This is a genomic window from Pseudoduganella violaceinigra DSM 15887 (assembly GCF_000425385.1).
GTDB classification, from domain to species: domain Bacteria; phylum Pseudomonadota; class Gammaproteobacteria; order Burkholderiales; family Burkholderiaceae_D; genus Rugamonas; species Rugamonas violaceinigra.
The window spans coordinates 79,319-134,796 of record NZ_KE384357.1 but is presented as its reverse complement, the minus strand read 5'-3'; the positions used below and the strand labels follow the sequence as shown (position 1 = coordinate 134,796).

The 55,478-nt window shown below is 61.2% G+C and carries 55 protein-coding genes, 1 tRNA gene and 2 pseudogenes (2 of these 58 running past the window's edge); 37 read left to right on the top strand and 21 right to left on the bottom strand.

The window, feature by feature from the left end:
• The 3 genes in view from H597_RS0120155 to H597_RS0120145 are tightly spaced (each overlapping or abutting the next) and all read right to left on the bottom strand, a layout consistent with a single transcriptional unit that may run on beyond the window.
• On the bottom strand, positions 1-918 hold the 5' portion of the coding sequence (locus tag H597_RS0120155) for a hypothetical protein (protein WP_028103715.1). Its footprint begins 48 nt before the window's first position; the window shows 918 of its 966 coding nt (coding positions 1-918); it begins with the start codon at positions 916-918; its stop codon lies off the left edge, out of view.
• Positions 915-1,772: an ABC transporter ATP-binding protein gene (locus H597_RS0120150; protein ID WP_028103714.1), complete on the bottom strand. Its 858-nt coding sequence runs from the start codon at positions 1,770-1,772 to the stop codon at positions 915-917. The genes H597_RS0120155 and H597_RS0120150 overlap by 4 nt, the downstream gene beginning before the upstream one ends.
• A complete protein-coding gene (locus H597_RS0120145; RefSeq protein ID WP_028103713.1) occupies positions 1,769-2,137 on the bottom strand; it encodes a GntR family transcriptional regulator in 369 nt (122 codons plus the stop codon). Before H597_RS0120145 ends, H597_RS0120150 begins: the two co-directional genes overlap by 4 nt.
• Positions 2,138-2,275: 138 nt before the next feature.
• On the opposite strand from H597_RS0120145, the gene H597_RS0120140 reads away from it, so the two are divergent.
• Positions 2,276-2,743 (top strand): cupin domain-containing protein, encoded by a 468-nt coding sequence (locus tag H597_RS0120140; protein ID WP_028103712.1) that lies wholly within the window; start codon positions 2,276-2,278, stop codon positions 2,741-2,743.
• Here the strand turns inward: H597_RS0120140 and H597_RS31765 are convergent.
• On the bottom strand, positions 2,697-3,461 hold the full coding sequence (locus H597_RS31765) for a DUF72 domain-containing protein (protein WP_051293954.1): 765 nt from the start codon (positions 3,459-3,461) through the stop codon (positions 2,697-2,699). The genes H597_RS0120140 and H597_RS31765 overlap by 47 nt on opposite strands.
• 47 nt (positions 3,462-3,508) lie before the next feature.
• On the opposite strand from H597_RS31765, the gene H597_RS0120130 reads away from it, so the two are divergent.
• The 3 genes and pseudogenes from H597_RS0120130 to H597_RS34265 all read left to right on the top strand — a co-directional run.
• A complete protein-coding gene (locus tag H597_RS0120130; RefSeq protein WP_028103711.1) occupies positions 3,509-4,099 on the top strand; it encodes a DUF1439 domain-containing protein in 591 nt (196 codons plus the stop codon).
• Between the two features lie 30 nt (positions 4,100-4,129).
• On the top strand, positions 4,130-4,885 hold the full coding sequence (locus tag H597_RS0120125) for a hypothetical protein (RefSeq protein WP_028103710.1): 756 nt from the start codon (positions 4,130-4,132) through the stop codon (positions 4,883-4,885).
• 227 nt (positions 4,886-5,112) lie between these two features.
• Positions 5,113-5,536 (top strand): annotated as a pseudogene (locus H597_RS34265) (ribonucleotide reductase barrel domain-containing protein); the annotation flags it as partial.
• A gap of 133 nt (positions 5,537-5,669) precedes the next feature.
• On the opposite strand, the gene blaOXA (H597_RS0120120) reads toward H597_RS34265, so the two are convergent.
• The 4 genes and pseudogenes from blaOXA (H597_RS0120120) to H597_RS0120110 form a co-directional block, all read right to left on the bottom strand.
• Positions 5,670-6,416: a class D beta-lactamase gene (gene blaOXA, locus H597_RS0120120; protein WP_035374807.1), complete on the bottom strand. Its 747-nt coding sequence runs from the start codon at positions 6,414-6,416 to the stop codon at positions 5,670-5,672.
• A gap of 14 nt (positions 6,417-6,430) precedes the next feature.
• Positions 6,431-7,219 (bottom strand): class D beta-lactamase, encoded by a 789-nt coding sequence (gene blaOXA / locus H597_RS36275; RefSeq protein WP_051294024.1) that lies wholly within the window; start codon positions 7,217-7,219, stop codon positions 6,431-6,433.
• A gap of 99 nt (positions 7,220-7,318) precedes the next feature.
• Positions 7,319-8,197: pseudogene (locus tag H597_RS36270) on the bottom strand (M56 family metallopeptidase); the annotation flags it as partial.
• On the bottom strand, positions 8,194-8,574 hold the full coding sequence (locus H597_RS0120110; RefSeq protein ID WP_028103707.1) for a BlaI/MecI/CopY family transcriptional regulator: 381 nt from the start codon (positions 8,572-8,574) through the stop codon (positions 8,194-8,196). The gene H597_RS0120110 and the pseudogene H597_RS36270, both read right to left, overlap by 4 nt.
• Positions 8,575-8,696: 122 nt before the next feature.
• Here H597_RS0120110 and H597_RS0120105 point away from each other — a divergent pair, with 122 nt between their 5' ends.
• Positions 8,697-9,197 (top strand): hypothetical protein, encoded by a 501-nt coding sequence (locus H597_RS0120105; RefSeq protein WP_028103706.1) that lies wholly within the window; start codon positions 8,697-8,699, stop codon positions 9,195-9,197.
• Positions 9,198-9,298: 101 nt separating this feature from the next.
• On the opposite strand, the gene H597_RS0120100 is transcribed toward H597_RS0120105, so the two are convergent.
• The 4 genes from H597_RS0120100 to H597_RS31750 form a co-directional block, all read right to left on the bottom strand.
• Complete coding sequence (locus H597_RS0120100; RefSeq protein ID WP_028103705.1) at positions 9,299-9,895, bottom strand: DJ-1/PfpI family protein; 597 nt, start codon at positions 9,893-9,895, stop codon at positions 9,299-9,301.
• 296 nt (positions 9,896-10,191) lie between these two features.
• Positions 10,192-10,929 carry a UDP-2,3-diacylglucosamine diphosphatase gene (locus tag H597_RS0120095; protein WP_028103704.1) on the bottom strand — a complete coding sequence of 246 codons (738 nt, stop codon included), beginning with the start codon at positions 10,927-10,929 and terminating at the stop codon, positions 10,192-10,194.
• 1 nt (position 10,930) lies between these two features.
• Entirely contained in the window at positions 10,931-11,422 is a 492-nt protein-coding gene (locus H597_RS0120090; protein WP_028103703.1) for a peptidylprolyl isomerase, read from the bottom strand.
• 31 nt (positions 11,423-11,453) lie between these two features.
• Positions 11,454-12,134: a peptidylprolyl isomerase gene (locus H597_RS31750; RefSeq protein ID WP_083941201.1), complete on the bottom strand. Its 681-nt coding sequence runs from the start codon at positions 12,132-12,134 to the stop codon at positions 11,454-11,456.
• A gap of 183 nt (positions 12,135-12,317) precedes the next feature.
• Between H597_RS31750 and cysS the strand changes: the two genes are divergently transcribed.
• The 8 genes from cysS (at position 12,318) to H597_RS0120045 (ending at position 19,370) form a co-directional block, all read left to right on the top strand.
• Positions 12,318-13,715, top strand: coding sequence for a cysteine--tRNA ligase (gene cysS / locus H597_RS0120080; RefSeq protein ID WP_028103702.1), 1,398 nt, complete (start codon positions 12,318-12,320; stop codon positions 13,713-13,715).
• Position 13,716: 1 nt separating this feature from the next.
• The gene (locus H597_RS0120075; protein ID WP_028103701.1) at positions 13,717-14,364 is read left to right on the top strand and encodes a DNA-3-methyladenine glycosylase family protein; all 648 of its coding nucleotides are present in this window, start codon (positions 13,717-13,719) and stop codon (positions 14,362-14,364) included.
• Positions 14,365-14,432: 68 nt separating this feature from the next.
• Complete coding sequence (locus tag H597_RS0120070; RefSeq protein ID WP_028103700.1) at positions 14,433-15,407, top strand: acetyl-CoA carboxylase carboxyltransferase subunit alpha; 975 nt, start codon at positions 14,433-14,435, stop codon at positions 15,405-15,407.
• A gap of 120 nt (positions 15,408-15,527) precedes the next feature.
• Entirely contained in the window at positions 15,528-16,847 is a 1,320-nt protein-coding gene (gene tilS / locus H597_RS31745; protein ID WP_051293952.1) for a tRNA lysidine(34) synthetase TilS, read from the top strand.
• Positions 16,848-16,983: 136 nt separating this feature from the next.
• A complete protein-coding gene (locus H597_RS0120060) occupies positions 16,984-18,231 on the top strand; it encodes an aspartate kinase (RefSeq protein ID WP_028103699.1) in 1,248 nt (415 codons plus the stop codon).
• Positions 18,232-18,320: 89 nt separating this feature from the next.
• Positions 18,321-18,413, top strand: a tRNA-Ser gene (locus tag H597_RS0120055).
• A 71-nt stretch (positions 18,414-18,484) separates the two neighbouring features.
• Positions 18,485-18,844 (top strand): hypothetical protein, encoded by a 360-nt coding sequence (locus H597_RS0120050; RefSeq protein ID WP_028103698.1) that lies wholly within the window; start codon positions 18,485-18,487, stop codon positions 18,842-18,844.
• A 22-nt stretch (positions 18,845-18,866) separates the two neighbouring features.
• Entirely contained in the window at positions 18,867-19,370 is a 504-nt protein-coding gene (locus tag H597_RS0120045; protein WP_035374803.1) for a DUF2059 domain-containing protein, read from the top strand.
• A gap of 62 nt (positions 19,371-19,432) precedes the next feature.
• On the opposite strand, the gene H597_RS0120040 is transcribed toward H597_RS0120045, so the two are convergent.
• Positions 19,433-20,311 carry a LysR substrate-binding domain-containing protein gene (locus tag H597_RS0120040; protein ID WP_211232071.1) on the bottom strand — a complete coding sequence of 293 codons (879 nt, stop codon included), beginning with the start codon at positions 20,309-20,311 and terminating at the stop codon, positions 19,433-19,435.
• Positions 20,308-21,318: a LysR family transcriptional regulator gene (locus tag H597_RS31740; RefSeq protein WP_229632219.1), complete on the bottom strand. Its 1,011-nt coding sequence runs from the start codon at positions 21,316-21,318 to the stop codon at positions 20,308-20,310. Before H597_RS31740 ends, H597_RS0120040 begins: the two co-directional genes overlap by 4 nt.
• A 19-nt stretch (positions 21,319-21,337) precedes the next feature.
• Between H597_RS31740 and H597_RS0120030 the strand changes: the two genes are divergently transcribed.
• From H597_RS0120030 to H597_RS0120015, 4 genes are all read left to right on the top strand, one after another.
• Positions 21,338-22,309, top strand: a complete 972-nt coding sequence (locus tag H597_RS0120030; protein WP_028103695.1) for a zinc-binding dehydrogenase — start codon at positions 21,338-21,340, stop codon at positions 22,307-22,309.
• A 122-nt stretch (positions 22,310-22,431) separates the two neighbouring features.
• The gene (locus tag H597_RS0120025) at positions 22,432-23,439 is read left to right on the top strand and encodes a YeiH family protein (protein WP_028103694.1); all 1,008 of its coding nucleotides are present in this window, start codon (positions 22,432-22,434) and stop codon (positions 23,437-23,439) included.
• A gap of 96 nt (positions 23,440-23,535) precedes the next feature.
• Positions 23,536-24,030 carry a hypothetical protein gene (locus H597_RS0120020; RefSeq protein ID WP_028103693.1) on the top strand — a complete coding sequence of 165 codons (495 nt, stop codon included), beginning with the start codon at positions 23,536-23,538 and terminating at the stop codon, positions 24,028-24,030.
• A gap of 9 nt (positions 24,031-24,039) precedes the next feature.
• Positions 24,040-24,555 (top strand): hypothetical protein, encoded by a 516-nt coding sequence (locus tag H597_RS0120015; RefSeq protein ID WP_028103692.1) that lies wholly within the window; start codon positions 24,040-24,042, stop codon positions 24,553-24,555.
• A gap of 24 nt (positions 24,556-24,579) precedes the next feature.
• Here the strand turns inward: H597_RS0120015 and H597_RS0120010 are convergent, their stop codons facing one another.
• A complete protein-coding gene (locus tag H597_RS0120010; RefSeq protein WP_154668185.1) occupies positions 24,580-25,566 on the bottom strand; it encodes a hypothetical protein in 987 nt (328 codons plus the stop codon).
• 700 nt (positions 25,567-26,266) lie between these two features.
• Here H597_RS0120010 and H597_RS0120005 point away from each other — a divergent pair.
• The 6 genes from H597_RS0120005 to H597_RS0119980 all read left to right on the top strand — a co-directional run bounded on the left by H597_RS0120005 (position 26,267) and on the right by H597_RS0119980 (position 30,754).
• Positions 26,267-26,590, top strand: a complete 324-nt coding sequence (locus H597_RS0120005; RefSeq protein ID WP_028103690.1) for an ArsR/SmtB family transcription factor — start codon at positions 26,267-26,269, stop codon at positions 26,588-26,590.
• Positions 26,587-27,063 (top strand): arsenate reductase ArsC, encoded by a 477-nt coding sequence (locus tag H597_RS31735; protein ID WP_035374802.1) that lies wholly within the window; start codon positions 26,587-26,589, stop codon positions 27,061-27,063. The genes H597_RS0120005 and H597_RS31735 overlap by 4 nt, the downstream gene beginning before the upstream one ends.
• Positions 27,063-27,785, top strand: coding sequence for an MIP/aquaporin family protein (locus H597_RS31730; protein ID WP_051293951.1), 723 nt, complete (start codon positions 27,063-27,065; stop codon positions 27,783-27,785). Before H597_RS31735 ends, H597_RS31730 begins: the two co-directional genes overlap by 1 nt.
• Before the next feature lie 365 nt (positions 27,786-28,150).
• A complete protein-coding gene (locus H597_RS0119990; protein ID WP_028103689.1) occupies positions 28,151-28,810 on the top strand; it encodes a glutathione S-transferase family protein in 660 nt (219 codons plus the stop codon).
• A 175-nt stretch (positions 28,811-28,985) separates the two neighbouring features.
• Positions 28,986-29,441 (top strand): hypothetical protein, encoded by a 456-nt coding sequence (locus H597_RS0119985; protein WP_154668184.1) that lies wholly within the window; start codon positions 28,986-28,988, stop codon positions 29,439-29,441.
• Positions 29,442-30,193: 752 nt separating this feature from the next.
• Positions 30,194-30,754 (top strand): dihydrofolate reductase family protein, encoded by a 561-nt coding sequence (locus H597_RS0119980; protein ID WP_028103687.1) that lies wholly within the window; start codon positions 30,194-30,196, stop codon positions 30,752-30,754.
• A gap of 75 nt (positions 30,755-30,829) precedes the next feature.
• Here the strand turns inward: H597_RS0119980 and H597_RS0119975 are convergent, their stop codons facing one another.
• Complete coding sequence (locus H597_RS0119975; protein WP_035374800.1) at positions 30,830-31,330, bottom strand: P-loop nucleotide/nucleoside kinase family protein; 501 nt, start codon at positions 31,328-31,330, stop codon at positions 30,830-30,832.
• Between the two features lie 131 nt (positions 31,331-31,461).
• On the opposite strand from H597_RS0119975, the gene H597_RS0119970 reads away from it, so the two are divergent.
• From H597_RS0119970 to H597_RS0119950, 5 genes are all read left to right on the top strand, one after another.
• Entirely contained in the window at positions 31,462-31,830 is a 369-nt protein-coding gene (locus H597_RS0119970) for a nuclear transport factor 2 family protein (RefSeq protein ID WP_028103685.1), read from the top strand.
• A 250-nt stretch (positions 31,831-32,080) separates the two neighbouring features.
• Positions 32,081-33,160 carry an extracellular catalytic domain type 2 short-chain-length polyhydroxyalkanoate depolymerase gene (locus H597_RS0119965; protein ID WP_028103684.1) on the top strand — a complete coding sequence of 360 codons (1,080 nt, stop codon included), beginning with the start codon at positions 32,081-32,083 and terminating at the stop codon, positions 33,158-33,160.
• A gap of 17 nt (positions 33,161-33,177) precedes the next feature.
• Positions 33,178-33,630: a hypothetical protein gene (locus tag H597_RS0119960; RefSeq protein WP_028103683.1), complete on the top strand. Its 453-nt coding sequence runs from the start codon at positions 33,178-33,180 to the stop codon at positions 33,628-33,630.
• A 167-nt stretch (positions 33,631-33,797) separates the two neighbouring features.
• Positions 33,798-35,465, top strand: coding sequence for a sodium:solute symporter family transporter (locus tag H597_RS0119955; protein ID WP_035374799.1), 1,668 nt, complete (start codon positions 33,798-33,800; stop codon positions 35,463-35,465).
• A 15-nt stretch (positions 35,466-35,480) separates the two neighbouring features.
• A complete protein-coding gene (locus H597_RS0119950) occupies positions 35,481-36,413 on the top strand; it encodes a Gfo/Idh/MocA family protein (RefSeq protein WP_028103681.1) in 933 nt (310 codons plus the stop codon).
• A gap of 42 nt (positions 36,414-36,455) precedes the next feature.
• On the opposite strand, the gene H597_RS0119945 is transcribed toward H597_RS0119950, so the two are convergent.
• On the bottom strand, positions 36,456-37,079 hold the full coding sequence (locus tag H597_RS0119945; RefSeq protein ID WP_035374798.1) for a cysteine hydrolase family protein: 624 nt from the start codon (positions 37,077-37,079) through the stop codon (positions 36,456-36,458).
• A 98-nt stretch (positions 37,080-37,177) separates the two neighbouring features.
• Between H597_RS0119945 and H597_RS0119940 the strand changes: the two genes are divergently transcribed.
• Both H597_RS0119940 and H597_RS0119930 read left to right on the top strand, forming a co-directional pair.
• Positions 37,178-38,119, top strand: a complete 942-nt coding sequence (locus H597_RS0119940) for a GlxA family transcriptional regulator (RefSeq protein WP_028103679.1) — start codon at positions 37,178-37,180, stop codon at positions 38,117-38,119.
• Between the two features lie 124 nt (positions 38,120-38,243).
• Entirely contained in the window at positions 38,244-40,502 is a 2,259-nt protein-coding gene (locus H597_RS0119930; RefSeq protein ID WP_028103678.1) for a carbohydrate binding family 9 domain-containing protein, read from the top strand.
• Positions 40,503-40,689: 187 nt separating this feature from the next.
• Here H597_RS0119930 and H597_RS0119925 read toward each other — a convergent pair whose 3' ends face one another.
• A complete protein-coding gene (locus tag H597_RS0119925) occupies positions 40,690-42,816 on the bottom strand; it encodes a TonB-dependent receptor (RefSeq protein ID WP_035374794.1) in 2,127 nt (708 codons plus the stop codon).
• Positions 42,817-42,906: 90 nt separating this feature from the next.
• On the opposite strand from H597_RS0119925, the gene H597_RS31725 reads away from it, so the two are divergent.
• From H597_RS31725 to H597_RS0119900, 5 genes are all read left to right on the top strand, one after another.
• Positions 42,907-44,166 carry a PepSY-associated TM helix domain-containing protein gene (locus tag H597_RS31725; protein ID WP_051293950.1) on the top strand — a complete coding sequence of 420 codons (1,260 nt, stop codon included), beginning with the start codon at positions 42,907-42,909 and terminating at the stop codon, positions 44,164-44,166.
• Positions 44,167-44,186: 20 nt separating this feature from the next.
• Positions 44,187-45,191, top strand: coding sequence for a sensor domain-containing diguanylate cyclase (locus tag H597_RS0119915; RefSeq protein ID WP_028103676.1), 1,005 nt, complete (start codon positions 44,187-44,189; stop codon positions 45,189-45,191).
• Between the two features lie 96 nt (positions 45,192-45,287).
• Positions 45,288-46,049, top strand: coding sequence for a TorF family putative porin (locus H597_RS0119910; RefSeq protein ID WP_028103675.1), 762 nt, complete (start codon positions 45,288-45,290; stop codon positions 46,047-46,049).
• Positions 46,050-46,059: 10 nt separating this feature from the next.
• Positions 46,060-48,021, top strand: coding sequence for a methyl-accepting chemotaxis protein (locus tag H597_RS0119905; RefSeq protein ID WP_028103674.1), 1,962 nt, complete (start codon positions 46,060-46,062; stop codon positions 48,019-48,021).
• Between the two features lie 58 nt (positions 48,022-48,079).
• Positions 48,080-48,454: a four-helix bundle copper-binding protein gene (locus H597_RS0119900; protein ID WP_028103673.1), complete on the top strand. Its 375-nt coding sequence runs from the start codon at positions 48,080-48,082 to the stop codon at positions 48,452-48,454.
• Here the strand turns inward: H597_RS0119900 and H597_RS31720 are convergent.
• On the bottom strand, positions 48,451-50,127 hold the full coding sequence (locus H597_RS31720; RefSeq protein ID WP_229632218.1) for a sensor domain-containing diguanylate cyclase: 1,677 nt from the start codon (positions 50,125-50,127) through the stop codon (positions 48,451-48,453). The two genes, H597_RS0119900 and H597_RS31720, sit on opposite strands and share 4 nt — an antisense overlap.
• A gap of 353 nt (positions 50,128-50,480) precedes the next feature.
• On the opposite strand from H597_RS31720, the gene H597_RS0119890 reads away from it, so the two are divergent.
• On the top strand, positions 50,481-52,775 hold the full coding sequence (locus tag H597_RS0119890) for an FdhF/YdeP family oxidoreductase (RefSeq protein ID WP_028103672.1): 2,295 nt from the start codon (positions 50,481-50,483) through the stop codon (positions 52,773-52,775).
• Here the strand turns inward: H597_RS0119890 and H597_RS33445 are convergent.
• Entirely contained in the window at positions 52,759-54,375 is a 1,617-nt protein-coding gene (locus tag H597_RS33445) for a sensor histidine kinase (RefSeq protein ID WP_051293949.1), read from the bottom strand. The two genes, H597_RS0119890 and H597_RS33445, sit on opposite strands and share 17 nt — an antisense overlap.
• Positions 54,372-55,121 carry a substrate-binding periplasmic protein gene (locus H597_RS0119880; protein WP_229632217.1) on the bottom strand — a complete coding sequence of 250 codons (750 nt, stop codon included), beginning with the start codon at positions 55,119-55,121 and terminating at the stop codon, positions 54,372-54,374. Before H597_RS0119880 ends, H597_RS33445 begins: the two co-directional genes overlap by 4 nt.
• 241 nt (positions 55,122-55,362) lie before the next feature.
• Here H597_RS0119880 and H597_RS31710 point away from each other — a divergent pair, with 241 nt between their 5' ends.
• Positions 55,363-55,478, top strand: partial view of a DUF6916 family protein gene (locus H597_RS31710; protein ID WP_051293948.1) — the 5' end (the start) only. Its footprint extends 139 nt past the window's final position; 116 of the gene's 255 nt are visible here — the first part of the coding sequence; it begins with the start codon at positions 55,363-55,365; the stop codon falls past the right edge of the window.

Genomic DNA, 55,478 nt, shown 5'->3' with positions numbered 1-55,478 from the left:
CGCCACACCAGCCACAGCCCCGACCCACAAGGTCGGGCTGGACAGCGAACCATATGCCTGGCCAAAGAACTGGGCAATCTGCAAAGCCGGATCGTTTTCCATGCCCGGCGTATGTTCCATCGCACGGCGCGCGCTTTCATTGAAGATGAACCACGAGCCTGGCAGCACGCTGCCGAGCAGGCGCATCACCACTTGCTGGAAGAACCATTCGATATTGATGCCCATGCTGAAGGCGTGGTTGGCCCATGCCAGCAGCGCGCCGCTCATCAGCGGGGTGCCGACCGCCCACAGGAACACTTTGCTGCGCGCCCAGCTCGATACCAGCAGCAACCAGCCCACAGTCGGCAGCGCCCACAGCATATAGACCGGAACCAGGGACAGCATACGGAATGGGCTGAGCCAGAAATTAGTCGAGGACATCAGGTCGCCGAACACGTTCACGCCGTGGAAGGTGAGGGCGAGTGCGACCATCAGTGTGATGCTGAGCGACACCACGAAGGCAATGGCGGCGATGATCAACGGCACGCCGAGCAGGGCGGTGACCGCCTTGGACAGCACGGTGTTGGTATCGGACACCGGCAGCGATTTCCAGAACAGGATACTGCGGTCGCGGCGGTCGTCATACAGGGCGCCCAGGCAGTAGAAGAAGATCAGGAAGGCCATCATGATGTACAGCGGGGTGCCCATCATGGGGAAGGCGGCGCCGTATGCATTCGCCATGTCATGGCGGTGCGCCATGGTCATGTCATTGAAGTGCGACAGGCTGTCGCCGTGCAGGCGGGCCTGCATATTGTTGCCGATGATGAGCATCACCGCGGTGAAGCTCACCATCAGCGCTCCCACGATGGCGGGCGCCCAGAACAGCATGCCTTTGTTTTCCCAGTATTCGCGCTGGATCAGCCATTTCATCGTCTTCATTGATATTCTCCTTGCATGCTGGCCACGAACAGGTCGGCCACGCTGGGGGTACGGGTTTCGCCAAACGTTTCCAGCTGCTTGCGCGAGACGCCGTCGAACAGCATTACCGCCTTGCCGAACACCGTGCGCTGGTGCAGCGGTTGCAGGGCGCTGGCTGCCGTCATGTATTCCGGCTGCACCATCACTTCGGTGTAGCGGTCGCCGATTTCGTCCATCGAGGCGGCGAGGGTGATCTTGCCGTCGCGGATGAACATCAGGTCGGTCAGGATGTTTTCGACTTCCTCGATCTGGTGGGTCGTGATCAGGATGGTCTTGTTTTCGTCGAAGTAGTCCTCCAGCAGCTGGTGGTAGAACTGCTTGCGGTACAGGATGTCCAGGCCCAGGGTCGGTTCGTCCAGCACCAGCAGCTTGGCGTCGATGGCCATGACCAGCGCCAGGTGCAGCTGCACGATCATGCCCTTGGACATGGCTTTGACCTGCATGTCCGGCGCCAGCTTGGTGCTGGCGATGTATTTTTCGGCGCGTTCGCGGTTGAAGCGCGGGTGCACGCCTTCGCAGAAGCTGATGGCGTCCTTCACCTTCAGCCAGCGCGGCAGGATCGCGACGTCGGCGATGAAGCAGACGTCTTTCATCAGCTCATCGCGTTGCTGGCGCGGGTCCAGGCCGAGTACATTCAGCTCGCCGTCGAATTGCGACAGGCCGAGGATGGCTTTCAGGGTGGTGGTTTTGCCGGAACCATTGGGACCGATCAGGCCGACAATGCGGCCCGCCTGGATTTCGAAGCTGGCGTCATCCAGCGCCTTGGTGGTGCCGAATCGCTTGCTCAGGTTTTTGGCGGTAATCAGTGCTGTCATGCCGGGGCTCCTTGTGGCGGCACATTCGTGGCGCGCAGCAATTGTTCAATGTCCAGGCCCAGGCGGCGGATGCGTTCAACCATCGCGGGCCATTCTTCGCGGATAAAACGGTCGCGTTCAGTGGACAGCAGTTTATCAACAGCGCCTTCGGTAACGTACATTCCTATTCCCCTTCTTTTTTCCACCAAGGTTTCATCGACCAGCTCCTGATAGGCGCGGGACACGGTAATCGGGTTCAATTGGTAATCGGCCGCGACCTGGCGCACCGAGGGCAGGGCGTCGCCGGGCTTGAGCAGGCCATCGAGCATCATGCCGACGACCCGCTCCTTCAATTGCAGGTAGATCGGACGGTTTTCATTCCACATACATCGTTTCCTCCAGTGTTGGTGATTTAATGGACTGGTGTTGTAGTGAACTATAACACTGAAGCGTCGACGCGCAAGTGGTTTTTTGCAAATGGTGGCTAAGCTCAGTGGTGGAGTACCCGTCCAAAGGAGATTGCCATGACCAAATCCATGCCGCGCGCCCTGGCTGCTGTCGTTGCCGCTGCCGCTTTTGGGTGCCTGATTCCTGTTTCAGCAATGCATCTCGGCGACGAGATGAAATGGGGCGATGCCCCGCCCACGCTGCCGAAAGGCGCCAAAGCTGCCGTCTTGCAGGGCGATCCGGGGAAGGCGGGGCCGTTTGTCATTCGCCTGCACGCCCAGTCGGGCTACAAAGTGCCGCCGCATATGCATTCGATGATGGAGAACGTGACCGTCATCAAGGGCACGCTAATGCTGGGCATGGGCGACAAACTCGATGAAAAGGCCGCCAGGGCCCACCATGCGGGGGATTTCGTGGCGATTCCGCCCAAGACCAACCACTACGCGATCATGAAGGGCGAGACCATTGTGCAGATTCACGGCGAGGGACCGTTCGACATCACGTATGTGAATCCGGACGATGATCCGATGAAGGGGAAGAAGTAAGCAACTGGCGCAGTTGCACGGCTTGGCGGGCCTGGGTGCCGGACATGGTGTTGTCAAAGATGACCAGGGCGGAGCCTTCCTGGCCGCGCAGCCATGCTGCCACCTGTGCCAGCCGTTCAGGCTCGTAAACCGAGCGGTAGATCAGGGGGCTGCCGTGCAGGCGCACGTAGGCGGCGTCCTGGCGGGCAGGTACGAAAGGCCCCGGCTCGCCGGCCGGCGGGTCGGCGACCACGCGGATGATTTTCAATTCGGTCATCATTGCGGTCGCTTCGTCGCCGAACCATGAGCCGTGCCGGGCTTCGCAAGCGACAGGCGCTTCGCCGAAGCGCGCATGCAGGCCGGTAAATAAGGCAGAAGCAGCCGCCGCATCGAAACGCAGGCTGGGCGGCGTCTGCACCAGCACCCATCCCAGTTTTTCGCCCAAGGCGCCGGCCTCCGCGGCGAATCGATCTAGCTCGGCATCGACTTCCAGCAGCCGTTTTTCATGCGTGACGGAGCGCGGTAGCTTGACGGCGAAACGGAATCCGGCCGGTACGCTCTCCGCCCAGCGCGCATAGGTTTCCGGCTTGTGCGGCCGATAAAAGGAAGAGTTGATCTCGACAGCATTGAATACGGCTGCGTATCGCGCCAGATTGCTGCCGGATTCCTGCCGCGGAAACAGCTCCGCATCGGCGCGCGGCAGCGCCCAGCCAGCGATACCAATGGTTACAGGTGGCATCTGCGATCCCCGCTATGATTGCAGCCACTATGACACAGGAGCTTCAAATGACCCCGCACAGACGACTCGCCGCCCGCACCATTGCCGCCGCCGCATTAGCCGCAGGTGGCGCTACCGCCGTGCTGCTGTCCGGCTGCGCCACCTTCGCCAGCTCGCACGACTACGACGTGCCGCTGGCCCGCCTGCAGCGCAATATCGACCAGCGCTTCCCGATTGAACACCGCGCGCTGGCGGTGATCGAGCTGCGCCTGCAGCAGCCGCGCCTTGCCACCTTGCCGAACGACCGCATTGGCTTGAGCGCGACGCTGTCCGTCAGCTCCCCGCTGATGCGGCAGCAATACACCGGCAGCCTGTCGCTGTCGGGGCGCCTGAACATCGACCAGTCGCGCAACGCCGTGATGCTGGCGGACGCGAAACTCGACGATTTTGTATTGGATGGCCTGGATGAGCGCACCCAGCGCCAGGTCGGCGGCGCCGTCCGCATGCTGGCCGACACCCTGGCGCGCGACACGCCGATCTATACCTGGCGACCGGATGAGCTGCGTTATGCGGGCGTGCAGTATGTGCCGACCGCCATCCGTACCTCGGCGGCGGGCCTGAGCATCCATCTCGAGCCAATGCGGGACGGTCGACTATAATCCAGGCATTAACACTTTGGAGAAATTGAAATGCCGTTTTTCGGTCTGGGTCTGCATATTCTGGTTGCCATCTTCTTTGCCGTGCATGCTGTGCGGCGGGGACGCGAGCTGTATTGGCTGCTGATCCTCTTCTCCTTCCCACTGCTGGGCAGCCTGGTGTACTTCTTTGCCGTGTACATGCCGAGCACCCGACTGGAACACGGCGCACGCAAGGCCGTTGCCGCCGCTGGCCGCCTGCTCGACCCGGGCCGCGAGTTGCGCGAAGCGCGTGAGGCGTTCGACTTCACCCCGACCGCGCAAAACCAGATGCGCCTGGCCTCGGCCCTGCTGGAAGCCGGCGAAGCCAAAGAAGCCGCCAGCACGTACGAGGCCTGCCTGCAGGGCGCGTTCGGCTCGGACCTGGATATCCGCTTCGGCGCTGCAAGGTCCAACGTGGCCACCGGCGCCTTCGCTAAAGCGATCGAACACCTGGAATTCATCCGCGGCCGCGACACGAACTTCCGCGCCGAACAATGCGCCCTGCTGATGGCGCAGGCGCTGGCTTCTGCCGGCCGCAAAGAGGAAGCGCGCGCCGAATTCGAAAACGCCGTGAACCGCTTCGGCAGCTTTGAAGCCCATGCCGAATTCGCGATCTGGGCCGCCAATGCCGGCGAGTTCCAGCTGGCGCAGCGCCTGCAGAGCGAGCTGCAGCGGATGATGGACCGCTGGAACCGCCACACCGCCTCGCTGAACGACGCCACAGTACGGCGCATGAAAGCCGCCTTGGCGCGGATACCCCGCAGCTGAGAAAAGAAGGAGCATCAGCATGCATAGTCCGATCCTGATGTTCCAGTCGTCCCGCTTCGAAATCGTGCAGGACCGATGGAGCGCCTGGCGGGACGGGACCCGCGTGGCAACCTTGGGGTCAGGCTCTTTGCTTGCCACGGGCCCAGCCGTAACTTATCCTGCATCAAGGATTTTGCCCCCGCATTCAGGGATAGTCAGGCTCAGTTTTAACCTGAGCAGGATTATCCATGAATGCAAACGAAAAAAATGTTCGGCAACCCCATGCCGCCCCAGGAAATCTCGCTGGACGTGCTGCGCGAGAAATATGCGAAGGGGGCGGAGCAGGACATCATCGACGTCCGCCGCCGCGTAGCCCGCGCCCTGGCGGCCCTGGAGTCACCGGACCTGCGCGCCGACCTTGAAGACCAGTTCCTGTGGGCGCAGGAGCACGGCTTCATCCCCGCCGGCCGTATCAATTCCGCCGTCGGCCTGGGCCTGAAAGCCACGCTGATGAACTGTTTCGTGCAGCCGGTGGGCGATTCGGTGACCGGCGAGGACGACGGCCTGCCCGGCATCTACACCGCCGTCGCCGAAGCGGCAGAAACCATGCGCCGCGGCGGCGGGGTGGGCTACGACTTCAGCGCCATCCGCCCGGCCGGGGCCATAATGAAGCGGCCCGGTAATTCGGTCTTGAACTCGACCATCGTGGCTCCGCCCGGAGCGACGGTGGCGGTCCGCACTCCTCGTCCTTCAGGGCGAGGCGGAAGTCAATTAGATCAAGTGAGAATTGGCCCGATGCCACGTCCTAAAGAGCCAGCTGCGGCAAGCGTGCCAAAAAGCTATCGCGGATATCCATTCCAGTGCTCCCGCCCACCTGCGCGAAGGCGATGCGCCGGTCGCCGCGCTGAAGCCAGCCGACATACCAGCCCAGTTTCTGGCCGCCGTCGCTGCCGCTGCCGGTCTTGCCGTACACCTGCCAGCCGCCGACTTGCTTTGGCCATTTGACCAGGGTGGCCGCCATATCATAGGCCTGGGGGTTGACGCCCAGCTCACGGTTCAGGACGCGGCGCAGGAAGCCGATTTGTTCGTCCGGCGAAATGCGCAGCGAAGAGCCGAGCCAGGACTCGGACAAGCCGTTGTTCTTGCCAGGATCGCCGCTGACATCTTCGTTGCCATAGCCGAAGCGCTTCACATATCCGGCGAAGCGTGCCTCGCCAAGTTGCAGGGTAAGCTGTTGCGAGTACCAGACCACGGATTCCTTCATCCAGGAACTGGGATCATGGGATTGCCGCCATACAGGGCGCCAATCCACATAACCCTGCTTGAAGGGCAGCACCGGCGCATGCGCGTCCTGCAGTATGCCGGCGTCGTAAGCCATCAGGGCGATGGGCAGCTTGAAGGTCGACATCGGCGGCAAGCGCTTATCGCACAAGCCTTCGTGGATCAGCCACTTTCCGGTGCCGGCATCGGCCATCGCCAGGCAATGCTCCGCCGAATACGCGAGCAAAGGGAGCCCCAGCCCTGCCAGCAGGGTGAAGATTTTGCGTTTCATGTTTGAGTCCTTGCTTACAGTTTAGCGAGATAGGTGGGGAGTTCCTGCAGGACCGCTTCTCGCAAGCGGGGGCCGGCCGCGCCTTCCTCGAGCTTCTGGTCCTGAGCCAGGCGCGCAAACACAATGGTGCGCTGGCCGTTCGTCGCCCAGCCTACGAACCAGCCGTAAGAACGGGAATAATCGTCCTTGCCATCCGGACCGACAGGAGCGCCGGTGCCGGTTTTGCCGAAGACCTGCCAGCCGTTTGGAAGATCCTTGAGCTTGAGTAGGCGCGCGGTCTGCTCGTGCGCATACTGCGAAACGGGCAGCTCCCGCCGTACCAGACGGCCGAGGAAGGCAGCCTGCTCGTCGGCGGAAACCTGCAGCGAAGAACCGACCCACGACCAGGTCAGGCCATTGTCCTTATCGTGGTCGCCGCGGGTATCGCCGTTACCGTAGCCGAAGCCCTGTACATAGCGCTCGAACCGTTCGCGGCCGACATGGCGCGTGACTTGCTGGGCGTACCAGACAGCGGAATAGCTGATCCACTGGCTGGGATCCATATCGCGGCGCCAATCCTTGTTCCAGGCCTGGTAGCTCTCGCGGTAAGGCAGCACCGGCGCGTGCTGATCTTTCAGGAAGCCGCTGTCGAATCCCATCAAGCTGACAGCGATGTTAAAGGTCGACACAGGAGTAATGCGCGCGTCGCAATCGCCCTCGCGCAGCAGCGGCCTGCCAGTGGCGGCATCAGTGAACAGCGTGCAGTTCAGCGCCGCCCGCGATTGCGCGGCAGGCGACACGCTCCAGGCCAAGGCCGGCTGCACGGCAAAATTCCCGCCCCCGATAGCCGCCAGGGCAGCAACGGTTGCAGCACGCGCCCAGATGGCGCGGCTCCCATTGCCCGGCGTGCGGATCAGCGACACACGCTCCGACAGCGTGTTCGCATCGATGCTGCCGAAAGCCAGCGCACCTTGTGGCGAAAGGTGCTGCAGCTTGAGCTGCGCCACCAGGGCCGCGGCATAAGCCTTCCGCTGTGACGCAGGACGCCCGCGCAGCACCTCGCGGTCGCAGCCCAGCTCCTGCGCCCAGGTCAGATTAGCGCGCAGCAGGCGCATGAAAGGATTGAACCACAACAGCGTTTGCAGTAGCACGCCAGCGGCCATCCAATGCAAGTCATGGCGGCGCAAGTGAGTCAATTCATGTTCGACGATCAGCTCCCGCTGCAACTGGTTGAAGCCCCCAAGATGGCGCGGCAACAGCAGGCGAGGGCGGAGCAGACCAAGCAGCATCGGTGAAATCGGCGCGTCGACTTCGACAATCAAGGCGCGGCCCCCTTCAACTGCATGTGTGCTGCCGCCTTGCGCCAACCGGTCCAGCATGCGCTGCGCGCGCCACAAGCCGGCCATGGACCACGCCAAACCAGCGAGGTATAGGCACAGCCAGAGCCGCGCACCACTTAGCAGCCAAGCGCGCGTGCCGGCAGCTTGCTCGGCATGTTTTACCTCCGCTGCCGTGGCGTTGGGAAGGGCAGGCATTTGGGAAGGAGCGATCAACTGCGTTATCGACTCCGTAGCCGCTTCAAGCGGCGGGATCAGGCGCACGCGCTCGTTATGCGGCAGAAGTATGAGCGCGAACGTCGCCAGCACGGTGAGCTGGCCGAGAAGCCACAAGGACCGCTGCGCCGCCAGCGCAGGCAGGCAGCGCCGGAGCAGGGCGCTCAAAGCCCACACGCTGAAACCAGCGGCGAAGCAACCGAGGCTCGCGAGCAGGAAGCGCAGCAGCAGGAGATCGAAACCGCTCACGTTGCCTCGTCCTCGTCTAGCCAATCGGAGAGCATCTGCTCGAGCTGTGCCAACTCCTTTGCATCGACCAGCTTACTGCCTGCGAACATGTTGACCGGAAGGGGCGAATCGAGTTCCATGATGCGGGTGCCGAAATCGCGGGCGTATGCGGCCAAGGTCTCCACTTTATCGAGTAAGGCTTCGTAGACCTGGACGCCGTGGCGTACATGCTGCGCCACCATTTGCTTCTCCATCATGCGCTCCACGGTCTTGCGGGTCGATGAAAACGACCAGCCAAGCTCGTCTTCCACCGCCTCGTGGATTTCCCGCGCACTTAAAGGAGTCTGGCGCCAGAGTGCCTTCAGGACGCAAAGTTCAGGGGTGGATGGGATTGTCATGATGAAGCGGATGATGAGTGATTTGACTTATTTTGCGACAAATGTCGCAAGTGTGTCAATGATTTAGCATTGGGCGGGCTCATGTGATATACCTGATATCATCGCCACTTTTGAAAGTTGCGATGATGATGATGATGATGGACCGGGCGACTGTGTTCAAATGGATCAAAAGGGTAGCTGCCATATTGCTGGCTATATGTTTTGTGCTGCCACTTTCGCGGTGCAGCACCAAGCCTGATCCGCAGGCGCACATCGTTGCGAAAGACTCCTATGTTTATGGATACGAGATGGCCTTGGCATCATGGACGGATCTCAGGGGAAAAGATCCGAAGGGTATCTACTGGCTGCTCGCTATCTTCAATGTATTTTTCGTTCCGTTAGCTGTTCTGGGCCTTAAAGCTAAGGCTCAGTCGATCATCTATTTTTTCGGCTCGCTTGTATCGGCATTCTTCCTGTACTTATGGGTGTTCGTATTTGCGACCGACGCCGAAATCGGAGGCATCATCGCGATCGCCTGCTGGGCACTTTTGTTCATTACCAGTTGCTCAACGATATTTGAGCTTTGGCGAAGCGCTCGCTTGAAAAACCGGGGTCAGGTCTGTCATTTGGACAGCCAACGCTAACCTTTGATCTTTCTCAATACGCGAAATCGTCCATATTTGCGTATTGAGAAAAGTCAAAGAGTCGTGCTGCGTGTCCAAATGACAGACCTGACCCCGACTTTTTAAAGGTAAGGCGCTATGTGCCGGAGGGCGCGGTCGGCGTATTCGTCTTTTTCGGCCACTGGGGCGATGTAGTGGAGGGCGGCGCGAGCTGCTTCGGCACTTTCCAGCTTGGCGAGAACCCATGCCGCCAGGTATTGCGAGGCAAGGCAGCCTCCGGCAGTGGCGACGTTGCCGCTGGCGTGGAAGGGCTGCTCGAGTACTTTGACGCCGGCTTCTTCCAGCCATGGCTTGGTCGTGAGGTCGGTGCATGCTGGAATTCTTGCCAGCAGCCCTAGTTTGGCCAGCAGCAGTGCGCCGGAGCATTGTGCGCCTACGAGCTGGCGCGATGGGTGAAGCAGCAACTGCGTCATCAACGATGCATCGGCGGCGATGTCGCGCGTGCGCACGCCGCTGCCGACCAGTACCGCGTCGGCGCGCGAGGCATCGGCCAAGGTGCATTGGCCTCGCAGCGTTACGCCGTTCATGGACGTGACGTATTCGCTTGGCGTGGCGAGCGAAACTTTCCAGCCCGGCTGCTTGTGCCGGTTCAGGATTCCATGCGCCACCAGCGAATCGATTTCATTGAAGCCGTCGAATGTGATGATAGCGATATGCATGTGATGGTGAGGGTCAGTCCGGTATGATTGCCGATTGTATCGTCAATATCCTGTCGCTGCGCGGGGTGGGACTAAAATGAAGTGCGCAAAACCAGCGTCTTGAAGTCAAGTCATCACAGGTTTGTTACGTGCGAATCCTGGGCCAAGAGGTGGGTGCAGGTCTCCGTTGCGGGCTACGGCGATCTGAAGCGCGATGGCCTTGCGCTGCGCTTCAGCTTCGATGCCGGCAGCAACAGGCTTCGCCGATTGGCCAGGGTCCGCAGGTGATCGGGCGGCGCGTTGAGCGCCGCTGGCGGTCAGAGTGTCGTGCCGTCGAGCACGTGGCGCGCGATGGTGCCGTCGTCGGCGATGGAGATCCAGCCGCCGCGCGATGGTGTGTATTCGGGTTCCCAGTCCGGCAGTACGTAGCGCCGCGTGCCTGCTACTTCGTGCAAGGCGGGGCGGTGCGTGTGGCCGTGGATCATGATGGTGGTGCCGGTCTGCTCGAATACTTCGGCGATCGCTTCCGGCGTGACGTCCATGATTTCATAGGATTTCTCGGCGTGCCCCTGTTTGCTTTGCTCGCGCAGGCCGGCAATGATCTGCTTGCGCTGCGGTAGGGGCATGGTCAGGAATTGCTGCTGCCATGCTGGCTGGCGCACTTGCGCGCGGAAGGCCATGTATTTGACGTCTTGCGTGCATTGGGCGTCGCCGTGCACCAGCACGATGCGCTGGCCGTTGGCGTCGATCACCCAGGTTTCCGGCAGCAGGGTCAGGCCCGCTGCGGCGGCGAAGGCTTCGCCGACCAGGAAGTCGCGGTTGCCTGCGATCCAGAATAGCTGTACGCCCGCGTCGCTGACGCGGCGCAGGGCGGACACGATCTGCTGGTGGAAGGGCTCCGGCAGGTCATCATCTCCCGCCCAATATTCGAAGATATCGCCCAGCAGATAGAGCTGCTTTGCGCCCAGCGCATGTTCGTCGAGGAAGCGCAGGAACGCTTCCGTGAGGACCGGCCGCGCCGGTTGCAAATGCAGGTCTGATACGAAGAGGATCAATTTAGGCCGCTACGATTTTTTCGATGATGATGTCTTCCGCTGGCACGTCGGAGAACATGCCGGAACGGGTGGTCTTGACTGCCTTGATGGCGTCCACGACTTCGGTGCCTTCGGTGACTTTGCCGAACACTGCGTAGCCCCAGCCGTCCTGGCCTGGGTAGTCCAGGAAGGAGTTGTTCTTCACGTTGATGAAGAATTGGGCGGATGCGGAGTGCGGTGCCGAGGTGCGTGCCATGGCCAGGGTGTATGGTTCGTTTTTCAGGCCGTTCTTGGCTTCGTTTTCCACGGTTTGTTCGGCTGGCTTTTGCTTCATGCCTGGCTCGAAACCGCCGCCCTGGATCATGAAGCCGTCGATCACGCGGTGGAAGATGGTGTTGTCGTAGTGGCCTGCGTTCACGTAGTGCAGGAAGTTCTCGACGGTCTTTGGCGCTTTTTCTGCGTCCAGTTGGGCAACGATGGTGCCTTTGTTGGTGGTGATGGTGATGGTGGTCATCTTATTGTCCTTTGGTGTTTCTGAAAAATCGTTATTTTACAGGCTCTGGCTGCGGAGCAGGGGCGGGTTCCTGTGCAGGCGCTGGTTCCGGGGCCGGCGCTGGCGCTGCGGCGGGAGCTGGGGCGACCGGTTCCGGTACGACGATGCGTTTCTTCAGGACGGTGGCCGATTTGATCACGACCGGGTGCACGGGGATGTTCTGGAAGCCTGGCTTGTCGTCCACCAGCAGGACTTTGATCTTGTCCACGGTTTCCTTGCCTTGGATGACTTTACCGAACACGGTGTAGCCGTGGCCTTTGGCATTCGGGTAGTCCAGGCCGATGTTGTCGACTACGTTGATGAACCATTGCGATTGGCCGGAGTCAGGGCTGTCGTGGCGGGCCATCGAGATGGTGTAGGCGAGGTTGGAGAGGCCGTTCTTTTCTTCGCTTTTGATGGTCGGGCGCAGCGGCTGTTTGGATTTTAGGTCGGCGGTGTAGCCGCCTGCCTGCACCATGAAGCCATTGATCACGCGGTGGAAAATGGTGTCCTTGTAAAAGTCGCTTTTGACGTAGGCGAGGAAGTTGGCGGTCGAGATGGGGGCTTTTTCCTGGTCCAGCTCGACGATGATTTCGCCCAGGTTGGTCTTGATCGATACTTGCGGGTTTTCGGCAGCTGCTACGGTGCTGCCAATCAGCAGGCCGGCCAGCAGGGCAATCCATTTCTTCAGCATTATTGTTTCCTTTATAAGACTCGGTGCTCGCGTGCGCGAATTTTTCAGTGCTATACTTCGGCAGACGTTCCATTCTAACAAAGTAGAACTATAACAAAGGGACCACAATCCCCCTGGTACACACCGAGCACCGGTGCGACGCCTTATGCGTTTCGCGCCCGTGACCCGTTTACTTCTAGTCCGATGAGCAATTTAAAGATTTATAACACGCTGGCGCGCGAAAAGCAGTCGTTCAAACCCATTGAGGCGGGCAAAGTCCGGATGTACGTCTGTGGCATGACCGTATACGACTACTGCCACGTGGGCCATGGCCGCATGCTGATGGCGTTCGACGTTATCTATCGCTGGCTGAAGGCATCGGGCTACGATGTGCGCTATGCGCGCAATATCACGGACATCGACGACAAGATCATCAAGCGCGCGGTCGAGAACAAGGAAACGATCGGGCAGCTGACCGGCCGCTTCATCAAGTATATGGATGAGGATTGCGCCGCCCTGGGCATCCTGAACCCGACCGATGTGCCGAAAGCCACCGAATACGTGCCGCAAATGCTGGGCATCATCGAGAAGCTGGAAGCTCGGGACCTGGCTTACAAGGCCACCGACGGCGATGTTAACTACGCGGTGCGCCAGTTTGAAGGCTACGGCAAGCTGTCCGGCAAGTCGCTGGACGACCTGCGTGCCGGTGAGCGCGTGGACGTCAATACCGGTAAGCGCGATCCGCTGGACTTCGTGCTGTGGAAGGCCGCCAAAGAATCCGAGCCGGATGAGGTGAAGTGGGATTCCAAGTGGGGCAAGGGCCGTCCGGGCTGGCATATCGAGTGCTCGGCGATGTCGTGCTCTCTGCTGGGCGAAACCTTCGACATCCACGGCGGCGGCGCCGACCTGCAGTTCCCGCACCATGAGAACGAGATCGCCCAGTCGGAAGGCGCTTCCGGCAAGACCTTGGCCAATTACTGGGTGCACAATGGCTTCGTGCGCGTGGACGGCGAGAAGATGTCCAAATCGCTGGGCAATTTCTTCACCATCCGCGAGGTGCTGAAGCAGTTCGACGCTGAAGTGGTGCGCTTCTTCATCCTGCGCGCCCATTACCGCAGCCCGCTGAACTATTCGGACGTGCACCTGGACGACGCGCGCGGCGCGCTGACCCGCCTGTATACCGCGCTGGATGGCGTGGAAGGCGACGGCCAGCCGCTGGACTGGAATGAAGACAGCGCCAAGCGCTTCGCCGAGGCGATGGATGACGATTTCAATACTCCGATCGCGGTGTCGGTGCTGTTCGACCTGGCCTCCGAAGTGAACAAGACCAAGTCGCCGGTAGCGGTGCGTCAGCTGAAAGGTTTGGCTGCGGTTCTGGGCCTGCTGGAGCGCAGCCCTGAGGAATACCGCAAGGCTGCCCCGCAAGGCGCGGCAGGCGAGGGCATGGACGAAGCGGCCATCGAAGCGGCTATCGCTAGCCGCGCTGCGGCCAAGAAGTCGCGCGACTTCGCTACCGCCGACAAGGTGCGTGCCGACCTGCTGGCGGCTGGCATCGTCCTCGAAGACAAGCCTGACGGCACGACGAACTGGCGCCGCGCTTAAGATGGCTTTGTCCAGGGATAGCGGGCAGCAGGCGTCGGTGCCGCCTTATTGGGAGGATGCCAAGGCAGAGCTCATGAAGCGCGATCGCATCATGAACCGCCTGATCCCCCAATTCGGCGACCTGCACCTGGTCGGCCACGATGACCCGTTCATCACCCTGGCGCGCGCCATCGTCAACCAGCAGGTCACCACCCAGGTCGCCAATGCGGCATGGGCCAAGCTGCTGGAAATCTGCCCCAAATTCACCCCAGCCGCCGTGCAAAAGGCCGGCGCCGCTGCGCTTGCTGGCCGCGGCCTGTCCAAGCGCAAGGCCGAATACATCCTGGATTTGGCCGACCATTTCAAAAATAAGAAGGTCCACGCCGCCCAATGGGCGCAGATGGATGACGAAGCCGTCATTTCTGAACTGGTTCAGATCCGCGGCATTACACGCTGGACAGCGGAGATGTTTTTGATATTTAATCTGCTCCGTCCCAACGTGCTGCCGCTCGACGACAGCCGGCTGATTAGTGGAATCAGCCAGAATTATTTTTCCGGGGAACCCGTGTCGCGCAGCGATGCCCGCGAGGTTTCGGCCAACTGGGAACCCTACCGGACGGTCGCCACCTGGTATTTATGGCGTAGCCTGGATCCGGTTCCGGTAAAATAGCGCAAATTCTCACCGGTGACCCCGCCATAAGCAGGGTTGTCGATGATGCAAAAAACCTTGGAGGTACAATGATTAAAACGACTTTCCTCAATTTTGAGCAACCGATCGCGGAACTGGATTCCAAGATCGAAGAGCTGCGTTTCGTACAAGACGATTCGGCCGTCGACATTTCGGAGGAAATCGACCGCCTGGCCAAGAAGAGCCAACAGCTGACCAAAGACATTTACGCCAAGTTGACTCCTTGGCAAGTTTCCCAGATCGCTCGCCACCCGCAGCGTCCATACACCATGGACTATGTGAACGAAATCTTCACCGACTTCCATGAACTGCACGGCGACCGCACTTATGCGGACGACCAGTCCATCGTCGGCGGCTTTGCCCGTTTCAACGGCCAGCCTTGCATGGTGATCGGCCATCAGAAGGGCCGCGACACCAAAGAACGCGCCATGCGCAACTTCGGCATGCCGAAGCCGGAAGGCTACCGCAAGGCCATGCGCCTGATGAAGGTGGCCGAGAAGTTCAACCTGCCTATCTTCACCTTCGTTGACACCCCTGGCGCGTTCCCAGGCATCGACGCGGAAGAGCGCGGCCAGTCGGAAGCGATCGGCCATAATCTGTACGTGATGGCGGAACTGAAAGTGCCGCTGATCGCCACCATCATCGGCGAAGGCGGCTCCGGCGGCGCGCTGGCGATTGCCGTGGGCGATTCCGTGCTGATGCTGCAGTACGCGACCTACTCGGTGATTTCGCCTGAGGGCTGCGCTTCGATCCTGTGGAAGACTTCTGAGCGCGCATCCGATGCGGCTGAGGCGCTGGGCCTGACCGCGCACCGCCTGAAGGCGATGGGCTTGGTCGACAAAATCATCACCGAACCGCTGGGCGGCGCCCACCGCGATCCGAAGGAAATGGCCAAGATGCTGAAGCGCGCGCTGGCTGATTCCCTGCGCCAGTTCCAGGGTGTGAAGACCAAGGACCTGCTGGCAGCCCGTCATGAAAAGCTGATGAGCTACGGTAAGTTCAAAGAAACCACCTCTACCGAATAAAACCGGTAAAGCGGTACCTGACCCGCCGGGTCAGGTGCCGGTCACGCGGCCGCCGCGTCATAAGTGTCTGACCCTGCGGGTCGGACACCGCGGGTCTGATACTGGTTTACCGGTTTTGAAATGCACGTCGAACAAATCCTCCAGCAATCCCTCGCAGACCTCCCGCAAGGCCCCATCGCCATCGCCTATAGCGGCGGCCTGGATAGCTCCGCATTGCTGCACCTTGCCGCCACCACCGGCCGCAAAATCTACGCCTTCCACGTCCACCACGGCCTGAGTCCCAACGCCGACGCCTGGGAGGCCCATGCACGCGAACATTGCGGGCGCCTGGGTATTGCCTTCGCCAGCCGCCGCGTCACCCTCGACGACCGCAGCGAAGCCTCCGCCCGCAAGGCGCGCTACGCCGCGCTGGGCGCCTTTTGCACCGAGCATCAGGTCCACCTGCTGCTCACCGCCCACCATCTGGACGACCAGGCCGAAACCGTCCTGCTGCAACTGCTGCGCGGCTCCGGTCCGGCCGGGCTGTCGGGCATGGATGCATCCAATCACGCAGCGAGCCTGCTTGGCACCAATGAGGTGCTGCTGGCGCGTCCGCTGCTGCAGGCCAGCCGCGCGCAGCTGGAAGGCTATGTGCGCGAGCATGGCATCGAACATATTGAAGACGAATCGAACGCCGACCTGCGCTACGCGCGCAACGCGCTGCGCCACGAAATCATGCCCAAGCTGGCGCAAGCCTATCCCGGCTATCAGGAGCGCTTTGCCCGCAGTGCGCGCCACGCGCAATCCGCGCAGCGCCTGCTGACCGAGCAAGCCGACGAGGATCTGCGCGCATGCCTGGCCGGTAGCGATAGCCTTGACCTGGCACGCGTGCGTGCGCTCAGTGCCGACCGCATTGCAAACCTGCTGCGCCACTGGTTCTCTGAACGCGGCATTCGCCTGCCGTCCACCAACTGGTTGGCCGAAATGCAGGAACAGGCCCTGACCGCACGCGATGACGCCAACCTCAAGGTCAGCCATCCCGACTGCGACGTGCGCCGCCACCGCGACCGCCTCTTCCTGGTCGCGCGCAAACCGCAAGCGGAAGAGGGGCAGCGCCACTTCCGCTGGAATGGCGAATCCAGCATCGATTTCCCGGAATACGGCGGCACGCTGCATGTCGAGCCGGCGCCGCAGGGTCTCGATCCCGACTGGCTGCGCCAGCAGCTGCTGACGATCGAGCTGCGCCGCGGCGGCGAAAAGCTGAAACCGGCCCGCAACCGCCCGACGCGCACCCTGAAGCAGCACTACCAGACCCTGGGGGTCCCGGCCTGGGAGCGCGAGCGCTTGCCCATGGTGGGCATCCCCGGCGATATCCTTTATGCAGCGGGCATCGGCATGGATTGCCGCAAACTGACTCCTGGCCCAGCGCTTCGTTTGGTGTTTCGCTGGGAAACCAAATAATTTTTGCCAGCACCTGTCTAGACATATGAACTTATGCCAAATAGGTATGAGGGTATGTACTTTTTGACTTGAGATTTTGCAACGCAGCATGTAGAGTAAAGGGCTCCCTTTATCACATCAATGCGGAAAAATCAGCATGGCTTTAATCGTTCACAAGTACGGCGGCACGTCGATGGGCTCGACGGAACGCATCAAGAACGTCGCGCGTCGCGTCGCCAAATGGCACGACGCGGGACACCAGGTGGTGGTGGTGCCGTCGGCAATGTCCGGCGAGACCAACCGTCTGATTGCCCTGGCCAAGGAAATCCAGAACCCGCCAGACCCGCGTGAACTGGACATGATCGCTTCCACCGGCGAGCAAGTGTCCGTGGGCCTGCTGTCGATGGCGCTGCAAGCGATCGGTAAGGACGCCATTTCCTACACCGGCTGGCAAGTAGCGATTAAGACCGACTCCGCCTTCACCAAAGCCCGCATCCAGTCGATCGAAGACGGCCGCGTGCGCGAAGATCTGGAGAAGGGCCGCATTGTGATCATTACCGGTTTCCAGGGCGTGGACGAGAACGACAACATCGCCACCCTGGGCCGCGGCGGTTCCGATACTTCGGCTGTGGCGATTGCCGCCGCGCTGAAGGCCGATGAATGCCTGATTTACACCGACGTCGACGGCGTCTACACCACCGACCCGCGCGTGGTTTCCGAAGCGCGCCGCCTGAAAGCGATCACGTTTGAAGAGATGCTGGAGCTGGCTTCGCTGGGCTCCAAAGTGCTGCAGACGCGCTCGGTGGAATTCGCCGGCAACTACCGCGTACCGACCCGCGTGCTGTCCTCGCTGACCGATCCGCTGATGGATCTGCAGCAAGAGGCCACGTCGGGCACCCTGATTTCGTTTGAGGAAGACCAAAACATGGAACAAGCAGTCATCTCCGGCATCGCCTTCAACCGCGACGAAGCCAAAATCACCGTTCTGGGCGTGCCGGACCGTCCTGGCATCGCGTACCACATCCTGGGCCCGGTCGCCGAAGCCAATATCGAAGTCGACATGATCATCCAGAACCAGGCGGTCGACGGCAAGACCGACTTCACCTTCACCGTGTCGCGCAACGACTACCAGAAGGCGATGGATGTGCTGCATAACGAGAAGGGCGAAATCGGTCACCACACCCTGGTGGGCGACGCCAAAGTGTCCAAGATTTCCGTGGTCGGCGTGGGTATGCGCTCGCACGTGGGCGTGGCATCGCAGATGTTCCAGACCCTGGCCAACGAAGGCATCAACATCATGATGATCTCCACTTCCGAGATCAAGATTTCCGTCCTGATCGACGAGAAATACATGGAATTGGCTGTGCGCGCACTGCACAAAGCCTTCGGACTGGAAAAAGAGTAAATATTTCCTAAAAAAACTGCTGTATTGCCTTGACCAAGGTGGGATCGGTCATTAATATAGCGGTCGCGTTGACGCAGTAATATCAACGAGGAGACGTGGCCGAGTGGCCGAAGGCACCTCCCTGCTAAGGAGGCATACGGGCAAAACCTGTATCGTGGGTTCGAATCCCACCGTCTCCGCCAGTATAAGAAAAAACGGCCCCGGTAACGGGGCCGTTTTTTTTCGTCCATTTTCAACCGTTCGTGAGAGTTCAATGGCAGTTTCCAAATCCCGTCTCGATGCGTCCCGTTTCTTCCTGCGCCTTGCTATTGGCGGCATGGCTATCCTCATGGGCTTTGAGGCCATCCGGCATTCGGCATTCCCCTCGACGCTCAGCGGCGCCGGTCATTGGGGCCTGCACCTGGCGGAAATGCTGTGCGGTGTGCTCATCATGATTGGCTTACTGATGCCGATCGCCAGCCTGGTGCTGACCTTGGTCGTCGGTATTCCAATCGTGCTCGGCTGGATGCATGGTGCACCTATCCTTGGCAACCTGCACAGCCTGTTCCTGCTGCTGGTCGTGGTGGCCACGGCCCTGGGCGGAGCGGGGCAGTGGGCATTGGGCCGCGATTGAACAAGTCAATAAAGGAATCAATATGAAGTTTATCTCCGCAATTTTGCTGGCTGTATCGCTGGCAGGCAGCGCGCAAGCGGCCAACCCGAATCCTGATGCAGCCCAGGTGAAGGCATCGCACGATTTGCTGGTCGCCATGCAGGCAGAGAAGATGATGCGCATGACCGCAGGCATGAGCCGTTATCCAACGCCTGCAGATCGCGAACGCGTCATGGCCAAGGTGATGGCCGTGCCGGCGGAATCCATCTACAGCAGGCTGGCGGTGCCCGTGGCACGCCTCCTGACCCAGGAGACAGCCCTTGAAATGACGCACTACTACCAGTCCAGCTATGGCCAGAAGGTATTGAACAATATCTATAACAGCGGCGCGCAGCTCTATCCAAGTGTGCCCAAGGCGACAGCAGCGGAGCAGGCTGAAATGAAAAAGCCGGCCTTCATCAAGGCTGACCGCGAGTTCAAGGCGAACGAGCAGGCCATCCATCACGAGACCTTCGTGCTGCTGCAGGCAATTATCAAAGGGAAGTAAAGCCTTTGAAATGCGCGCCTGGCAAAGCTACCGCCTAAAAAATGAAGGGCATTGCGGGCGCGTCAGCCAGTACAAAGCTGCAGGATCGTGCCGATCGCTTCGCTGACATATTTTTGTCGGTTCAGGACGATGTTGATGTTGCGCTTGAGGTCAAGGAAGGGGGCTTTGAGCGGCACGACATGTCCGGCGCTGATTGCATCCTGCAGTTCCAGGCGGGACAGGCAACCTAACCCCAGGCCAGCCTTCACGCATTCCCGGATCGCCGCCGGCTGCTCCAGTTCCAGTGCAATATGCGGCACGATGCCATTGGCGGCAAGAGCGCGTTCAAACACCGTGCGCGTGCCGGATCCGGGCTCGCGCATTACCCATGGCGCGGCCGTAAGATCCGCCGCAGCCAGCTTTTTCCCGGCAAGGGGATGCCCGGCCGGTGCGAAGATTGTGAGCGTGTCTTTTTTCCATGGGAAGGTGAGGAAGTTGCTGTCTTCGACCGGCCCCTCCACAAAGCCCAATTCAATACTGAAGTCGGATAGCCGCGCCAATACCTGTTCTGTGTTGTAGCGCAGTACGCGGATTTGCCCGTTCGGGAATCTGTGCTTGAAGCGCGCCAATACCGGCGGCAGCAGATGGTTGCCGACGGTGACGCTTGCACCGATGCGAATATCAAAAACCGATTTGCCGCCTGCCGCCAGCATCTGGATTTCGCCTGCGCGATCCAGCACCTCCTGCGCACGGTGGAGCAGGATGCGGCCGGTTTCATTCAGCACCAGTTGCTTGCCGATGCGGTCGAAGAGCTTCGCATCCAGCTGTTGTTCAAGGTCCGCAATCGCCATGCTGGCTGCGGCTTGCGTCATTCCGATGGTCTGTGCCGCGCGCGTTACATGCCCGTTCTGGTTGGCGATCGCTACGAATACCTCGAGTTGGCGAAGAGTGAGTCTGATCATGGTTGCTGGCCATTCGGGTTAAAGACATTCTTTTCGCTTGTGCCGATTGTGGACAAGCGCTGCCATAAGCGTTGGGCCACCGGTCCATGTTTTGTCTCGCGCAGGCGCAAGGCATAGTGGGGCAGGGTGGCGCCGCGCAAATGCTCCCCGCACAGCGAAACGAGAAGTCCCCCCTCCAGATCGGCTTGGACCAGGTGCTCCGGCATATGGCCCCAGGCCAGGCCTTGCAGCAATATCTCACGCTTTGTCGCCTGGTCGCCTACGCTCACAATGGGGGCGCCATCCAGTACGTGATAAGACAAGGATTGCCAATCCCGCGCGCCATCGCGAAGAATGCATTGACGCAGCGGGCGCAAGTCTCCTGGTTGCACCTTGGGGTGCGGCTGAAATGGAAGAAGGGCTGGTGCTGCCACAGGAATCACTCGTACATCGAACAGGTGCCGGCTTTCCATTTCCGGACGCGGTTGATCGATATGGTGGATGGCCAGGTCGACCTCGCCTTGCAGCAGCTTGGCCCATGGGGCGCTCAACACATCGTTGTGGAGCACCGGGCGCGTATTCGTCTCGACGCGAAAAAAATCCCCCAAAATCGCCAGCGTGTCGGCTAATGGACAAAGGTCGCCCAGCACGATACGCAATTCGGCCTCCGCGCCGCTGCGCAACTGAAGTGCATGGCTGGCCAGGCCGGCATGGGCACGTACCACGCGCACCGCTTCCTCGCGGAAGGAGACCCCGGCAGGCGTCAGGGTCACGCGGTAGCCGCCACGGTCAAGCAGCGCCACACCCACCGTATCTTCCAGGTTTCGAATGGTAGCGAAAACCGCCGTATGGGATTTGTTGAGGAGCTTCGCTGCGCTGGCGTAACTTCCTTCCGCCGTCAGCGCAAGGAAGCACTCGAGCTGGTGCAGGCTGGGTGTGCGAGACATATTCAGTTTCTTGAAACAGGATGGTTCGAAATCGCCAATATCTTCGACGCTGCGATCGACATAAGCTGCAGGCTTCTTCAACTTTGTTTCAGGAGCATATATGCGCGCAATCGTACGTCACCAATTCGGCGGTCCCGAAGTTCTGATCGAGGAGGAGCGCCCACGCCCGCAGCCGGAGCCGGGGCAAGTTCTTATCCGGGTTCGTGCTTTCGGCTTGAATCACGCGGAACTCTACATGAGGCGTGGTGAATGGGGAAGCGTGGCATCGATCAGCGGGATCGAATGTGTTGGAACTGTGACCGAAGATCCGAGCGGCCGCTTGCGGCCGGGGCAAATGGTATTGGCTGCCATGGGGGGAATGGGGCGCGCGCTCCCCGGCAGCTACGCCGAATTCGTCGCAGTGATGCAGGCCAATGTGGTTGCTGTCGAATCGGACCTGCCTTGGCAGCAATTGGCCATGGTTCCGGAGTCTTACGGCGTGGCCTGGTGTTGCCTGAACCAGTGTCTGGGTTTGAAGGCGGGCCAGCACTTGCTGGTTAGGGGCGCAAATTCAGCATTGGGGCGGGCCGCGCTCGACCTGGCCCGCTTCATGGGACTGCGCGTGACGGGCACCACCAGGGATGCCGGGCAAGTCCCGGCGCTTACTGAACTTGGGGCGGAGCGCGTTGTCATTGCAGGTGTTTCGCTGGGGCGCGAGGAAGAGGGGCGATACGATGGCGTACTGGATTTGCTCGGAAATACCAGCTTGCGGGAGTCTTTACATCTTGCGGTTCCGGGCGGACGTGTATGTCTCGCTGGTTTTCTCGCAGGACTCGCACCGGTTGATGCCTTTAACCCTCTGGTGGATATGCCATCCACAGTTCAGCTAAGCTTTTTCGGAAGTTTCAATTTCGGCGAGGCGGGGCATCGGATGGACGCTATCCCGTTTCAAGACATTGCCGATGCAATGGCGAGTGGAAAGCTGCGCGGCCGGCCGGCGCGGACCTTCCGTTTTGACCAGATCCGGGAGGCGCATGCTCTGATGGAGTCCGGCGATGCGCATGGAAAGCTGGTAGTGCTCGCAGACGGATAAGGAGGGGGTAGTGGATCCCGTTTCCTGGATAATTACTTTCAGTGATGATTTCAATATAGATCATTTGTTTTACTAATGATATGCCGGGTCTTAGCATGCTATCCAATTGATCGGAGAAGCATATGAAGCAAGGCATGAAATTTATGTTTGGAGCGGGGACGCCTTTCGTGTTGGCCGCTGCGGCAACAATGGCGCTGCCCGCGCTTGGATTGGGGCGCTACGGCATCAGCGCTCTTACCCTGGCTTTGCTGGCTGGCGCGCTTTTGGGAAACCTCCTTCCGGCATTGAGCGCTGCTCCTCTGGTGCCGGGCTTGCGCTTTGTTCAGCGGCGCGTGCTGCGGCTTGGCGTCATGTTGTACGGCCTGAATTTGAGCGTGGCGCAGATCGTCTCCGCTGGCAGCAGGGGTATCTGGATCGACCTGGTCATGGTCTGTTCGACGCTGGCGCTGGGCTGGTTCGTGGGCACCCGTTTGCTGGGATTGGATCGGGAGACGACGCTGCTTGCTTCAGCGGGCAGCGCTATCTGCGGGGCGGCGGCGATTGTCGCCACGGCGCCGGCGCTGAAAATGAGCGAGCAGCGCGAAGTCGCCGCAACTGCGTCGGCAGTGGCAGCGGTAATCGTTTTCGGCACGGCCGCCATCTTTATTTATCCCACACTGTACGGCTGGTGGGGCGGGAATCCTGCCGGTTTCGGCGCATATATAGGTTCAACCGTACATGAAGTGGCGCAGGTCGTTGCGATCGGCAACCTCATTGGCGGGGATGCGGAACGGGTGGCGGTGATCGTGAAGATGCTGCGGGTGGTGATGCTGGTGCCGTTCGTGCTGTTTGTGGGAAGCCGCTTCGCTGCCCGCACGAGCGGGGCAGACCTTGCGGTGCCAGTCCCCTGGTTTGCATTCGGCTTTCTTGCCCTGGCAGGAGTCAATTCGTTGCACTGGATTCCAGCGGCATCGACCGACGCCCTGAAGTTGTTTGGAACGTTCTGCCTGACGGCGGCAATGGCGGCCTTGGGAATCGACACCAACCTGGCGCGGTTGCGGCAGTCGGGCCTGAAGGTGTTCGCGCTCGGATTGCTGCTCTTTGTTCATTTGCTGGTCGTTGGCGGGGCGGTCAACTTCTGGTTTGGCTAGCCATGCCCGCCAATCGCCGCTGATGTACTTGCTTGAAATAAATAACTGTATATAATCACAGTATTTACAGCAAACCAACAAACGGAGGCCGCAATGATGGATGATCTGATCGAAGTCGAAGAAGACGTGCTGGTGCAGGAAGACCGTCTCTGGCAAGGCAATGGCTGGACCGCGCGCGTCATCAAGAATGAAGACGACGATGGCTGGGCTGTCGCCATGATCAAGGATGGCGAGGCCGAGCCCGCGCTGGTTGGCCCTTGGACCATGGGCCGCGACAAGAAGAATCCCAAGCCGCTCGACGTTGGCGCTTTCAACACCCTCGTGAAGACCGCTTCCGAAGTGATCCGCCGCCATGAACAGCAACTGCACGCCCAACTGCACAAGAGCGTTCGGGTGCATACGGTGGGTGCGGCCTACGTCACGGTCAACCTGGATATCACGGCGGATGAAGACGATCCTTATGCGACCTTGACCGCCATCGACCCGTTTGGCGAAGAACTGGCGCAAGTGCGCGTGGCGCCAAACTTCAAGCTGAGCGTGGCAAGCGCCACTGCCTGGATGGAGTCGGGCTATCGCAAGCCTTCAGCTTAAGCTTCGCCGATGAACGCGGAAGAACTCATTGCACAATACCTTTCTGATGATGGCGCCATCGCGCCAGGGATTGCGCTGATAGCGGAGAGGGCGCAGGTGAGGCAGCAGGTCTACAAAGCCCTGTTAGCCAGCCCGCGAAGGCCTTTCCACGGCCTGCTGCGCCATCTTTTTCAGGAGGAGATCAAGTATCGCAACGCGCTTTGGAGCGGGGACGTTGAAGATGAGGACGACCACTTCGAGGGTATTTATAGATGCGCTTTCCTGCTGGGTGGATGTTCCGACCCGAGCGACACGCTGACCCTGTGGGAGGCTAAGCACATCAATATGGATGTAGGCTGCTCGATGGGCGCGGAATACTTCATTGGGGCTGGCCTGGACGAGACACTGCGTTTTCTGGAGCAAAGCAGCGCTGCGGAGGCGTCGCAGGTATCCGAGTACGTTCGCGGCTGGTTTGCACAGTCCAATGCACTAGAGTGGCAGAAGGCATGGGGCGATGAACGTGCCGATGACATACGCGAGCTCTAAACGGTCGGTCGGGCCACATGAGAACTACGTCGTGCTTTCGTTATCTGCTGTGGGTGCGACGAACACGGGAAGCGCGTTGGCAGGCGGGCGATAATTGGCCGACAGTTGATTGATAAGGTGAATCTCCCAGTCCAGATTACGCTCGGCGCCGTTGGTCTGCTTACGGAATCGCGCGTTGCGCTCGCACTGCTTCGGATTGTTCTCAAAATGAACGTAATTTACCGGCAGCTTAGGCCCCAATCGTTCCTGAGTTTTGAGCTTCTCTGCCTCTTGGGTGAGCATGATGTCCGACATCACAATGTTGGTGCCGCTCGAGGCTTCTGCGCGGACTTGGTGAAGCTGATCCCAGTTCTTGCCTATATCGTCGTACTCCGTGTAGCCCAGCGCAGTACATTCACCTTGCTTGGTCGATTTGCCGCTTCCGGGTAGTCCGACCATTGCCACCACGTGCCCCTTACCTTGGCTCGGATTCACCCTGCATACAGCTCTATTGAGATAATCGGAGGGTGTCATGGTGTACAGCTGCTCCATTTGATCTTTCACACCATCTATGTCTCTTAGGGTTGGACACGTGGGGAGCTCGCTGTGCAGCACCTTCAGCTGCGATTGCAGCTGTTGCATCTCCGTAGTGCGGAACTGATCGACAGACATCGCATCGGCTCCCATTCCAAGCAACGGTTGATCGCTATCGCCAGGCAGCGCCGGACAGCGATTGCGCCGCAAGGTCGGCGTTGCACTGCCTGGCGCGATAATGGCACTCAGAGCCAGGAAGAAGACAAGCCATTGGAGCGTACCCCATTTTGGCGCGGGGCTTGTGCCGGAATTGCGCTGGGCTGCCGCATCGTGGGCCCGCTGCCGCGCGCGGGCGCCCTGTTTTTTTGCCGGAAGCTGTTGCTGTTGTCGTTGCTGTTTCAGGAACCGCACTTGCGCCTTGCTCGATTGCTTGCCGGATTTGCTTTGGCTGTGTGGATTGCGGCTTAACTGCAGTGCGTTGTACTGTCGCGCAATCATAGGACCTGGCGCCGGGGGCAGCACGGACTTGGCATGTGGCTGGACTGCGCTGTGCGGGCTGGCAAACTTGTTGGCGGCAGCCGGAACCAGTGGACGTTGTGGTGTAGCGAAGGACGCTTTTCGGGTTGCGGATGCAACCGCAGGCGCGACGACTGCGGGCCGGGATATTGTAGGCGCGACGATGGGCGCAGCCTTCCGTTGCACGGCCTGCGGCCGGGACTGCGCCAGAAGGGATGCCGGCACGTCTACGGTGTTCCTGGGCGTTGGCAGAAAAACTGCAGGAACTTTAGGGATAGTCGGTGTCGTCGCAGGCGGTGGCGCACTTGCGCGTGCCTGCACAGCACCCATTACAGGTGGACGCCGAGGGAGAGTTGCAGGCTGAGGCGCAGCAAACGGCGTTCGAGGAACGGTGTACATGCTCTCCTCCATGGAGGTTGGGCGTCGCAGTTCAGATCTGATCGTACAGTAGGGTCTTGCCAAAGTGGGGTTGGCCGATTTAACAGAGCCGCGGACCGCCGTGAGAACGCTAGGAGCACCCCCATGCGTAGTGTTCCTCAGAACGTCATTAAGCACAAGGTCGGTTTACCGGGTCCAGCAGCTGAACTTGGGTCATCAACACGTTGCATTATTTTGACATTACTTGAAATATCATAGTATCGTGCGATAATCAGCCTACTGAGCAACGGCAACGTTAATCCCCATGAAAAGCAAAAGCATCGTCGCTGCCCTGGCAGCTTTGGCACATGAGTCACGGCTCAGCACGTTTCGGCTTTTAGTCCAGACAGGGCCGCAAGGCCTTGCCGCTAGCAAGATCGGCGAGCAGCTGGATATCGCCCCGTCGTCGCTGACGTTTCATTTGAAGGAGCTGTCCAGCGCTGGGCTTATCGAAGCGCGCCAAGATGGTCGCTTCATCATCTACAGTGCGAACTTCGACACGATGAACGGCTTGCTGTCCTACCTCACCGAAAACTGCTGCGGCGGCGAAAGCTGTACTTCATCCACCATTAAGTCCTGCAAACCATGAACGTTCTGATTCTGTGCACTGGAAATTCCTGCCGCTCAATCCTTGGCGAAGCCACTTTTAACCACTTGGCGCCAGTCGGCTGGCACGCCATCAGCGCAGGCAGTAAGCCTGCTGGTAAGGTCCATCATCGCTCCCTGGCTTTGCTCGAACGCGAAGGCATCTCAACTAAGGGTTACCACAGCAAGTCCTGGGACAACTTGCCGGTGACACCGGATATCGTCATCACGGTTTGCGGTAGCGCGGCGGGTGAAACCTGCCCAGCTTATCTTGGGCCAGTGTTGCGCGCCCACTGGGGCGTAGAAGACCCGGCCCATGCGACTGGCACAAATGAAGAAATTGATGCGGCCTTTATGGCCGCATACCGAATCCTGCGCAAGCGAATTGAAATGTTCTTTGCCTTGCCGCTGGAGGAAATCAAGCATGACCGCGCCCGCATGAAAGCGGAACTTGATCGTATCGGCGAGGTAGTGTGATGACGCTTTCTCGACGCCTCGTCGCGGAGGCCCTTGGCACCATGCTACTGCTGGCCGTCGTGGTCGGGTCTGGCATCATGGCGGAACGCCTTGCCGGCGGCAACATGGCAATTGCGCTGCTGGCCAATTCGCTTGCTACTGGTGCTGGCCTGGTGGCGTTGATTCTAATGTTCGGCACCATCTCGGGAGCGCACTTCAATCCTGCGGTCACGCTGTCCGAAGCCTGGCAGCGCAACCTGCCCGCTGGCGAGGTGTTGCCCTACATTTTCGCGCAGGTAGCGGGGGCATTTTCTGGCGTCGCAGCCGCCCACGCCATGTTTGCTGAACCGACCTTCTTCGCCTCCGTGCATGTCCGCGGCGGTGCTGGCCAATGGGTGAGTGAGTTCATTGCCACCTTCGGCCTAATCGGAGTCATCATCGGATGTTCGCGCAGCAGGCCCGCCATCACGCCTTTTGCCGTGGCAGCATACATAACATCGGCTTACTGGTTTACGGCTTCGACATCGTTTGCCAACCCCGCCGTCACGTTGGCTCGGGCGGCGAGCAATACCTTTGCCGGTATCCGTCCCATTGATACGCCAGGTTTCATCCTGGCGCAACTGGCAGGCATGATTGCGGCGACCACAGTGTTCTGCTGGCTATATCCTCACTCGAAAGCCGATACGACCGTGGCCGGAACCGTAGCTCCTGGCGATTTCGCTGAAACCCTCAACAAGCACTAAAAAATACGACCTTCTCCGATTTGGTGTGGGCCAGTTTGCTCTATCCATATCCTTTGATGCGAGCCGGACTAAGATTGCTCACAAGCCTGGAGCCTGCAAAACCGAGCGCCACAGGCTCGCTGTACATTTCGGTTGATGCCATGCAGACGAGGCAATAACTAAGATCAAGTTATGTCTCACCGTGCTCAGCCGCGGCATATGGGGAACACCTTAGCGCTGGATCCTCAACTTCAATATATGAGATCAAGTTTGAGCCGACACAATTTAAAGTCGGCTTGTAAGGCGGACATGTCGATCTGGCGCAGGGCCATTCGTCGTAATTACTGAAGGGGGCCTCGGTTACCCGTGACTATCAGGAGAATGCAATGACTGTTACCATTACTGCCTTCGAACGCTCGCCGGACGGCGGCATGGGGCTGGCGCGCGATACGCGGGTTCGCTGGGCGCTTGAAGAAACCGGCCAGTCTTACGCGGTGCGTCCAGTTTCGTTCGCCGCGATGAAGGAGCGGGCGCATCTGGCCATCCATCCTTTTGGACAGATACCGACCTACGAAGAGGACGGCCTTCAGCTCTTCGAATCGGGCGCGATTGTTTTCCATATCGCCTCGCATCATCCGGGCTTGTTGCCACAGGATGCCGGCTCCAGGGCGAGGGCCATCACTTGGGTTTTCGCTGCACTTAACACGGTGGAACCACCGATCCTCGAGCTAGTCACCGCAAAATTCCAGGAAGGGAACAAGCCGTGGAGTAAAGAGCGACTGCCCTTGATCGTGGATCGTATCCGTCATCGGCTGGCGCAACTCTCGGCACGCCTGGGCGATGCCGAATGGCTGGACGGTGAGTTCAGCGCGGGCGACCTGCTTATGGTGTCTGTGCTGCTCAGGCTGAAGCCATCGGGCATCTTGCATGAATTCCCCCGTCTTATGGCCTACGTTGCCCGCGGCGAGGCGCGTCCCGCGTACAAACGCGCCTTCGCGGCCCAGTTGGCATTTAACACGGCCGAGGCATCTGCCGGTAAGACTTGAGCGAATGATATGCTGACGCGCCGTCAGGCAAGATACAGTCCACTTCACTATATCGAACTCAATAATGTCTTTAGTCTTGCTGCTTCTGGGACTGCTTTTCCCAATAACTAGCTGGGTTACTCTTGGACTCAGCTTACTGGCGGCGCGTTCCGGGCGCCACGTATCTGGCGTGTATATGCCGTTCATCGGACCTTTACTCCTGAGTAAATGCTTGGTCGATGCATCGCAACCCCGATGGACGCTCATACTTCCGTGGGTTTTCGATATCGGCACCTTGTGTTTCCTCTGGGTTCTACCGCGCCTGTTCATGGCGTCTTGGCGAACGAGTAGATTTACGAGGCTTTTCAAGCTGATAGGCGTCGACGGAATTCAAACTGTCGAAATCACTTTCCATCGCGGCGGCCATTATCTATTAAAGAAGCGGTGGAATCGCCCGCACGGCGAGGCGGGGATTGTTGCGCAGGGAGAGGAAGGCAGCTATTCGCGTCAAGAAGACTTTCTGAGTCTTTGCAGCGAGGCCGGACGTCTGCGCCAATTGGCACTTAAAGGAGCCGCTTATGTCGGCACTGACTCCGGCAGCGTTGACGATTACCAGATTGAAGGAATGCAGCTATATGAGGCTCGCAACTAGAGCAGGTCACAAAGGCAGTCGGCATACTTTCTCGCCGTTGCGCATGTTATATTGCCAACCTCGCGCCGAAAGGCGGCGGTGATTCGTTCAAGTTCAAAGTCGCTCCGGCGAATTTGATATTTCACGAAGTGACGGACTTGGTGCTATCTGTCGACTACGCGGCCGCTACAGCAGCGTTTCAAGCTATGACAATTCACGAGATTCAAAGAAGCGTCATAAGCTACCCGAACGGCTACACGTCATTCAGCTGGAAGATCGAAATCAACTGGTCCCCGAATAGCCTCATTTCATTTCAAGCGAGCGGGTTCACTCAGACACTGAGGGGCGAGGCCACCATCGCTGGCAAGCAGTCTTTGTCTCCATCGCAGAGACATTCAGCACGGGTAACGTAGTGGCGCAAACATGCGCCCTCTCGTATGCAGCCCCTCTGTTTTCGAAAATCTGGTCGAATAAAATCATATGAAACTTCATCTTCATAGTGCGCCGATGACCTTTGCCGCAGGCTTTGCCTCAAGTGCTGGTGCGGCTGATCGCGCCGATTCTTTTCTCTCCTTTCTACCGGCCGCAGTTGCGCTTTGCCGGCGCCAAAGGAGAGCTTACTTGCGCTATCGCGATCCCCGAACCACAGGACAAGGTTGAACCAGGGCAGACGGCGGATGTTACATTGAGCTGTATTGAAGACTTGTCCTCATCGCTCGCTTGACGTCCGGTGCTATCCGGCCAACGGGCTGTCTACTTCGAAGGATACTCGCATGGGACTGCTTACCTTCAGCCTCAATGTTACCCTGGATGGCTGCGTCGACCACCAGGAGGGAATTGCCGACGACGAGACGCACGCCTTCTTCACCCGCCTAATGGACAAGAGCGGGGCGATGCTATGGGGCCGTGCCACATACGAGATGATGGAAAGCTACTGGCCGGCAGTCGCGCGCGGCGATGTGGAGGCACCGCCGGCGCTGCTCGAATGGGCGCTCAAGCTTGAGACCAAGTCGAAATACGTGGTGTCGTCAACGCGTGCGGACTTCCCTTGGACGAACAGCCATCACATCGCTGGCGACCTGCTCACGGGTGTGCAAATGCTCAAGGACGCGACCCCGGCTGGGGTGCTTCTCGGTAGCGGGAAGCTGGCGACCGAGTTGGACCGGCTGGATCTGATCGACGAGTACATCTTCCTCGTTCACCCGAGGATCGCCGGCCACGGGCCGACCCTGTACCAAAGCGGCTTACCCAGCACAAGACGGCTTGCATTGGTCTCGGCGAAGCCGCTTAGCAACGGCGCGGTCGCCATGCATTACCGGCGTGCGCTTGGCTAATCATGATTTGCGGGGGAACCCTCCGGCGCCGAACCAGCGTGTGCGGCGAGGGCCTGGTGGAATCCTGAGCAAGCTTCAACGGATCTCGAGTGCCAAAAGCTCGTCTTCCGATGGGCGCTCAAAGTATCCCTCCATCGCTGAGAACATGGCCGGCGTGACGTCGAACGAGTAGCTTGCGCCTTTCTCGACGTTTCTGCGCAAGACCCGCTGTCTGCGCGTCTCCAGATCGGCATCGATAAAGTGGAATACCGCGGTATATCCGGCTTTCTCCACCTTGGTTTTGATGGCCGCCCGCTCAAGCTTCTGCAACAGGCCGAGCTCTAACACGACGGCGGTCCCCGTTCCAAGGATTTGCTCAGCAACCGACCAGATCTGCGCCTGGCACCGCGCCACGCGGGGCATTATCCAGGCAAGATCCATGCTGTCCGGCGCATCGCTGGCGAACAAGGCCAGCATCCATTCGTCAATGGCGAATCGAACGCCGTTCGTCTCCGCTGCCAGCGTCCTTGCGAAGGTGGACTTCCCGGCGGCGGTGGGCCCAAAGACAAGATGAGCGACTTGCTGATGAGTATTCATATCTGTAATGGATTCCTAAATGTTTGATTTATACTTGAGTAATCAAGCATAAATCAATTATATTGCTCTTGCAAGGCCGAGTGGCTGGCCAGTAAGCAATTAACGTACTTGGAACGGAGGACGATGTGGAAATGGACTACTTGAAAACGATTGAACCGTATGAGGAAGCGCTGCGCACGGCAATGTTATCCAATGATGTCGATGCGCTTGAAACACTGCTTGATGACGCTCTCATTTTTATCGGACCGACTGGCGATCAGGTGTCCAAAAGCGATGATCTCTTTTCGCATCGGAAGCGGCGCTTGAAGTTGCAAGCCTTGAGCGTCCTGTCGCTGCAGGCCGTTCCGCTCGATACCTTCATCTTTACGGCCATGAAAGCCGCTCTGGTCGGCCATTTCGATAGCATGGCGATCGATGGCACATACGCCTATACCCGTCTATGGAAACGCGATGGCGAGCGCTGGCGTATCGTTGCGGGGCAGGTTGCCCGCGTCGGATAGGGGCCTGCGCCAGCAGGTGTACTTCAATCAGCATCAGTTGTCATGCGGTGAGAAAAGTTCATGCAGCGCGTGACAAAGCGCGCAACTTTGCCGCATGGCCGGCTGCTAAGCTGGGCGCAGCCGCAACTGTTCTCAGTCAATGAGTTTGCGCGAGCTCAATTGCCAATATCCCACGCGCAGCTATAGTCGCCTGACGCCGTCGCGGCGTTTCCCCCATTCAATCAACAAGTTGCTCATTAGGAGGCTCAGCATGGTGGCAAGCTCCAGCAGCAAGATTGTCCAACTCGGCTCGTACAAGGCATCCAGGCGAAACAATTCGATCTCCGGCTTATCGTCGGGGGCCTTCATGACGGTGCAGTTGCACCTCGCTCATTCGGCGAGCTTTGCGGGGGCGGGCATCATCGCGGGTGGGCCTTTCCGGTGCTCGGAGACTTTCCGCTCGTCGGCCTTGATGACCGCGGAAGATGCATGCATTGAGAACTCCCTGTATATCTGCATGAATCCCCTGATTCCACAGGTGTCGCCCGATGCGCAAAGGCTGGCCGAACTGGCCCATGAAACCGCAAGGGCCGGGAAGATCGACGAGGTCGCGAACCTGGCCGATGACAGGCTTTATATTTTCACCGGCAGCCAGGATGATGTGGTTGAATCGGATGTGGTGTCGCGGACGCGCAAGTTCTACGAGCTGCTGGGCGTGAAGCCTGCGAACATCGTCTACCATGACAGCGTGCCCGCGGGGCACAGCATCATAACGAACAATCCCGAGGATTCGGAGCTTGCCACCAACCAGCCGCCCTATATCAACAACGGCGGGTTTATGCAGTCGCATGACATCCTGCGTCATATTTACAGCGATGTGCGGCCGGCGGCGGAGCATCTGGCGGGAGAGCTGCTTCGCTTTGACCAGACCGAGTTCTTTGCCGGCGACGAAGACCGGGCCAGCATGAGCCGCTTCGGCTACATCTACATCCCATCGAATGTCGTCGCGGGCCGCGCGAAGGAGCCCCGGGTGCACATCGCCCTGCATGGATGCAAACAGGGCTACAACTACACCGATTACGTCAACGGCCGGGCGGACATCGCTAACCAGCCGCCTTACGGCAACCGCTATTTCACCACCACCGGCTATAACCACATCGCCGAAAGCAATGACATCATCGTGCTTTATCCGCAGGCGGAAGGCACGGACAACGGCGAGATCCAGAATCCAGACGGTTGCTGGGATTGGTGGGGCTACACCAGCCGCAATCCCGAGGTTCCCGATTATTATTCGCGCGAAGCGGTGCAGATCAAGGCGATCCACGCCATGCTCGACCGGCTTTGCGCCTGATTGCTATTGGAGACGATATGAGCAAACTTCCCATTTCCGTCGGCATGAATTCCATCGATAAGCCTGGCGAATCCAAGGCGCTTGTGCCGCTCGATGGCGCGGCCAATACCGGCACCCTGATGCAGCGCCAGGTAACGCGCATGCTGCACAATGGCATGCTGTCGGCGGGCCTTGTCACCCGCATCGGCGACCCTGTGGTGTGGGGCGAGTGGATGCAGCTGCAGGCGGCGGTCATGCGGCGCCTGAACCAGCAAAACCTGAACTGGAGCAAAGGCTGCGAAATCCTGGCCAACGACGCGGCGCAGATCCGCCATGCCAATACCATGTCCAAACTGGCGGAGAAGCAGTGCAATCTTGTATCGCAGTGGGCGCTCTTGTTGTCCAGCCAGACCACTGACCTGGTCACACTGATGGAAAACATCCACGTCGATTACGGCTATTGGGCAAGTCAGAAATTGCGCCCGTCCTGACGATAGGCTGAAGGGGGCCGGCTTCGGCTGGCCTCACTGAGCTATCCCAGAATTTCATAGCAAAGCATCGTTTCCTCATAGCTTAGGTATAGCCTTTCCGATAATCTTGAGGATATTCGATAAAAAGCGGCCATTGCATCCGCGTGGCCGCAATAGAGACGCCGCCTATGAAAATCACCAACCTCGATTCCGTCGTATTCCTTGTCTATTTCGCCGTGGTCGCCGCCTACGGCATCTGGGTGTACCGGCGCAAGAACAGCAGCTCCGGCTCAGCTTCACGCGACTACTTCCTGGCCGAGGGTTCTTTGACCTGGTGGGCCATCGGCGCGTCTTTGATTGCTTCCAATATCTCCGCAGAGCAGTTCATCGGCATGAGCGGCTCCGGTTTCAAGATCGGGATGGCGATCGCCGTCTATGAGCTGATGGCGGCGGCTACGCTGATCATCGTGGCGGTCTTCTTCATGCCGGTCTACTTGAAAAACCACATCTACACCATGCCGCAGTTCCTCGAGCAGCGCTACGGCAAGGGCGTGGCGACAACCATGGCGCTGTTCTGGCTTGGCCTGTACGTCGTGGTCAACCTGACTTCGATCCTCTATCTGGGCGCGATCGCGATCAGCAGCATCTCCGGTTTCAGCCTGGGCGCCTGCATGCTGTTCCTGGCCGTATTCGCCACGGTGATCACGCTGGGCGGCATGAAAGTGATCGGCTATACCGATGTGGTCCAGGTTCTGTGCCTGGTGATCGGCGGCCTGGTGACGACCTGGATCGCGCTCGACCTGGTGGCGGGCCTGGGTGGGGGAAAGGGCGCTTTGCATGGTACGGTCGAATTGTTCGCGCGCGCCCGCGGCCACTTTGATATGGTGCTGTCGCGCGACCATCCGAGCTATATGGACTTGCCGGGCCTGAGCATCCTGCTTGGCGGTATCTGGATCGCGAACCTGAATTACTGGGGCTGTAACCAGTACATCACGCAGCGTGCGCTGGGCGCCGACTTGCCGACCGCGCGCAAGGGCTTGCTGTTCGCCGCCTTCCTGAAGTTGCTGATGCCTGTCATCGTGGTGCTGCCTGGGATCGCCGCGTTTGCCCTGGACCAGGCCGGGGCGCTGGGCGGCGCCATGCGCGCCGGCGGCGAGCTGAATCCCGACCGGGCCTATCCAACCCTGCTGGCGCTGCTGCCGGATGGCCTGCGCGGCGTGGCCTTTGCCGCCTTGACAGCGGCGGTGGTGGCATCCCTGGCGGGCAAGGCGAACAGCATTGCCACCATCTTCACCCTGGATATCTATCGCAAGAAGTTCGCTCCCGAGGCGAGCGAGGAGCGCATGGTCTGGGTCGGGCGCGTCACCGTGGTGGCGGCCATGGCGATTGCCGTGGTGATTGCACCGATGCTTGGTATCGATAAGAAGGGCGGCTTCCAGTACATCCAGGAATACACGGGCTTCGTGTCGCCGGGCATCCTGGCCATGTTCCTGCTTGGCTTCTTCTGGAGGAAGGCCAGCAATGCGGCGGCCATGTTCGCGACGGTCGGGGGGCTGGTGTTTTCCATCGTCCTGAAATTCCTGCCCACGATGATGGACCTGTCATTCCTCGCGCCGATCGGCTTCGCTTCCCTGAACGGAAGCGGCGTCTACGAAATCCCGTTCATCGACCGCATGTTACTGGTGTTCTGGGCTGTGGTGGCTGGCATGGTGCTGATCAGCCTTGCAGGCCAGCGCGATGGTGCGGGCAAAGCCTTGGTCGTGGAGCATCGGCTGTTCCGTGTCGATCGCGGGTTTTCTGTCGGTTCCGCCGTAGTGTGCATCCTGCTCGCTGCCATTTACGGCACGATGCGGTAACTGGAGACATCGTTCATGGCGACGGTATTGAAAATTGGACTGGTCGGGCTGGGAAAGATAGCTCTCGACCAGCATGTCCCTGCGATTCGCGGCAACAAGGGACTGGAACTGGTGGCGGGATGTTCGCCATCCAGTGCGCCGGAGGGTATTCAGCGCTATCCGGATATGGCTTCCATGCTGGCAGCCCATCCTGACATCCAGGCGCTGGCGATATGTACGCCGCCGCAGGTGCGGCATAAGCTTGCCTTGGAAGCGATTGCGGCGGGTCGGCACGTCTTCCTGGAGAAGCCGCCAGCGGCGACGCTGGGTGAGGCAGCGTCCATTGCGGCGATGGCTGCGCGCCATGGCGTGACCGCGCTGGCAGGCTGGCATTCGCGCTTCGCCCCCGGCGTTGAGAGTGCGCGCAACTGGATGACGGCACGGCGCATCAAGTCCATCCAGATCCAATGGAAGGAAAATGTGCGCCAATGGCATCCTGGCCAGAAATGGATTTTCGAAGCCGGCGGCATGGGAGTCTTCGATCCCGGTATCAATGCCTTGTCGATCCTGACCCATTTGCTGGATGGCCAGGCGCTGGTGCGCAAGGCGGCTTTGCATGTGCCATCCAACTGCAGTGCGCCGATCCGCGCGGAGCTGGAGATGGTGGGCGAGGGCGGGGTTCCAATCGATGCGCAATTCGATTTCCTGCAGCTGGGGCAGCCTACCTGGAGCATTGTGGTGGAATCTGAAAGCGGCGACAGCATGGCCTTGCACCTTGGCGGCCGCATCATGGAAGTGAACGGGAAGGTCGTGCAGGATGAACCGGAGCGCGAATACCCGTCGATGTATGAGCATTTCCTGCGCCTGGTGGAAGCCGGCCGCTCGGACGTCGACCTCGCGCCGCTGCAGGCGGTTGCCGATGCCTTTCTGGTCGGGAATTTGTCCAGTGCCGAACCGTACTTCGAGTAAGCCCGTTGCCGGCTCGCTGGCGCCGGCAACGGGAATCGCAGCTTACTTCGCCAGGGTTTCACGGGCACGTGCATTGGACAGGACGATATTGTCCTTGTTCAGGGTACGGCCGGTATTGACCGCGTCGGCCCATTCGCGCGTCGTCGTCACGGCGGCGAAGTTCGAGTGCAGCACCACGCTGAAGATGCGGTGGATCTCTTCCGCCGTGGCCAGGCCAGCCGCGTTTTCGTAGGGCAGCGAGCCGGTTGCGTCGGACAGGTACTCGACCGCCAGGCCCATAAGCGCCGCTTCGATGGCGGTGGAGGCATTGCAGTTGTGCGTCATGTAGCCGGCGATGGCCAAGGTATCGATCTGCTTGTCCCTGATCCATTGCGCCAGGTCGGTACCGGCGAAGCTGCTGGCCAGCTTTTTATTGATATGGTGGTCGGCGCCCAGGGCGGCGACCTCTGGATGCAGCTGCCAGCCGTCCGAACCGACGGCGAAAATCGGCGCGCCGACCGGCGTGTCGTGCTGCACCACGACGACCGGGATGCCGCTTTCGCGCGCCACCTTCATGGCCTGCACGATATTTGGCAGCGATTGTTCGACCGGCGGGTATTCGATCGGCAGCTTACCGGTGAAGTATTCGTTTTGTACGTCGATGACGATCAGGGCGCGGCGTGGCATGGTGTGTTCTCCAGTTGGGTTGTCGATGGAAGACATTGTGCCGCCGCCACTGGCACCGCAACAGTGGCCCAAGAGACAACATGCGATATAATCGGGCCATGAGAAAAAAAGTGGCCATTATCGCCTTCGACGGCATTACCCCGTTCCATCTGTCCGTGCCTTGCCTGGTTTTCGGGGGCACGCATGCCGAGTCGCTGTTCGAGGTGACGGTGTGCGCCTCGGAACGAGGGCCGATGCGCACGACGGCGGGTTTCGAGATTTCGACCGGCAAGAGCCTGCGGGCACTGGCCGGGGCGGACATCGTCATCATGCCGACCTGGCACGACGACTGCCGCCCGTCGCCGCCGGCGCTGCTGCAGGCGCTGCGCCGCGCGCATGACCGTGGCGCGACCATTGTGGGCCTGTGCCTGGGCGCTTTCCCGGTGGCCGAGGCGGGACTGCTTGACGGGCGCACCGTCACCACGCACTGGGCTTTTTCCGATAAGCTTGCGCAGCGCTGCCCGCAAGTGCGCGTCGACGAAGACGTCTTGTATGTGGATGAAGGCGATGTGCTGACGTCGGCCGGCGCCGCGGCCAGCCTGGATTGCTCGCTTTACCTGCTGCGCAAACTGCTTGGGGCCGATTACGCGAACATGGTGGCGCGCCGTCTGCTGGTGGCGCCGCACCGCGAAGGCGGGCAGGCCCAGTTCATCGACCGGCCGGTGCCGGCGACCGCCAGCGACGGCCGGCTGGCGAAGGTGATGGAGTGGGTGCAGCACCGTCTGGCCGAGGAACACAGCCTGGATGCGCTGGCCGAGCGTGCCTCCATGAGCCGCCGCAACTTCACGCGCCACTTCCGCCAGGCCACAGGCACCTCGTTCAAGCAATGGCTGCTGAACCAGCGCCTGACGCACGCGCAGCGTATGCTGGAAACCAGCGGCGCGTCGATCGAAGCGGTGGCGCAGGCGGCGGGCTTCGGCAGCGCCATCTCGTTAAGGCAGCACTTTCGCGCCACCTTTCAAAGCTCGCCGTCCGCCTACCGCAAGCTATTTGACGCCTGACATCTCCGGCAGGGTATGCGCGATGCCCTTGTGGCAGTTGCGGCATTCGAATGCCTTGCTGGCCTTCAGGCGCCGCCATGCGTTCGCTTGCCAGGAACGAATTGGCAAATCTATAATCCTGACCATGTTTGCCCGCAATTTTTTACGCCTGCTGGTCCTTTCCCAGTTTGCCGCCTCAGCTCCCCTGATCGCAGCCGAAAGCGAAAAGCCTGACCGCCGCGGCATCGCCGCGTACGTGTCGCAGCAAGCACTCCCCGTGCAGCTCGACGGCCGCCTTGACGAAGCGGCCTGGGAGCTCGCGCCCCTCAACGCACGCTTCTACCAATTCCAGCCGGAAGACGGCCGTGCAGCGCCGGAGCAATTGCGCACCACGGTAAAAGTACTGGTCGACCAGGACAGCCTGGTGTTTGGCATTCGCGCCTGGAACAGCGACCCGGAAAAGCTGGTCGGCGCGCTGGCGCGGCGCGACAAAGTGGCGCGCGACCAGGACTACATCGGCATCTGGATCGACCCGAGTGGCCACGGCCGATCGGCGCAATTCGTGCGCATCAATGTAGCGGGCGTCATGAGCGACGGCATCTACCGCGCCGACGAAGACGAAGAAGATCTCGGCCCCGACTATCCGGTGGAAAGCGCAGTCCAGCTCCTGCCAGATGGCTACACGATGGAAGTGCGCTGGCCGCTGGCCAGCCTGCGCTTCCCATATGGAGAAGCCAAACCTTGGCGCCTGATGGTCGAGCGCAGCGTACCGCATGCCGACGGCATGCTGCTGCTTAGCGCCCCGCTCGAGAAAGAATCGCTGCACTTCATCGCCGAGATGGAAGAACTCGAAGGCATGGAACAAGTGCTGCCGGTGGTGCAGGACAAACCCTATTGGGAACTGCGTCCCGAACTCACGCAACGCTTCAACAGCGACTACGGCCAGCGCAGCAGCAAGACCAATGTAGGCCTGGACATCAGCGCCCGCCCGCGCGCCGACTGGGTATTCAACGCCACGCTCAATCCCGACTTCTCGCAAGTCGAAATTGACGCGCCCACCAGCAACGGCACCAACCGCATCGCACTCAGCTTGCCCGAAAAGCGCCCCTTCTTCCTGGAAAGCGCGGACGTACTCGGCATGCGCCTGCCCGCGTTCTACTCGCGTACCGTCGCCGACCCGCGCTGGGGCATGCGCGCCACCTGGCGCGGCGCCGACGCCGACGCCACCGCGCTGGCGACGCAGGACCGCGCGGGCGCAGTAGTCATGCGCGGCAGCCCATACGAAACACAGGAGCACGCCAGTGCAGGCGACAGCAAGGCGACCCTGCTACGCGCACGCCAGCACGGCGGCGAAGTAGTGGCAGGCCTCTTCCTGTCCGACCGCGACTACGGCGGCGGCGCCCGCAACACCGTCCTTGGCATGGACGGCCAATGGCGCCCGCCATCGAAGGGCGACGGAAGCCTGCAACTGGCATGGACCGCCATGGCTTCGCGCACCACCGCACAATTCGACGCCGAAGGCCGCGCCGCGGCCGCGGAAGCGCGCAGCAGCGGCTATGGCTATGGCCGGATGAACTACAGCTCGGACGACTGGCTGAACATCGCCCAACTGGAAGTCATCGGCACCAGCTTCGCCAACGACAACGGCTTCGTCCCGCAAGCCGGCATCATCAAGGGCGACGTGGAACTGAATCGCCGCACCGGAGCCCGCAAACTGCTGCTCTTCGACGCGTACGAAACGGAACTGCACCTCGGCCTGCGGGAAAATCGCACAATGAAGCAGGAAACGGTGGAACGCTGGCTGCGGCCCGGCATCTGGTTCTATGCCGGACGGCAGACGCGCTATTGGGCCGACTTCGGCTTCGACCGCCAGCGTGGGCGGGCAGGTGCGGCACTGCACAAGACACCAGCCGCGCACATGGGCATTGAAAGCACGCCTTCGCCATGGTTCGTCAAGCTAAAGGGCGAACTGACGCTGGGCCGGCAGCTCGATGTGGAAGCGGACAAGGTCGGCAAGGGCGGCAAGCTGGAACTGGAAGCGAACCTGCGCTTCCCGCTGCCGGGCGGATGGAGTCTGGAATCGGACCACCAATGGAATCGCGCCTGGGTCGACCATGAAAACCTGCCGGACTTCAGCGACAGCGCCTGGCGCTGGGTTGGCACGCTGCACGCCACCCCGCGCGACGCGCTGAGAGTGATTGTGCAAAACACCTCATCGCAGCGCCAAGACCTGCCGCCGCAGATGCTGGAGCCGTGGAGCGAGCGTTACCGGCACCGCTCCCTGCTGTACAAACGCACCACGCGCCACGACCGCATCGTCTCGATCGGCGCCACGACCGACGCCAACGGCGCCTTACCCGGCGCCAACAAAGGCCTGACCCTGAAAGTACAGTGGGGCATTTGAAAGTCGGGGTCAGGTCTGTCATTTGGACACCGACAGCGCACCTTTGAGCTAGATCAAGACGGATCGATTGCGGTGCATGCCCCCAGATGGCGAATGTCGCATTTGCGTGCGTATTGAGATAAATCAAAGGTCAGGTCTGCGTGTCCAAATGACAGACCTGACCCCGACTTTGACCCCGACTTTGTTTTTAGAAGCTGCGGGCGAGGCTGACCGATAGCGTGCGGCCGCGGCCGGCGAAGTGCGCGCTTGGGTCTTTGTAGCTGACCGATTGCGGGTAGTAGCCGATGTATTGGCGGTCGGCCAGGTTTTCCATGCCTACGCCCAGCTTGCCCCATGGCGTGTCATAGCTGGCGGCCAGGTCCATCAGGGTGTAGCCGTTGAAGTGCTCTTCCAGGTTGCTGGTGCCGACCGTGCGGCCGATGTTGATGTCGCGGTCGAACAGGGTGGTCGCTTGCAGGCGGACGGTTGCCTTCGGCATGAATTGCCAGTTGGCGCCGGCCACCAGCTTGTCCGGGCCTTGCGAGCGGGCGCCAAGCGCGACGTCCAGCGGGGCGCCGGCGGCGGTGGCGGTCTTGCCCATCGTGCGGGCGTAGGAGCCGAATGCCGAGAATTGCTTCGTTGCGCGCAGTTCGCCCGATACTTCCCAGCCGCGTACCGTGGTCGGGACGCGATCGAGCTGGCCGATGCCGGCGGAGTTGACCCGCAGTGCGCTGCCCAGCTTGGAGCGCGAGTCGTAGAACGATGCGCCCAGGCTGCCCATGGCGCCGCGCCAGTTGACGCCGATTTCCTTGTTGCGGGTGATGACCGGTTCCATGTCGAACAGCTTGTCGACCGATTGGCCCGGCTTGTTCACTGCACGCAGCACCAGGCCCACATCCGGCAGGCCGAAGCCTTCTGCGCTGACGACGAAGGCCGACCAGTTCTGGCTGAAGCGCCATACCGCGCCGATATTTTTCACGTTCTTGCTAAAGGAGCGTTCTCCGCCTTGCACCAGGCGGCTGCCGTAGGCGGCAAGCGTGGTGTAGGTGTCGACGTTCAGTTTCGCGCTTTCATGGCGCACGCCGCCGCGTACCGTCAGCGGGCCGATCTCATATTCGAGTTGGCTGAATGGGGCCAGCGATGTGAAGTCCAGGGTGGGGACCCAGGTGCGCCCGGTGCCGGCCAACCATTGCTTGGTGCGGTCGCGCAGGTAGTCCAGGCCGGCGGTCAATTCCAGGCCTTCGATCGCGGTGTTGGGGCGTACGTAGGTGAGTTTGGCGCCGTATTTGTCGGCGACGACTTCCGATTGGTCGTACAGCGCGCCTTTCGGGGCGATGGCGGTGTCCTGGAAGGTGGAGGTGTTGGTGGCGCCGTAGAGCGAGGCGAAGTTCTGTTTGAAGATCTGGGCGTTGAAGCTGCCGCCCAGCAGGTCGTTGTGGCGGTATTCCAGGCTGCTGGTTTCGACTTTGTTGCGCGGCGGGGCGCCTGGTGGCGTGCCCGGTGTGGCGCTGGTCGGGATGCCTGCGGCGAAGTCGTCGTCGACGGGTTTGTAGTCGCCGTCGCCTTCCATGCGGAAGCGGTTGAGGGTCAGCTGCAGGCGCTGGTCGCCGAAGTTCTTGCCGATCTTGAAGAACAGGTCGGTGCCTTGCGCGTCCATGGTGTCACCTTGCACCGATTCGATGCCGAGCGGGCGGCCGTTGCCGTCGTAGCCCAGGCCGCGCTGCTGGATGCTGCCGAAGGCCATCAGGTCGAAATCGCCGGATTTGTGCTGCAGGGTATAGCCGGTCTTCCAGTCCAGGCTGTCGTGCCGCAGTTGGGACGACATGCGCACATTGACCGTTTGCGTGGTGCCTTCGGCTTTCGGCGATTTGGTGATGTAGTTGACGATGCCGCCGGTGGCGCCCATGCCCTGCATGGCGGAGGCGCCGTTGATCACTTCCACTCTTTCGATGATGGCGGTGTCGGCGACATAGCCTTCGCGCATGCCGCCGCGCAGCGGGTTGGTTTGCGGTACGCCGTCCAGCAGGATCAGGGTACTGCGGCCGCGCAGGGATTCGCCGGTGGAACTCATTTTCTGGCGGCTCGGGGCGTAGCCGGGGATATAGATGGCCAGGGCGGCGCTGGGGTCGTCGGCCAGCAGGTATTGGGCTTCCAGTTCTTTTTGCGAAATCACGCTGACCGCGCCGGGGATCTTGTCCACGCTCTTGCTGTTGCGGGTTGCCGTCACGACCACTTCCCTGATGGCTTCCCCGCTGCTTTGGGCCGTCGCGGCCTCGCTGGCGAGGGCGAGGCAGGCCAGTGCCACGGCACGGGGGAGGGGATTCAGCGTGGTCATACGGTAACTCCTAAAAAGAAAGAAACAAAACGAGGCAATGATAATCATTCTCATTTATAATTTCAAATACTTTATTGCTGATATAAGAGAATGCTGACCGGTTTGCTGCGTGCGCGGCTGCGCGATATCCACTTGTATGTGTCCCTGGTGTTTGGGGCGATTTTTGTTTCGGCCGGCCTGACGGGCGTGGCCATCGCCTGGATGCATGAATTGGATGGGGCCTTGAATCCGCGCCTGCTGCGTTCGGCGGGCGTCCAGTCCGCTGCGCCGCGCGTGGCGCCGACGCCGGCCCAGGCCCAGGCGGCGGTCGATAAGCTGGCCGCTGAACCGGGCTTCGGCAAGCCTTCACTGCTGATGCTGCCGTTTGAAGCGGATGATGTGTACGTGGCCTGGTACCGCAAGCCGAACAAGGAAAAGGGCGTTTTCGCTACCGACATCTCGCGCCAGGTGATGCTGGACCGGAATACGCTGCAAATCCTGGGCGAGCGCAATTACGGCGAGTTTGGCTTGTCGCGCCCGCTGCTCATGCCGACCCTGTTCCATGTGCACCGCTATCTGTTCGCCGGTGAGGTGGGCAAGACCGTGGTCGGCATTTCCGGCCTGCTGCTGGCAGTGACTTCGCTGCTCGGCTTCGCTTTGTGGTGGCCGAAACCTGGCCTGGCCAGCCTGCGCAAGTCGCTTGCCGTGCGCGGTGCCATCACGTCGCGCCAGTTCCATTTCAGTTTCCACCGTTCGGCCGGCTTCTTCATGGCGCCGATCCTGGCGGTACTCGGTTTTACCGGTCTGGCGATGAACTTGCCGGACTGGGTGCGCCCGGTGGTTGGGGCGGTGGCGACCTTGGAAGCGAACGGCAAGCTGGCGAACGGTCCGGCGGATGGCCGCAAACCGATCAGCGTGGCCGCGGCGCTGGAGGCGGCGCAGCGGCATGTTCCCGCGGGCCGTCTGTCGCGTGTGTCGCTGGGTTCGGACAAGGCGCCGTTCGAGGTCCGCATGCGCCAGCCGGATGAGGTGCGCAAGGACGATGGCTTGACCCGCGTCAGCGTGGATGCGTTCAGTGGCGCGGTGCTGCGCGTGCGCGACCCGCTCAAGGCGGCGGCGGGCGATACTTTCTTCAACTGGCAGTTCCCGCTGCACACCGGCGAGGCGTTTGGCCTGGCGGGCCGCGTGCTGGTCTCGTTCTGCGGCCTGGCACCCCTTCTGTTCATGGCGACCGGCCTGGTGCTGTGGCTGGGGCGCCGCTCCCTGCGGCGCCGGGCGCATACCGCGGCGGCGACGTCCAGCGCCGGGAATGTTAAATATGTTGCCAACAGGTCACAGATGGGTCACACTGAGGGTTGTGAGAATGTGTGAGATTTTGTGCCTGTTGCGCGATGAACGGACTGAACCTTAACCCGGCACTATTGCTGGAAATCATCAATCTACAAACCGATATCGCCCGCCAGGGTCTCGATTTGGGCGGCGTGATGCAGCTGGTATGCCAGCGTGCCGGTGCCCTGTGCGGCGCTTCCGCCGCCGTGGTCGAACTGGCCGAAGGCGGCGAGATGGTGTACCGCGCCGCCGCCGGCGTTGCCGAGGGCGCGCTGGGACTGCGGCTGAAACGCGATGGCAGCCTGTCCGGACTGTGCGTGGCGGAAGACAGGATTTTGCGCTGCGACGATTCCGAAACCGATGCGCGGGTCGATCGCGAGGCGTGCCGCAAGGTGGGCTTGCGCTCCATGCTGGTGGTGCCGCTGCGCCATGAGGGGCAGAGCGTCGGCGTGCTGAAAGTAGGGGCGCCGCAGACCGATGCGTTCGGGCAGCAGCAGGCGCAAATCCTCGGTTTGCTGTCGGAGCTGATTGGCGCGGCCATTTTCCATGCCGTGCAATACGAGTCCAGCGACCTGTATTACCGGGCCACGCACGATGCCCTGACCAGCCTGGCCAACCGCGCGCTGTTCTATGACCGCCTGCGCCAGCAACTGGCCCAGGCCAAGCGCGGCAGCGGCAATGTGGCGGTGCTCAATATCGATATGGATGGACTGAAAGCCATCAACGACAACCTCGGCCATCGGGCCGGCGACGCCGCCATCTGCCAGGTGGCCACGCGTATCGCGCGCGAGCTGCGGCAGGAAGACTTGGCGGCCCGCTTGGGCGGCGATGAATTCGGCATTCTCTTGTGCGGCTCGGTCGACCGCGACGGCGTGGGTAAAAAATGCAACAGCATCACCCATGCCATCGGCGCGCCGTTCGAATTTGAAGGCCGCGCCTTGCGGCTGGGCGCCAGCATCGGTTACGCCGTCACGCCGGATGATGGGCAGGAGATGGACCAGTTGATCGAATTGGCCGACAAGGCCATGTACCGCGTCAAGCAGGCGCGCAAGGCGGTCGCCGCGTAGTATTGCCGCAACGTTCTGCTCGGCTATCAGCGCAAGATGAATGATTTGCATCTAGTATAGCTTTCACGTCCCCGACTAAATGAAAGCGAGGGTAGGATGCGACGCTGCTTATGGCTTGCCATGCTGTTCTCCAATGCGGTTCAGGCGGAGGAGGCACCCGCCGCTCCGACCTTGACCACCACCGTTACCGCCGCCAGCCAGTATGTGTCGCGCGGGATCCGGCAGACCTGGGGCCATCCGGCCTTGCAGGTCGGCGTGGATTATGTCCACCCCAGCGGCTTGATTGCCGGCACCTGGGCTTCCAACGTCAGCGATAAATTCGTTGAACAAGGCAAGGTGGAGTGGGACCTGTACGCCGGCTATTCCGCGACCGCGGGCGATATCGGCTACAGCGTGGTCCTGTACGAATATCTCTACCCGGGCGCCAAGGTCAGTTTCAACGATACGACCTTCAACTACACCGAGCTTTCCCTGGGCCTGACCTACAAGGCTGCCTACATCAAATACAACTACACCGTCAGCCCGCATTTCTTCGGCATCCGCGATGGCCGCGGCACGGGCTACCTGGACGTGGGCCTGAACCTCGACCTCGGCGAGGGCTATACGCTGAACCTGCATGCCGGCGACGCGCATGTGGGCGGGCCCGGCAACGATATTTGGGATTGGCGCGATGTGAAGGCGGGGGTGACCAAGACCTTGCAGGACGGCTGGTCGGTGGCCGGCGCCGTTACGCGCGGCAAGGGGGCCACCAATGTCTATCGCGATTACACCAACGGTGTGCCCGATGCGGCAGGCAAGCTCGCATTTTCGAATGCCGAGAAAACCACCTTTGTCGTGAGCGTGGCCAAGACTTTCTGAGGAGTGCTGTATGTTGTCGAAATTGTCGCTGAATGCGAAGATCTGCGTTGCAGCAACGCTGCTGGTTGTCGTCAGCCTGGCTGTCACGGCGGCGGTGACCGGATACAAGAGCAGCCGTACCGCGGAGCAGGACGCGATGAATCTGGCGCGCACGCAGGCCGGGGCCGCGGCCTCGGCGCTGCAGTCGCGTATCGGGCGCAACCTGGCGACCATCATCCAGCTCGGGGCGAGCCAGCGCGCCACGCGCGGCGCAAACGTTGCATTGTCGCGCGAGCAGACCGGCGAAATTACCAAGTCCGCCTTGCTCAGTTCCGATGACCTGGTCGGGGCGGCGGTCACCTGGGAGCCGAATGCGCTGGACGCGAAGGATGCCGACTTCGCCGACAAGAAGCCGGAATTCGACGCCACCGGGCGTTATATGCCGTACTACACGCGGGCACCCGGCGGCGGCATCAATGTCGAGCCCATCGTCTTCGACCCGAAGCCCGGCGCGAACGACTGGTATGACATTCCCAAGCGTACCGGCAAGGTGTTCTTCACCGAGCCTTATTCCTATCCCGTCAACGGCAAGGACGTGCTGATGGCATCCCTGGTTGCGCCGATCATGATCGACGGCAAATTCAAGGGAACCGCCAGCGCGGACTTCATGCTGACGCGGCTGGGCGAGATCCTCAAGGACATGAAATCGATCGAAGGCGGCCGCCTGTCGCTGGTGTCGAATGGGGGACTGTACGCCAGCAATCCGACGGAAGCCCTGGTGGGCAAGCCTGCCGCCGATATCCCGAAAGAGGGCCTGGACAGCATCAGCAAGGGCAAGGTCTATGAATATGAGGATAAGCAGGGCGTGGCGCACCTGATCCAGCCGATGGTACTGCATCCCGATATCGCACCGTGGGCGGTGAAAATGAGCTTCCCGCGCGCGGTGGCCACGGCGTCGGCGCGCGAACTGCTAATGTACACCTTGCTGGTGTCTTTGCTGTGCGCGGTGGCGGCCGGGATGATTCTGGTCGCCGTCCTGTTCCGCCTGACCCAGCCCCTGCGTGAACTGGGCAGCGCCATGTCCGGCCTGGCCAGCGGCAACGCCGACCTGAGTGCGCGGCTGGAAGTGCGCGGCAACGACGAGCTGGCAGTGATCGGCACCGGCTTCAATGCCTTTGTCGCCAAGATCCATTCCGTCCTGGCGCGCGTGCGCGAATCGTCCGATAGCGTCGCCACGGCCAGCACCGAAATCCGGCAGGGCAACGCCGACCTTTCCGCGCGTACCGAGCAGCAGGCCAGCGCGCTGGAGGAAACCGCCGCCACCATGGAGCAGTTGACCAGCACCGTCAAGCAGAACGCCGACAATGCGCGCCAGGCCAACCAGCTGGCGGCGCGCGCTTCGGAGGTGGCGACGCGCGGCGGCGAAGTCGTGGCGCAGGTGGTGGACACCATGGCCTCGATCAATGATTCCTCGCGCAAGGTGGTCGACATCATTTCGGTGATCGACGGCATCGCCTTCCAGACCAATATCCTGGCGCTGAACGCAGCGGTCGAAGCGGCGCGGGCCGGAGAGCAGGGACGCGGCTTCGCCGTCGTGGCCAGCGAAGTGCGCAATCTGGCCCAGCGCAGCGCCGCGGCAGCCCGGGAAATCAAGGAGCTGATCGGCAATTCGGTCGACCAGGTGGAAGCGGGCAGCGCGCTGGTGGCGCAGGCCGGCAACACGATGGAAGAAGTGGTGGCCAGCGTGCGGCGCGTGACCGACGTCGTCAGCGAAATCAGCGCGGCCAGCGGTGAGCAGAGCAACGGCATCGGCCAGGTCAACCAGGCGATCAGCCAGATGGACAGCGTAACCCAGCAAAATGCAGCCCTGGTCGAACAGGCCGCCGCCGCGGCGGAAAGCCTGCAGCAGCAGGCCGCAACGCTGGTCGACCTGGTCGGCGAATTCCGCTTGGCCCAAGGCGAGCCGGGACGGGCGCTGGCCCTGCGCGGGTAAGCGTGCGAGCCTGATTATGTGGCGGTGCTAGTCTGGCGCTTTCCGAAAGGAGGCCGCCATGCGCCAGCAACAGTACCAGACCTGCATCGAAGCCTGCAACGATTGCGCCGCTGCCTGCGACCATTGCGCCGCCACCTGCCTGCAGGAGCCGGACGTGGCCAGCCTGGCCCACTGTATCGCCATCGACACTGACTGCGCCCAAGTCTGCCGCGCCTGCGTCGGCCTGATGCAGCGCGGCAGCAAGCTCGCGTCCCGCCTGTGCGAAGCCTGCGCCGAGATTTGCGAGGCCTGCGCCGACGAATGCGGACAGCACGCCCACGAACATTGCAAGGATTGCGCCATCGCCTGCCGCCGCTGCGCCAGCGAATGCCGCAATATGGCCGGCATGGTGCAGTCCCAGGTCAGGGCGGCGGGCGTGCCGGCCCGCCATTAAAGCCGGGCCGAGGGCCAGGTCTTCTTGTCCTTCTCCGTCTTGGAAGGGGCGCCGAAGTCGCGGACCGACAGGATGCGTTCGGCGCCCACCGTGTTCACCGCAAAGCCGTTGCGGCCGGCCGCCTTGACGCAGTAGAGCGCCTGGTCGGCGGCCAGCATCACCTTGTCGACATCGGCCGGCAGCTCAGTCGTCAGGGCGATGCCGATGCTGGCGGTAACGTTCAACGGCCTGCCGCCTACCGCGAACGGGGCCTGCATGGCCGCGACGATCTTCTCGCCCAGCAGGTTGATGTCATGGCCGGTCTCGAGGTGCTCGAACACGATGACGAATTCATCGCCCGCGATGCGCGCCACGGTATCGGTGCTGCGCACGGCGTCGCGCAGGCGGTCGGCAAACTGGATCAGCACGGCATCGCCCGCCTGGTGGCCGAAATTATCGTTGATGCCCTTGAAGTAATCGATGTCGAGCACCGCCAGACCGATTTGCTGGCCGGCGCGGACCGCGCGCTTCAGCGCCTGCGGGAAGAACTCGTCGAACATGCGGCGGTTGTGGGCCCCGGTCAGCGGATCGGTGGTGGCCAGGCGCTGCAGATTGCGTTCGGCCATCTGCTGCTGGCGCGCGACCTGGTAAAAGGCGCGGCTCAGGTGGCCGAACTCGTCGCCCCGCTTACTGTTGAACTGTTCGATATCGTGCTGGTCGCCGCCAAGGGCGCGCACCTGGCCATACATCCGGTACAGCGGCGCGAGCATGGCGCGCATCAGCAACCAAGCCAACAGGCCAGCCGCCAGCGCCACCACGGAGGCGGCCACCAGGGCGCGCCAGCGCAGGCTGGCCATGGCGGCGAAGACGTCGTGGATGGGGAAGGACACCGCCAGCGTCCAATCGGCATTGTGCAGGCGTTTATGCGCCAAGAGCACAGGCTTGCCATCGTCGCTGGCGTCGTCGCGCCAGCCCTCGGGTTCGGAGAGGACGGACCGCACCAGCGTCCCCGGGCCGGCCGCCTGGGTCAATACGCGCGCAGGATCCGGGTGATACAGCGTGGTGCCGTCGGCGGTCACGATGAACAGATAGCCTTCCGCCTTGCCGCGCAGGGCATTGAGCTGGCCGGCGAAGGCGGGACGCTGCAGGTCGATGGTGCCGACCAGGATGTAATCGATCCTCCCGGCGCGGTCCAGCACCGGCTGGGTGATCGCGACCACAGGGCGGCCCGACAGCACGCTGCGGAACGGCGCCGAGACGATGCCTTCCCGGGCGGCCAGCGTATCGCGGAAATACTGGCGGGTCTTGCTATTGAGCTTGCCGAGCATGCGCCGGTCTTCCAGGTTGGCGATCAGTTCGCCGTCCCGGGAATAGGCGGTCACGTTGAAGAATTCGTCGCGCAGCGCCACGCGCACTTCGAGCTGGGACTGGATCTTGTCATGCGGGATGGGCTCCGACTGCAAGCTTTCGGATAGCACGCGCAAGACTAGTTGTTTGGAAGCGAGGTCGCGGTCCAGATAGGCCGCAGCACTGGACAGCATCGACATTTCCTGCGCGCCGATGACCTTGCGCATCTCCTGTTCGGCGACCAGCAACGACGCGCCGCCGACCAGGATGGTGGCGCACATGACCATCAGCACCAGCAGGGCTGAAATCTTGAACTTGAACGTCTGGAGTCTGGGAATCTGGCGCACAACCATCTCCTGAGAGGGAGAATGCAGGCGAGGGTTTGGCCTTGGGGAAGTTCGCGCAGGGGTGAGGCGCAGGCGAAGTATAAAGCAACACCGGGACAGCTGCTACCGCCGCACATCGGTCGTTGTTAAGCAGCAACTCCAACAGTCGGGGTCAGGTCTGTCATTCGGACACGCGAAGACGACTTTTGATAAACCTCAATACGCACCCAAAATAGCAAACGAGGCGAATGCCGATGGATGCTATTTGCTCCGTTTTGATATTTGTCAAAAGTGCGCTCTGGCTGTCCAAATGACAGACCTGACCCCGGCTTTATGTTAACATCGCCGCCTCACCAGTTTGGCCGGAGATCCCCGTGCAGCATCCTATTCGTTTCTATGACAAACCCGCCGGCGGCCTCGGTTCGCTGAACGGCACCACCAAGGCTTTGCGCAGCAATAGCGTGTTGCCGGCGTTGAAAGTCCTGCCGCAGCTGAACCAGCCGGGCGGAGTGGATTGCCCTGGTTGCGCTTATCCGGATTCGCCCAAGGACAAGTCGGTCGATTTCTGCGAGCAGGGCGCTTGGGCTATTGCGCATGAGACCACGCGCCTGCGCGCGTCCCCGGACTTTTTCGCCGGGCACACGCTGGCAAGCTTGCGCACGCGCGCGGAGTGGGAGTTGGAGGGCTTCGGCCGCTTGACCGCTCCCATGCTGTATGACCGCGCCAGCGATACCTACCGCGAGATCGGGTGGGATGAGGCGTTCAAGCTTGCCGCTGGCGCTTTGCGCGCGCTCGATGCGCCCAGCCGCGCGGTGTTCTACGCGTCCGGCCGCAGCAGCAATGAGGCGGCGTTCCCTTACCAGCTGTTCGCGCGCGCTTTCGGCACCAATAATATGCCCGATTCGTCGAACTATTGCCATGAGTCGTCGGGCATGGCGCTCGGTACTACCCTGGGTGTGGGCAAGGCCACCATCACGCGCGAGGATTTCGAGCACGCCGATGCCATCTTCGTGTTCGGCCAGAATCCGGCCACCAACCATCCGCGTATGCTGGGCGATCTGCGCGAGGCGTCGCTGCGCGGTTGCCGCATCGCGGCCTTCAATCCGATGCTGGAGCCGGGTTTGCGCGGCTTTGCCGATCCGCAGTCGCCGCTTGAGACGCTGACCGGACGCGGTACTCGTATCGCCAGCGAGTACTTCCAGGTGCGCGTGGGCGGCGACCTGGCCGCTATCACCGGCATCTGCAAGGCGGTGCTGGAGGCGGAGGATGCGGGCGGCAAGGTGCTGGACCGCGATTTCATCGCGCGCCATACCAGCGGTTTCGAGGATTTCGCCGCGACCGTGCGGGCGCAGGATTGGCAGCGCATCGAACTCGATAGCGGCCTGCCGCGCGCGCAGATTGAGAAGGCGGCGGCGATGTATATGGCGTCCAAGGCCACCATCGCTACCTGGTGCATGGGGCTGACCCAGCACGAGTATGCGATCGAGACGATTCAGATGCTGGTCAATCTCATGCTCTTGCGCGGCAACGTGGGCCGGCCCGGCGCCGGCCTGATGCCAGTGCGCGGCCATTCGAATGTGCAGGGCGACCGCACGGTGGGTGTGACCAACCGCCCGAAGAAGGAGTGGCTGGAAGGCCTGGAACGTGTGTTCGGCTTCAAGCCGCCGGCGCAGCATGGGCTGGATGCGGTGGCGGCCATCAACGGCATCATCGACGGTTCGGTGCATGCCTTCCTCGGCCTGGGCGGCAATTTCGCCGTGGCCGGTCCGGATTCCCCGCGCGTGCTGGCGGCGATGGAGGGCTTGCAGCTGACCGTGCATATTGCCACCAAGCTGAATCGCACCCACTTGCATCCGGGCCGTGTCGGCCTGCTGCTGCCTTGCCTGAGCCGCACCGAGCGCGATGAGCAGGCCGGCGGCCGCCAGTTTGTCAGCGTCGAGGATACGGCGAGCATGGTGCACGCTTCCGCCGGGCGCGGCGATCCAGCCAGCGCCAAGCTGCGCTCCGAACCGCATATCGTGACCGAGCTGGCGCGCCATACGCTGGGCGAGTCGCAGCTTCCATGGCAGGCCATGGGCAGCGATTACGCGGTGACGCGTGAATTGATCGAGAAGGTGGCGCAGACCGCGGTGGCCGGTTTTGAGCAATACAACGAGCGCATTACGCAGCCGCGCGGTTTCCATTTGCCGAACAGCGCCCGCCTGCGCGAGTGGAAGACTGCCAGCGGCAAGGCGCAGTTCACCGCCATTGCCCTGCCGCGGGACACCATCATGGGCCGCGCCCGCGCCGCTTTCGGCGATGCTGTGCTGTGCCTGGCCACCGTGCGTGCCCACCGCCAGTACAACACCACCGTTTACCGCGACACCACCGGCGAAGTGGACCGCTACCGCGGCGTGCACCATACGCGCAAGGTGTTGTTCATTTCCGCCGCTACCATGGCGCGCCTGGGCTTGAGCGACGGCCAAAAGGTCGACGTCCATGCGGCATCGCCGGACGGCATTGCGCGCCAATGCAGCGGCTACCAGCTGGTGCAGTACGACGTGCCCGATGGCGACGTGTTCGGTTATTTCCCCGAGCTGACGCCCCTGATTTCCCCGCAGCTGGTGGCACGCGGCTCGCTCACGCCCGCTTTCAAGGAAGTGCCGGTCCTGCTCAAGGCTTCGGAATAATCGGCTCTTCGTGGTGCATCGGCGCGTCGAGCGGGATGGTGATGCGAAAGGTGGTGCCTGCGCCCAGGGCGCTGTCGACATGGATCTTGCCGCCCAGGATGGTGGTGACGATGTTGTGCACGATGTTCAGGCCCAGGCCTGAGCGGCCTTCGCTCATGCGGGTGGTGAAGAAGGGATCGAAGATACGATTGAGGTTGCCGGAGGCGATGCCGGCGCCGTCGTCGCGGATGATGATGTCGGCCTGCTCGCCGGTGGGCACCGGCACCGTGATGTCGATGCGGCCGTGCGCGCGCTGGTGGAAGCCATGCAGGATGGCGTTGTTAACCAGGGCTGCCAGCACTTGACCCAAGGGGCCCGGATAGCTGTCCATGGCAACCAGCGAGGCCACGTTCACCGTCACCTGGTACGGCGTTTTGCGCAGCTCGGGGGCCATGGTGTCCATATTTTCCTGGATCACCGCGCCCAGGTCGAATTTGCGCCGCTTGGAGGTGGTGCGGTCGACGGCGACCTGCTTGAAGCTGGAGACCAGGCCGGCCGCGCGCTCGATATTGCGGGTCAGCAGTTCGCCGATGCCCTCGGCGTCGTCGAGGAACTTGCGCATGTCGGAGCGCCGCATGCCGCCTTCGAAGGTCTCGGCCAGGGCGCGCACCTTGTCGTGCAGCGTGCTGGCAGCCACCAGGCTGTTGCCGATCGGCGTATTGAGTTCGTGCGCAACGCCCGCCACCATCGAGCCCAGGGCCGCCAGGCGCTCGCTGCGCGCCAGTTCATCCTGCGCGTGGCGCGCCGCTTCCGTGCGCTCGGCCACGCGCCGTTCCAGCGATTCGTTGAGTACCGCCAGCTCTTCATACAGGATGGCCTTTTCCGACAGGCCGGCCAGGATGTTTTCCCGCATTTCGTTGATTTTGTTGGCCAGCAGGTCGAGTTCCGTGTTGCCGGCCCGCTGCAGCTTCAGTGGCGAGCTGCCCAGGTTGCCGATGTTCAGGTGGCCCACATAGTCGCTCAATTGCTGCAGCGGCTCGCCCAGCCAATGCCGCACCACCAGCACGAAGATGAACCATAGCGCCAGGGTCTTGATGACCGAGTTCACCAGGATCAGGAAGAAGCCGTACTGCACCTGGTTGACCACGATGCGCCGGTTGGAATACACGGTCCACTTGCCGATTTCCTGCATGCTGCCGTTTTCCATCTTGTAGGTAATGGGGAATTGACGGCTGAAGATTTCGCCGAACAGGCCGTCGTCGCCGTGCGGCGGCGCCAGGCGGCCGTTGTCCTGTGCCTGCATATGCTTGCCGTGTTCGTCCAGCACCGTGCCGACAGCCCGCACCAGCTTGCCCTGGTCGTCGACCACCTTGATGCCGACCACGATGGGGAGCTCTTTCATGCCGGTCAGGATGCCGCGCATGATGTCGTCGTTGAAGCGCCACATGGCGTCCGCGATGCCGGGACCGAAGGTGTGCTGCATCGCTTCGATTTCGCTTTCGACGCGGGTGCGCGTGTGCTTGTATTCGGCGGTCAGCTGGACCGCGGTGACCAGCGCCGTGACAAGAAAATAGCAGCCGAAGATGATGCGCAGCAGGCGCGCGGCGATCGAGCGTGTCATTTGAACCAGCGCTCCTCGATTTCCCTGTAGCGCGGCGAGTGGCGCAGCTTTGCGTAGCCTTCGTTGAAGCGCGCCAGCATCGCCGCGCTGTCGGGCGCCACCTTGCTGAAGGCGATGAAGAGGTCGGGCGTGGCGACTGTGCCGACCAGCTCGAAGCGGCCGGCGAATTCCTGCGCCTTGCTGCGGAACAGGGCGTTGGCGATGCGCTCTTCCGCCGCCATGTATTCGATGCGGCCGGCCATCAGCATGCGGAAGCCGTATTCGTTCTTGTCCACGACAAGGCGCTGGATGCGCGTATTGACGTCGAATTCCTCCCCGTACTCGTAGTCGCGCTGGACGCCGACCGTATGGCCTTCCAGGTCTTTGGTGCGCAAACCATGCGCGCGCGATCCGGCGCGGGCGTAAATATTCATGCGGGTGGAGAAGAGCGGCAAGCGGGGCCACAGGTAGTGGGGGGCGACCAGGCTGTTAGGCACGGCATCGAAGCAGGCCGTCAGGCGGCCCGCCCGGGTGTCGGCCATGCAGCGCGAGTAGGGCAGCGCTTTGAATTGCACCTCGACGCCGGCCCGGGCATAGGCTTCGCGCACCACGTCGACGGCAAAGCCGAGCGCTTCCTGCTTCTGGGCCGACGAGTAGGGCGCCCAGTCGTCTTCCGCCCCGATGACGACCGTCGGGCCGGCAAACGCGCACATGGCCGGTATGGCAAGCATTACGGCGAGGCAGGCGGTCAGGAGCGCGCGGAACATGACGGATGACACCGTATGGGGGCTGTATGCATCAAGGCAAGTATAAACTTTGCCTTGACTTGCGTTTAACTATTTGAAATTCATGTTGTAGCCGAGCCATAGAAAATATCGTTTTTCATAGAGGAAACTGTGAAATTTCTAATGTTTATTGCAAATCCGTAATTTGGATTAAGTAAATTTCATCGTACAATGTGAAATTTTTCAACGTTAGAAGAATTGCAGGATTGCTTTGTCAACAGATGTGAGCTACTTCCAGGCCCGCCTCGGGGCCGAATTTTCCATCGCTGGCTGCCCGCTCGGACTCGTTCTTGCCGAGGTCGCGGCAAGCGCCAATCCGCAAGCCTTTGCGCTGACCTT

What these genes read in the sequence shown, in the direction of transcription:
- cysS (WP_028103702.1), top strand. Translation starts at nt 12,318, where the DNA reads ATGAGCAATTTAAAGATTTATAACACGCTGGCGCGCGAAAAGCAGTCG.
- H597_RS0119930 (WP_028103678.1), top strand. Translation starts at nt 38,244, where the DNA reads ATGTTTGCCCGCAATTTTTTACGCCTGCTGGTCCTTTCCCAGTTTGCC.
- H597_RS0119955 (WP_035374799.1), top strand. Translation starts at nt 33,798, where the DNA reads ATGAAAATCACCAACCTCGATTCCGTCGTATTCCTTGTCTATTTCGCC.
- H597_RS0120060 (WP_028103699.1), top strand. Translation starts at nt 16,984, where the DNA reads ATGGCTTTAATCGTTCACAAGTACGGCGGCACGTCGATGGGCTCGACG.
- H597_RS0120050 (WP_028103698.1), top strand. Translation starts at nt 18,485, where the DNA reads ATGGCAGTTTCCAAATCCCGTCTCGATGCGTCCCGTTTCTTCCTGCGC.
- H597_RS0120010 (WP_154668185.1), bottom strand. Translation starts at nt 25,566, where the DNA reads ATGATTGCGCGACAGTACAACGCACTGCAGTTAAGCCGCAATCCACAC.
- H597_RS31725 (WP_051293950.1), top strand. Translation starts at nt 42,907, where the DNA reads ATGCTGACCGGTTTGCTGCGTGCGCGGCTGCGCGATATCCACTTGTAT.
- H597_RS0120005 (WP_028103690.1), top strand. Translation starts at nt 26,267, where the DNA reads ATGAAAAGCAAAAGCATCGTCGCTGCCCTGGCAGCTTTGGCACATGAG.
- H597_RS31750 (WP_083941201.1), bottom strand. Translation starts at nt 12,134, where the DNA reads ATGCTGAAGAAATGGATTGCCCTGCTGGCCGGCCTGCTGATTGGCAGC.
- H597_RS0120130 (WP_028103711.1), top strand. Translation starts at nt 3,509, where the DNA reads ATGACCCCGCACAGACGACTCGCCGCCCGCACCATTGCCGCCGCCGCA.
- blaOXA (WP_035374807.1), bottom strand. Translation starts at nt 6,416, where the DNA reads ATGAAACGCAAAATCTTCACCCTGCTGGCAGGGCTGGGGCTCCCTTTG.
- H597_RS31765 (WP_051293954.1), bottom strand. Translation starts at nt 3,461, where the DNA reads ATGCCACCTGTAACCATTGGTATCGCTGGCTGGGCGCTGCCGCGCGCC.
- H597_RS0119980 (WP_028103687.1), top strand. Translation starts at nt 30,194, where the DNA reads ATGGGACTGCTTACCTTCAGCCTCAATGTTACCCTGGATGGCTGCGTC.
- H597_RS0120030 (WP_028103695.1), top strand. Translation starts at nt 21,338, where the DNA reads ATGCGCGCAATCGTACGTCACCAATTCGGCGGTCCCGAAGTTCTGATC.
- H597_RS0120040 (WP_211232071.1), bottom strand. Translation starts at nt 20,311, where the DNA reads ATGATCAGACTCACTCTTCGCCAACTCGAGGTATTCGTAGCGATCGCC.
- H597_RS0120075 (WP_028103701.1), top strand. Translation starts at nt 13,717, where the DNA reads ATGGCTTTGTCCAGGGATAGCGGGCAGCAGGCGTCGGTGCCGCCTTAT.
- H597_RS0119880 (WP_229632217.1), bottom strand. Translation starts at nt 55,121, where the DNA reads ATGTTCCGCGCGCTCCTGACCGCCTGCCTCGCCGTAATGCTTGCCATA.
- H597_RS0119915 (WP_028103676.1), top strand. Translation starts at nt 44,187, where the DNA reads ATGAACGGACTGAACCTTAACCCGGCACTATTGCTGGAAATCATCAAT.
- H597_RS0120145 (WP_028103713.1), bottom strand. Translation starts at nt 2,137, where the DNA reads ATGTGGAATGAAAACCGTCCGATCTACCTGCAATTGAAGGAGCGGGTC.
- tilS (WP_051293952.1), top strand. Translation starts at nt 15,528, where the DNA reads ATGCACGTCGAACAAATCCTCCAGCAATCCCTCGCAGACCTCCCGCAA.
- H597_RS0119975 (WP_035374800.1), bottom strand. Translation starts at nt 31,330, where the DNA reads ATGAATACTCATCAGCAAGTCGCTCATCTTGTCTTTGGGCCCACCGCC.
- H597_RS0119965 (WP_028103684.1), top strand. Translation starts at nt 32,081, where the DNA reads ATGGTGGCAAGCTCCAGCAGCAAGATTGTCCAACTCGGCTCGTACAAG.
- H597_RS0119960 (WP_028103683.1), top strand. Translation starts at nt 33,178, where the DNA reads ATGAGCAAACTTCCCATTTCCGTCGGCATGAATTCCATCGATAAGCCT.
- H597_RS0120070 (WP_028103700.1), top strand. Translation starts at nt 14,433, where the DNA reads ATGATTAAAACGACTTTCCTCAATTTTGAGCAACCGATCGCGGAACTG.
- H597_RS0120110 (WP_028103707.1), bottom strand. Translation starts at nt 8,574, where the DNA reads ATGACAATCCCATCCACCCCTGAACTTTGCGTCCTGAAGGCACTCTGG.
- H597_RS0119990 (WP_028103689.1), top strand. Translation starts at nt 28,151, where the DNA reads ATGACTGTTACCATTACTGCCTTCGAACGCTCGCCGGACGGCGGCATG.
- H597_RS0120125 (WP_028103710.1), top strand. Translation starts at nt 4,130, where the DNA reads ATGCCGTTTTTCGGTCTGGGTCTGCATATTCTGGTTGCCATCTTCTTT.
- H597_RS0120020 (WP_028103693.1), top strand. Translation starts at nt 23,536, where the DNA reads ATGGATGATCTGATCGAAGTCGAAGAAGACGTGCTGGTGCAGGAAGAC.
- H597_RS0120150 (WP_028103714.1), bottom strand. Translation starts at nt 1,772, where the DNA reads ATGACAGCACTGATTACCGCCAAAAACCTGAGCAAGCGATTCGGCACC.
- H597_RS0120105 (WP_028103706.1), top strand. Translation starts at nt 8,697, where the DNA reads ATGATGATGATGATGATGGACCGGGCGACTGTGTTCAAATGGATCAAA.
- H597_RS31735 (WP_035374802.1), top strand. Translation starts at nt 26,587, where the DNA reads ATGAACGTTCTGATTCTGTGCACTGGAAATTCCTGCCGCTCAATCCTT.
- H597_RS0119950 (WP_028103681.1), top strand. Translation starts at nt 35,481, where the DNA reads ATGGCGACGGTATTGAAAATTGGACTGGTCGGGCTGGGAAAGATAGCT.
- H597_RS0119970 (WP_028103685.1), top strand. Translation starts at nt 31,462, where the DNA reads ATGGACTACTTGAAAACGATTGAACCGTATGAGGAAGCGCTGCGCACG.
- H597_RS0119985 (WP_154668184.1), top strand. Translation starts at nt 28,986, where the DNA reads ATGCCGTTCATCGGACCTTTACTCCTGAGTAAATGCTTGGTCGATGCA.
- H597_RS33445 (WP_051293949.1), bottom strand. Translation starts at nt 54,375, where the DNA reads ATGACACGCTCGATCGCCGCGCGCCTGCTGCGCATCATCTTCGGCTGC.
- H597_RS31730 (WP_051293951.1), top strand. Translation starts at nt 27,063, where the DNA reads ATGACGCTTTCTCGACGCCTCGTCGCGGAGGCCCTTGGCACCATGCTA.
- H597_RS0120015 (WP_028103692.1), top strand. Translation starts at nt 24,040, where the DNA reads ATGAACGCGGAAGAACTCATTGCACAATACCTTTCTGATGATGGCGCC.
- H597_RS0119900 (WP_028103673.1), top strand. Translation starts at nt 48,080, where the DNA reads ATGCGCCAGCAACAGTACCAGACCTGCATCGAAGCCTGCAACGATTGC.
- H597_RS0119905 (WP_028103674.1), top strand. Translation starts at nt 46,060, where the DNA reads ATGTTGTCGAAATTGTCGCTGAATGCGAAGATCTGCGTTGCAGCAACG.
- H597_RS0120045 (WP_035374803.1), top strand. Translation starts at nt 18,867, where the DNA reads ATGAAGTTTATCTCCGCAATTTTGCTGGCTGTATCGCTGGCAGGCAGC.
- H597_RS0120090 (WP_028103703.1), bottom strand. Translation starts at nt 11,422, where the DNA reads ATGACCACCATCACCATCACCACCAACAAAGGCACCATCGTTGCCCAA.
- H597_RS0120140 (WP_028103712.1), top strand. Translation starts at nt 2,276, where the DNA reads ATGACCAAATCCATGCCGCGCGCCCTGGCTGCTGTCGTTGCCGCTGCC.
- H597_RS0120025 (WP_028103694.1), top strand. Translation starts at nt 22,432, where the DNA reads ATGAAGCAAGGCATGAAATTTATGTTTGGAGCGGGGACGCCTTTCGTG.
- H597_RS0119945 (WP_035374798.1), bottom strand. Translation starts at nt 37,079, where the DNA reads ATGCCACGCCGCGCCCTGATCGTCATCGACGTACAAAACGAATACTTC.
- H597_RS0120100 (WP_028103705.1), bottom strand. Translation starts at nt 9,895, where the DNA reads ATGCATATCGCTATCATCACATTCGACGGCTTCAATGAAATCGATTCG.
- H597_RS0119925 (WP_035374794.1), bottom strand. Translation starts at nt 42,816, where the DNA reads ATGACCACGCTGAATCCCCTCCCCCGTGCCGTGGCACTGGCCTGCCTC.
- H597_RS0119910 (WP_028103675.1), top strand. Translation starts at nt 45,288, where the DNA reads ATGCGACGCTGCTTATGGCTTGCCATGCTGTTCTCCAATGCGGTTCAG.
- H597_RS0119940 (WP_028103679.1), top strand. Translation starts at nt 37,178, where the DNA reads ATGAGAAAAAAAGTGGCCATTATCGCCTTCGACGGCATTACCCCGTTC.